Origin of the sequence: Agathobaculum butyriciproducens (assembly GCA_003096535.1) — a bacterium.
Taxonomy (GTDB): domain Bacteria; phylum Bacillota; class Clostridia; order Oscillospirales; family Butyricicoccaceae; genus Agathobaculum; species Agathobaculum butyriciproducens.
In genome coordinates this window covers 132,739-189,973 of sequence record QEKJ01000003.1, presented here as the reverse complement: position 1 = coordinate 189,973, position 57,235 = coordinate 132,739, and the positions used below count along the sequence as shown (strand labels likewise).

Annotated in this window: 53 protein-coding genes, 1 tRNA gene and 1 other annotated feature (2 of these 55 running past the window's edge); of the genes, 24 read left to right on the top strand and 30 right to left on the bottom strand. The window is 55.1% G+C overall.

What is annotated here, in order from left to right; translation table 11 throughout:
• A protein-coding gene (locus tag C7386_RS04750; RefSeq protein ID WP_110436784.1) for a DUF3794 domain-containing protein crosses the window boundary here: on the bottom strand, nt 1-930 show its 5' portion. The gene continues 546 nt to the left of window position 1, outside the view; 930 of the gene's 1,476 nt are visible here — the first part of the coding sequence; the start codon lies at nt 928-930; its stop codon lies beyond the left edge, outside the window.
• 141 nt (nt 931-1,071) lie between these two features.
• Between C7386_RS04750 and C7386_RS13415 the strand changes: the two genes are divergently transcribed.
• On the top strand, nt 1,072-1,218 hold the full coding sequence (locus tag C7386_RS13415) for a hypothetical protein (protein WP_165815463.1): 147 nt from the start codon (nt 1,072-1,074) through the stop codon (nt 1,216-1,218).
• Nucleotides 1,219-1,371: 153 nt separating this feature from the next.
• On the opposite strand, the gene C7386_RS04745 is transcribed toward C7386_RS13415, so the two are convergent.
• The 3 genes from C7386_RS04745 to nrdD are packed head-to-tail and all read right to left on the bottom strand — an operon-like array spanning nt 1,372 to nt 4,524.
• Nucleotides 1,372-1,887: a dCTP deaminase/dUTPase family protein gene (locus C7386_RS04745; protein ID WP_110436785.1), complete on the bottom strand. Its 516-nt coding sequence runs from the start codon at nt 1,885-1,887 to the stop codon at nt 1,372-1,374.
• A 16-nt stretch (nt 1,888-1,903) separates the two neighbouring features.
• Entirely contained in the window at nt 1,904-2,398 is a 495-nt protein-coding gene (nrdG, locus tag C7386_RS04740; RefSeq protein ID WP_110436786.1) for an anaerobic ribonucleoside-triphosphate reductase activating protein, read from the bottom strand.
• Nucleotides 2,399-2,403: 5 nt separating this feature from the next.
• The gene (gene nrdD, locus C7386_RS04735; protein WP_110436787.1) at nt 2,404-4,524 is read right to left on the bottom strand and encodes an anaerobic ribonucleoside-triphosphate reductase; all 2,121 of its coding nucleotides are present in this window, start codon (nt 4,522-4,524) and stop codon (nt 2,404-2,406) included.
• A 426-nt stretch (nt 4,525-4,950) separates the two neighbouring features.
• Here nrdD and C7386_RS04730 point away from each other — a divergent pair, with 426 nt between their 5' ends.
• The 4 genes from C7386_RS04730 (at nt 4,951) to hydF (ending at nt 8,998) form a co-directional block, all read left to right on the top strand.
• Nucleotides 4,951-5,208: a TM1266 family iron-only hydrogenase system putative regulator gene (locus C7386_RS04730; protein ID WP_110436788.1), complete on the top strand. Its 258-nt coding sequence runs from the start codon at nt 4,951-4,953 to the stop codon at nt 5,206-5,208.
• Complete coding sequence (gene hydE, locus C7386_RS04725) at nt 5,201-6,247, top strand: [FeFe] hydrogenase H-cluster radical SAM maturase HydE (RefSeq protein ID WP_110436789.1); 1,047 nt, start codon at nt 5,201-5,203, stop codon at nt 6,245-6,247. The genes C7386_RS04730 and hydE overlap by 8 nt, the downstream gene beginning before the upstream one ends.
• Nucleotides 6,248-6,319: 72 nt before the next feature.
• Entirely contained in the window at nt 6,320-7,768 is a 1,449-nt protein-coding gene (hydG, locus tag C7386_RS04720; protein WP_110436790.1) for a [FeFe] hydrogenase H-cluster radical SAM maturase HydG, read from the top strand.
• Between the two features lie 12 nt (nt 7,769-7,780).
• A complete protein-coding gene (hydF, locus tag C7386_RS04715; protein ID WP_110436791.1) occupies nt 7,781-8,998 on the top strand; it encodes a [FeFe] hydrogenase H-cluster maturation GTPase HydF in 1,218 nt (405 codons plus the stop codon).
• A gap of 236 nt (nt 8,999-9,234) precedes the next feature.
• Here hydF and thiD (C7386_RS04710) read toward each other — a convergent pair whose 3' ends face one another.
• Nucleotides 9,235-10,032 carry a bifunctional hydroxymethylpyrimidine kinase/phosphomethylpyrimidine kinase gene (gene thiD / locus C7386_RS04710; RefSeq protein ID WP_110436792.1) on the bottom strand — a complete coding sequence of 266 codons (798 nt, stop codon included), beginning with the start codon at nt 10,030-10,032 and terminating at the stop codon, nt 9,235-9,237.
• A gap of 1 nt (nt 10,033) precedes the next feature.
• On the bottom strand, nt 10,034-10,927 hold the full coding sequence (locus C7386_RS04705) for a radical SAM protein (protein ID WP_207655847.1): 894 nt from the start codon (nt 10,925-10,927) through the stop codon (nt 10,034-10,036).
• A 178-nt stretch (nt 10,928-11,105) separates the two neighbouring features.
• Between C7386_RS04705 and metF the strand changes: the two genes are divergently transcribed.
• Genes metF through C7386_RS04690 form a run of 3 tightly spaced genes read left to right on the top strand, consistent with a single transcriptional unit; the run spans nt 11,106 to nt 14,985 of the window.
• Nucleotides 11,106-11,966 carry a methylenetetrahydrofolate reductase [NAD(P)H] gene (metF, locus tag C7386_RS04700; RefSeq protein WP_110436794.1) on the top strand — a complete coding sequence of 287 codons (861 nt, stop codon included), beginning with the start codon at nt 11,106-11,108 and terminating at the stop codon, nt 11,964-11,966.
• Nucleotides 11,963-12,607: a vitamin B12 dependent-methionine synthase activation domain-containing protein gene (locus C7386_RS04695; protein WP_110436795.1), complete on the top strand. Its 645-nt coding sequence runs from the start codon at nt 11,963-11,965 to the stop codon at nt 12,605-12,607. Before metF ends, C7386_RS04695 begins: the two co-directional genes overlap by 4 nt.
• A 5-nt stretch (nt 12,608-12,612) precedes the next feature.
• A complete protein-coding gene (locus C7386_RS04690; RefSeq protein WP_116704925.1) occupies nt 12,613-14,985 on the top strand; it encodes a homocysteine S-methyltransferase family protein in 2,373 nt (790 codons plus the stop codon).
• A gap of 232 nt (nt 14,986-15,217) precedes the next feature.
• Here C7386_RS04690 and C7386_RS04685 read toward each other — a convergent pair whose 3' ends face one another.
• Complete coding sequence (locus C7386_RS04685) at nt 15,218-16,216, bottom strand: helix-turn-helix transcriptional regulator (protein ID WP_116704924.1); 999 nt, start codon at nt 16,214-16,216, stop codon at nt 15,218-15,220.
• Nucleotides 16,209-16,733 (bottom strand): O-acetyl-ADP-ribose deacetylase, encoded by a 525-nt coding sequence (locus C7386_RS04680; protein ID WP_116704923.1) that lies wholly within the window; start codon nt 16,731-16,733, stop codon nt 16,209-16,211. Before C7386_RS04680 ends, C7386_RS04685 begins: the two co-directional genes overlap by 8 nt.
• An 81-nt stretch (nt 16,734-16,814) precedes the next feature.
• Here C7386_RS04680 and C7386_RS04675 point away from each other — a divergent pair, with 81 nt between their 5' ends.
• A complete protein-coding gene (locus C7386_RS04675) occupies nt 16,815-17,915 on the top strand; it encodes a tyrosine recombinase XerC (RefSeq protein WP_318261185.1) in 1,101 nt (366 codons plus the stop codon).
• Nucleotides 17,916-18,125: 210 nt separating this feature from the next.
• On the opposite strand, the gene pyrB is transcribed toward C7386_RS04675, so the two are convergent.
• The 6 genes from pyrB to C7386_RS04645 form a co-directional block, all read right to left on the bottom strand.
• Nucleotides 18,126-19,190: an aspartate carbamoyltransferase gene (gene pyrB, locus C7386_RS04670; RefSeq protein WP_110436800.1), complete on the bottom strand. Its 1,065-nt coding sequence runs from the start codon at nt 19,188-19,190 to the stop codon at nt 18,126-18,128.
• A gap of 88 nt (nt 19,191-19,278) precedes the next feature.
• Nucleotides 19,279-20,451 (bottom strand): ABC transporter permease, encoded by a 1,173-nt coding sequence (locus C7386_RS04665; RefSeq protein WP_110436801.1) that lies wholly within the window; start codon nt 20,449-20,451, stop codon nt 19,279-19,281.
• Nucleotides 20,448-21,404 carry an efflux RND transporter periplasmic adaptor subunit gene (locus C7386_RS04660; RefSeq protein ID WP_110436802.1) on the bottom strand — a complete coding sequence of 319 codons (957 nt, stop codon included), beginning with the start codon at nt 21,402-21,404 and terminating at the stop codon, nt 20,448-20,450. Before C7386_RS04660 ends, C7386_RS04665 begins: the two co-directional genes overlap by 4 nt.
• A 61-nt stretch (nt 21,405-21,465) precedes the next feature.
• Complete coding sequence (gene radA, locus C7386_RS04655; RefSeq protein ID WP_110436803.1) at nt 21,466-22,821, bottom strand: DNA repair protein RadA; 1,356 nt, start codon at nt 22,819-22,821, stop codon at nt 21,466-21,468.
• Nucleotides 22,822-22,831: 10 nt separating this feature from the next.
• Nucleotides 22,832-23,530, bottom strand: a complete 699-nt coding sequence (locus C7386_RS04650; RefSeq protein ID WP_116704922.1) for an N-acetylmuramoyl-L-alanine amidase — start codon at nt 23,528-23,530, stop codon at nt 22,832-22,834.
• 51 nt (nt 23,531-23,581) lie between these two features.
• Nucleotides 23,582-24,835 (bottom strand): S-layer homology domain-containing protein, encoded by a 1,254-nt coding sequence (locus C7386_RS04645; RefSeq protein ID WP_165815462.1) that lies wholly within the window; start codon nt 24,833-24,835, stop codon nt 23,582-23,584.
• A 116-nt stretch (nt 24,836-24,951) separates the two neighbouring features.
• On the opposite strand from C7386_RS04645, the gene C7386_RS04640 reads away from it, so the two are divergent.
• On the top strand, nt 24,952-25,896 hold the full coding sequence (locus C7386_RS04640; protein WP_110436806.1) for an L-lactate dehydrogenase: 945 nt from the start codon (nt 24,952-24,954) through the stop codon (nt 25,894-25,896).
• A 50-nt stretch (nt 25,897-25,946) separates the two neighbouring features.
• Here the strand turns inward: C7386_RS04640 and C7386_RS04635 are convergent, their stop codons facing one another.
• From C7386_RS04635 to thiD (C7386_RS04605), 7 genes are all read right to left on the bottom strand, one after another.
• On the bottom strand, nt 25,947-26,963 hold the full coding sequence (locus C7386_RS04635; protein ID WP_110436807.1) for an ABC transporter substrate-binding protein: 1,017 nt from the start codon (nt 26,961-26,963) through the stop codon (nt 25,947-25,949).
• A gap of 63 nt (nt 26,964-27,026) precedes the next feature.
• Nucleotides 27,027-27,776, bottom strand: coding sequence for an ABC transporter permease (locus C7386_RS04630; RefSeq protein ID WP_110436808.1), 750 nt, complete (start codon nt 27,774-27,776; stop codon nt 27,027-27,029).
• Nucleotides 27,773-28,528: an ABC transporter ATP-binding protein gene (locus tag C7386_RS04625; protein ID WP_110436809.1), complete on the bottom strand. Its 756-nt coding sequence runs from the start codon at nt 28,526-28,528 to the stop codon at nt 27,773-27,775. Before C7386_RS04625 ends, C7386_RS04630 begins: the two co-directional genes overlap by 4 nt.
• Nucleotides 28,529-28,531: 3 nt before the next feature.
• Nucleotides 28,532-29,200 (bottom strand): thiaminase II, encoded by a 669-nt coding sequence (gene tenA, locus C7386_RS04620; protein WP_110436810.1) that lies wholly within the window; start codon nt 29,198-29,200, stop codon nt 28,532-28,534.
• Nucleotides 29,201-29,277: 77 nt separating this feature from the next.
• Complete coding sequence (gene thiM / locus C7386_RS04615) at nt 29,278-30,105, bottom strand: hydroxyethylthiazole kinase (protein WP_252197081.1); 828 nt, start codon at nt 30,103-30,105, stop codon at nt 29,278-29,280.
• Complete coding sequence (gene thiW / locus C7386_RS04610) at nt 30,102-30,611, bottom strand: energy coupling factor transporter S component ThiW (protein ID WP_116704920.1); 510 nt, start codon at nt 30,609-30,611, stop codon at nt 30,102-30,104. The genes thiM and thiW overlap by 4 nt, the downstream gene beginning before the upstream one ends.
• A gap of 6 nt (nt 30,612-30,617) precedes the next feature.
• Nucleotides 30,618-31,409, bottom strand: coding sequence for a bifunctional hydroxymethylpyrimidine kinase/phosphomethylpyrimidine kinase (gene thiD, locus C7386_RS04605; protein WP_116704919.1), 792 nt, complete (start codon nt 31,407-31,409; stop codon nt 30,618-30,620).
• Nucleotides 31,410-32,173: 764 nt separating this feature from the next.
• On the opposite strand from thiD (C7386_RS04605), the gene C7386_RS04600 reads away from it, so the two are divergent.
• The gene (locus tag C7386_RS04600) at nt 32,174-33,910 is read left to right on the top strand and encodes a carbon starvation CstA family protein (protein ID WP_110436811.1); all 1,737 of its coding nucleotides are present in this window, start codon (nt 32,174-32,176) and stop codon (nt 33,908-33,910) included.
• 149 nt (nt 33,911-34,059) lie between these two features.
• Here C7386_RS04600 and leuB read toward each other — a convergent pair whose 3' ends face one another.
• Genes leuB through C7386_RS04580 form a run of 4 tightly spaced genes read right to left on the bottom strand, consistent with a single transcriptional unit; the run spans nt 34,060 to nt 38,445 of the window.
• Nucleotides 34,060-35,136, bottom strand: coding sequence for a 3-isopropylmalate dehydrogenase (leuB, locus tag C7386_RS04595; protein ID WP_110436812.1), 1,077 nt, complete (start codon nt 35,134-35,136; stop codon nt 34,060-34,062).
• 4 nt (nt 35,137-35,140) lie between these two features.
• Entirely contained in the window at nt 35,141-35,632 is a 492-nt protein-coding gene (gene leuD / locus C7386_RS04590) for a 3-isopropylmalate dehydratase small subunit (RefSeq protein WP_110436813.1), read from the bottom strand.
• 17 nt (nt 35,633-35,649) lie between these two features.
• On the bottom strand, nt 35,650-36,912 hold the full coding sequence (gene leuC / locus C7386_RS04585) for a 3-isopropylmalate dehydratase large subunit (protein WP_181967635.1): 1,263 nt from the start codon (nt 36,910-36,912) through the stop codon (nt 35,650-35,652).
• A 21-nt stretch (nt 36,913-36,933) separates the two neighbouring features.
• Nucleotides 36,934-38,445 (bottom strand): 2-isopropylmalate synthase, encoded by a 1,512-nt coding sequence (locus C7386_RS04580; protein ID WP_110436814.1) that lies wholly within the window; start codon nt 38,443-38,445, stop codon nt 36,934-36,936.
• Nucleotides 38,446-38,521: 76 nt separating this feature from the next.
• Nucleotides 38,522-38,765 (bottom strand) — a binding site (T-box leader).
• A 520-nt stretch (nt 38,766-39,285) separates the two neighbouring features.
• Between C7386_RS04580 and metG the strand changes: the two genes are divergently transcribed.
• The 4 genes from metG to C7386_RS04560 all read left to right on the top strand — a co-directional run bounded on the left by metG (nt 39,286) and on the right by C7386_RS04560 (nt 43,529).
• Complete coding sequence (gene metG / locus C7386_RS04575; RefSeq protein WP_116704918.1) at nt 39,286-41,220, top strand: methionine--tRNA ligase; 1,935 nt, start codon at nt 39,286-39,288, stop codon at nt 41,218-41,220.
• Between the two features lie 203 nt (nt 41,221-41,423).
• Nucleotides 41,424-41,837 carry an EamA family transporter gene (locus C7386_RS04570; protein WP_110436816.1) on the top strand — a complete coding sequence of 138 codons (414 nt, stop codon included), beginning with the start codon at nt 41,424-41,426 and terminating at the stop codon, nt 41,835-41,837.
• Nucleotides 41,838-41,978: 141 nt separating this feature from the next.
• Nucleotides 41,979-42,743 carry an HAD hydrolase family protein gene (locus C7386_RS04565; protein WP_110436817.1) on the top strand — a complete coding sequence of 255 codons (765 nt, stop codon included), beginning with the start codon at nt 41,979-41,981 and terminating at the stop codon, nt 42,741-42,743.
• 12 nt (nt 42,744-42,755) lie between these two features.
• Complete coding sequence (locus C7386_RS04560) at nt 42,756-43,529, top strand: TatD family hydrolase (protein WP_110436818.1); 774 nt, start codon at nt 42,756-42,758, stop codon at nt 43,527-43,529.
• Between the two features lie 50 nt (nt 43,530-43,579).
• Here the strand turns inward: C7386_RS04560 and C7386_RS04555 are convergent.
• Nucleotides 43,580-43,655 (bottom strand) — tRNA-Ala (locus tag C7386_RS04555).
• Between the two features lie 206 nt (nt 43,656-43,861).
• Here C7386_RS04555 and C7386_RS04550 point away from each other — a divergent pair.
• Together C7386_RS04550 and C7386_RS04545 are read left to right on the top strand one after the other, a co-directional pair.
• Nucleotides 43,862-44,500, top strand: coding sequence for a DNA-3-methyladenine glycosylase family protein (locus tag C7386_RS04550; protein WP_116704917.1), 639 nt, complete (start codon nt 43,862-43,864; stop codon nt 44,498-44,500).
• Nucleotides 44,501-44,788: 288 nt separating this feature from the next.
• Nucleotides 44,789-44,935: a hypothetical protein gene (locus C7386_RS04545; RefSeq protein ID WP_207655843.1), complete on the top strand. Its 147-nt coding sequence runs from the start codon at nt 44,789-44,791 to the stop codon at nt 44,933-44,935.
• Nucleotides 44,936-45,110: 175 nt separating this feature from the next.
• On the opposite strand, the gene guaA is transcribed toward C7386_RS04545, so the two are convergent.
• Complete coding sequence (guaA, locus tag C7386_RS04540) at nt 45,111-46,667, bottom strand: glutamine-hydrolyzing GMP synthase (protein WP_110436831.1); 1,557 nt, start codon at nt 46,665-46,667, stop codon at nt 45,111-45,113.
• 205 nt (nt 46,668-46,872) lie between these two features.
• Between guaA and C7386_RS04535 the strand changes: the two genes are divergently transcribed.
• Nucleotides 46,873-47,808 carry an S-layer homology domain-containing protein gene (locus tag C7386_RS04535; protein WP_110436832.1) on the top strand — a complete coding sequence of 312 codons (936 nt, stop codon included), beginning with the start codon at nt 46,873-46,875 and terminating at the stop codon, nt 47,806-47,808.
• A gap of 87 nt (nt 47,809-47,895) precedes the next feature.
• Nucleotides 47,896-49,248, top strand: a complete 1,353-nt coding sequence (locus C7386_RS04530) for an MATE family efflux transporter (RefSeq protein ID WP_367575339.1) — start codon at nt 47,896-47,898, stop codon at nt 49,246-49,248.
• Between the two features lie 256 nt (nt 49,249-49,504).
• Here C7386_RS04530 and C7386_RS04525 read toward each other — a convergent pair whose 3' ends face one another.
• Complete coding sequence (locus C7386_RS04525) at nt 49,505-49,678, bottom strand: DUF1540 domain-containing protein (protein ID WP_110436834.1); 174 nt, start codon at nt 49,676-49,678, stop codon at nt 49,505-49,507.
• A gap of 134 nt (nt 49,679-49,812) precedes the next feature.
• Between C7386_RS04525 and C7386_RS04520 the strand changes: the two genes are divergently transcribed.
• From C7386_RS04520 to C7386_RS04500, 5 genes are all read left to right on the top strand, one after another.
• Nucleotides 49,813-51,015, top strand: a complete 1,203-nt coding sequence (locus tag C7386_RS04520) for a class I SAM-dependent methyltransferase (RefSeq protein ID WP_117491259.1) — start codon at nt 49,813-49,815, stop codon at nt 51,013-51,015.
• Nucleotides 51,016-51,126: 111 nt separating this feature from the next.
• Complete coding sequence (locus tag C7386_RS04515; RefSeq protein WP_165815461.1) at nt 51,127-51,951, top strand: helix-turn-helix domain-containing protein; 825 nt, start codon at nt 51,127-51,129, stop codon at nt 51,949-51,951.
• A 109-nt stretch (nt 51,952-52,060) separates the two neighbouring features.
• Nucleotides 52,061-53,062: a Gfo/Idh/MocA family protein gene (locus C7386_RS04510; protein WP_110436837.1), complete on the top strand. Its 1,002-nt coding sequence runs from the start codon at nt 52,061-52,063 to the stop codon at nt 53,060-53,062.
• A 20-nt stretch (nt 53,063-53,082) separates the two neighbouring features.
• Complete coding sequence (locus tag C7386_RS04505; RefSeq protein ID WP_110436838.1) at nt 53,083-54,216, top strand: Gfo/Idh/MocA family protein; 1,134 nt, start codon at nt 53,083-53,085, stop codon at nt 54,214-54,216.
• A 134-nt stretch (nt 54,217-54,350) separates the two neighbouring features.
• Nucleotides 54,351-55,277 carry a hypothetical protein gene (locus C7386_RS04500; RefSeq protein WP_207655842.1) on the top strand — a complete coding sequence of 309 codons (927 nt, stop codon included), beginning with the start codon at nt 54,351-54,353 and terminating at the stop codon, nt 55,275-55,277.
• Nucleotides 55,278-55,620: 343 nt separating this feature from the next.
• Here the strand turns inward: C7386_RS04500 and proS are convergent, their stop codons facing one another.
• A complete protein-coding gene (gene proS, locus C7386_RS04490; protein ID WP_110436840.1) occupies nt 55,621-57,060 on the bottom strand; it encodes a proline--tRNA ligase in 1,440 nt (479 codons plus the stop codon).
• On the bottom strand, nt 57,060-57,235 hold the end of the coding sequence (locus C7386_RS04485; protein ID WP_165815460.1) for an S-layer homology domain-containing protein. It continues 1,591 nt past the right edge of the window; 176 of the gene's 1,767 nt are visible here — the last part of the coding sequence; its start codon lies beyond the right edge, outside the window; its stop codon occupies nt 57,060-57,062. The genes proS and C7386_RS04485 overlap by 1 nt, the downstream gene beginning before the upstream one ends.

Below are 57,235 nucleotides of genomic sequence, written 5' to 3'. Positions count from 1 at the left end.
CATATTCTGCAATACAGGATGCTCTGCCTGCGCAGCAAGCTCCTTGCCGGGCAGATACATATCCTCGATGCAGCGCAGCCTGCGCTCCTGCCGCAGCAGCACCATAGCCTGTGCGCTGATGGTGCAGGACAGCATGCCATCGGATTCCAATCGGCAGTCTGCCTCAGATACGGTCATCCGTACTGCGGTCAGGGCGTCTTCTTCTGCTTCCGGCAGCTCGAGAATCTGCGTGAACGGCGTGCTGCTGTTCAGTACACGCACAGCATCATCCTCCTGCATGGCAAGGCAGTGCAGCACAGCTTCACCTTTCACGATGATTCTGCCATGCATGGCGCGGCACTCGGATACCTGCATCGTGCAATCGGTGTGCAGCAGGGACAGCTCCGCTGCATCCGCAAGCTGTATGTCATCCAGTATTGTCACCGGATAACTGCGTACCTGCTCCAGCAGCGTTATGCTCTGCAAATGGCTCAGGCATTCTATGCCGTCCAGTTCGACCGATTCCGTCACGTTGCATTCAGCTTTGCAGTAGCCTTCAGTTAAAAAGCAAAGCTGAACGCTGACGCTCACCTTGCGGCTGTTCATAGCTTCGGCATCTACTGCAGCAATGCGGCACACGGTGCTGCAGATAGATTCTGCCGTTAAACCCTCACATTCCTCAATATGCGCAAACGTGACCGGCACGGAGAGTCGACGCAGCTTACCACCGTTTTCCGGTTCGTACAGTACGGTCGTCTGCACGGTGCCGGATACTAGCAGGCGGTCATTCTGTGGAGTCTGGTCCTTGATGACCGCCGTACCATACGCGCACACGATTCGTCCGATATCCGGAAACGTGTCCGGCACAATCGAATCCGCACTCTCTGTCGCCGCAGAGATATGCGCTAATTTCTTTTCGTAGTAGCAGATGCTTGTTTGATTCAGTTCCATTGATGCTGCCTCCTTTGGTTTCACCGCTGCTCCTGCATTACCATATGAAGCGCTTGCGTAAAATATGAGCAGATCGGTTTCGCTTTGCTGTCACATTTTCTATCCGAGCTGCTTATACTGGTAACAGGAGCGTGATGCGCTATGTTCTGCCGTGGTCAGGCGATCGGTCTTGCCGTATTTATGTTTGGAACAGGCTTGCTGCTAGGCAGTCTGCTCCCATCCTGTCTGCCGGTGTGGCTATTTGCACTGGCAGTGATCGCGGCAGGGCTGTTCCTGCTGCAGTGCTGAAGGAGGGTAAGGCATGATGAAGGTTGTTGTATGGAAAAGTCCCAAGTGCTTACGCGGGATCCTGTGCTGCCTGTTTCATGTAAACAGGGCATAAGAAAAAGCGCATTCGCAGATAAATCTCTGTGAATGCGCTTTTGGCTGTTTATGGAATTGTTACTTCTTTTCAGTCGTGCTGCCGAAGCCGCCGGTGCGTTCACCGTCAGCCTCATCGTCCACGGTGATACCGAACGGCAGGAAAATACCCTGTGCAAAGCCGTCGCCTGCGGCAACCGATAGGGTTTTGCCCTTGTGATCGTCGCTGGTCATCTTAATGAGAATGTGTCCTTCATTTTTAGCCTCAAAGTAGTCGCTGTCGATAATGCCGACCGTATTGTCAAGCTGCAGACGGTGACGGAAGCCCAGACCGGAACGCGGGTACAGGCTCAGCACCCAGCCGTCCTCGATCATAACGCGGATACCGGTCGGAATAAGGATGGTCTCATGCGGAACAAGCGTAAAGCTTTCCGGCGCAAAAAAATCATAGCCGGCAGAGCCCTTGGTCGCGCGGCGCGGCAGCTGGATGTTCTGATAGACCTTCTTGGCCTCATCCGCGCTGCGGCGGGTAGCCGTGCACCAGTCACGGACAAACTGTTCCTCGGATACCTTGAAAAACTGTGCGATCTGTTGCATAATTCAGCACTCCTTTTTACTTATCGTCATGCAGGACGATACTGTTAGCCGCAAGCGTGCGCGGAACATCAATCACGCGCTGGTTGGCACTGCCGCGCCAGTGAAGCTGCGGATCGGCCTGCGCCTGTACAAAACGACCGTCGATCAGCACGTCAATCTGATCAAGAAACGGCAGCCACTTGATTTCCTCCCAGCGGTAGCCGGTATACAGCCAGATGGTCTTATCCGGAAACTTTTGCCGAATCTCGCGGCACAGCTCGCTGATCTCCTCGCGGTTGCCGGGGAAAAGCGGATCACCGCCGGAAAACGTGATGCCGGAGATATAGTCCTTGCCAAGCTCGGTGAACAGCTCAGCCTTTGCTGCCTGATCAAACAGCAGTCCGCCTTCCGCGTCCCATGTGATGGGGTTGTGACAGCCGGGACAGGCGTGTCCGCAGCCGGCCACCCACAGCACAACACGCAGGCCATCGCCGTTGAGCATATCGTCCTTGGTTATATTGTGATACTGCATTCGTGTTACATACTCTTTCTTTCAGCAATTTCGGCCATCTTGGCATCGTTCAGGCGCGTATCGCCCTTCACGCGAGAGTAGGAAAGATAGCCGTTCATTCTCTCGATTTTGGTAAGGTTGCGGCTGCCGCACTTCGGGCAGACGTCCATGGAAAGCTCCTCATGACCGCAGTCATCGCAGTACGCGAGTGAAAGATTGACACCCTCATAGAAGCCCTTTGCCATGGCGCGGCGCACCAGAGAGCGAATCGCCTCATGGTTGTAGTCAATCGGGTACTTGACGTACTGGATCTTGCCGCCGTTGCACAGATTCCAGAAACGACCCTCAAGATCCTGCTTCTGAATCGGTGTCAGGTCCTCGGTAACGTGGCAGTGGAAGCTGTTGGAGACATACGGACGATCGGAAACACCCTCGATGATGCCGTATTTCTTGCGGAACTGCTCGACCTGCAAACCGCACAGACTCTCTGCCGGTGTACCGTAGATAGCATACAGATTGCCGTCCTCGTTCTTGAACTGTTCGACCTTATCGTTGATATACTGCAGTGTTTCGAGGGCAAACTGACCGTCTTCGGCAAGCGATTTGCCGTTGTACAACTCCTGCAGCTCGTTAAGTGCAGTAATGCCGAACGACGCAGTAGCGGTTTTCATGATCGGCTTGATCTTGTCCGACGGCTTGAGATGTCCGCCGTAGAAACCGCCCTCGCAGTACGCCAGCGGATTGGTAGATGCACGCATCTCCCCCAGGTACGCATAGGTGCGGATATGTAGCTTGCGGATAAGCTCCAGATAGTAGTCCAGCACCTCGCGGAACGGACGGCTCTCCTGCTGAGCCTTGGCGTAGATCATCGGCAGGTGCAGCGATACCGCACCAATGTTCCAACGGCCGACAAATACCGGCTTGTCGTTCTCGTCCGCAGGCTTCATGCCGCCGCGCTCGAACCACGGAGACAGGAACGCACGGCAGCCCATCGGGCTGACAATCGCGCCGTACTTTTTGTACATACTCGGCACATAACCCTCGCCGGTGAGCGAAAGCCAGTCCGGGTACATCGCGCGGGACGAGCACAGGATACCGGCTTCAAATACATCCTCGAGCGGCTTACCGGGACCGTGCAGGTTCTCATCATACAGGAATACGATCTTCGGGAACAGTACGGGCTTCTTCTGGCCCTTTTTACCCTGCCCCTTGCGGCGCACGTTCAGCATGGTGATGGAGGCCAGCTTTGCGAAGCGGCCCGTGCCGGTGCCCATCGTCATGGTGATGAACGGATAGTCGCCGCGGCTGGATGCTACCGTGTTGAACTTGTATTCCCAGCCCTGGAAGCCCTGCTCAAAGTCGTTGAGAATGTCCGCCATAACTTCCTTCTCGACCGTATCAGCATCCAGACCCAGACGAGTATACTTCTCGGTCAGCATTTTGTAGCTGCGCTCGGCATACGGCTCGAGCAGCAGATCGACCGACGGCACGGTAAAGCCGCCGTACTGCTGGCTCGCCGCAGACAGCACGATATCGCCGATTACGTCAAATGCAACATTAAGTGTTTTCGGCTCGTTGTACCACAGATTGCCCATCTCAAAGCCGTCCTTGAGGACACTCGCTACATCAAACAGGCAGCAGTTCATGGTATCGCGGCGCGCCGACATATCGTGGACGTAAATGTAGCCGTCCCGACAGGCCTGCAGTTCCTCGGTGTTCATAAAGAACTTCTGGTACAGCTCCTTATTGAGCTGATTGAAGATCAGGCTGCGCTTGGTGGAGACCAGCGCGGAATCCGTGTTGGAATTTTCCTTATCGCCGATATACATGATGGACTGGCTTTTCTGGTATACGCTGTCCAGCATGCCGACAAAATCCTGCTTATAGTTGCGGTAGTCGCGGTAGCTTTTGGCAACCTCCGGGCGCACCGCCTCCAGCGCGGACTCGACGATGTTGTGCATTTGCCAGATCTGAATCTCGGTCATGTGATGGTCACGGATATAACCCTCGACATGATTGCAGATCGACTTCAGCTCATCCTCTGTAAAGTTGTAGAGGACTCGGTTTGCCGACTTATTAACGGCGATAACAACCTTCTGGATGTTAAACGGTTCTTTGGTGTGATCCTTTTTGACAACTCGAACCATGTGTTGTTCTTCCTCTCTAAATTTCATACGTTCATTATTATATCATATTGTCCGACAAAAAGCGAACAAAAAAGCACTGCCGTTTACAGGCGAAGTGCAAAAGCACATACCCATATATCGTGTGCTGCTATTGCATTGTACCATACAAGATATAGATTTGGAAGGATAAAATTCGACAAAAATATCATACATATTTTTGCGAAAATAATTCTTTGCATAAAATCGTCGGTTTTGCTTGCGGGTCTGCCGACTATCCTCTATAATAGAGGTAGCGATCCTGACAGTAAGCCTCTGCGTCCGCAGATTCTGCATGAAAGGAGCCGTCCACATCGTATTGCAGCGTTTTCTGCACGGAAGCGCCGTTTATATCTGTACCGGACTGCGTCTTTCAGAGGACGCAGTTATTTTTTATTCCGAGGTGTTTTTATGCAAACAAGAGTTGCCGTAATGGGAATCGTGGTAGAGAACACGGATTCTGTGGAACGGCTCAATACCCTGCTGCATGAGTACGGCAGCTATATCATCGGGCGCATGGGTATTCCCTATCGAGCGCGCAATATCAACATTGTGTCCATCGCCATTGATGCGCCGCAGGATGTGATCTCGGCTTTGTCCGGCAAGATCGGCAATCTGGACGGTATCAGCGTCAAGACCGCATACTCCAATGTGCAGAGCGATGAATAAGGCGAAGCAGCTCATTGACCGGCTGGAAGCGCAGCACAGTCTGTCAATAGAGGAATACGAATATCTGATCGAAAACCAGAGCGACGAACTGGCGGCCTATGCCGCGGAGAAAGCGGTTGCCTTACGCAAACAGGTATACGGTACGGATGTGTACATTCGCGGACTGATCGAAATCGGCAATATCTGCCGTAACGACTGCTATTACTGCGGTATCCGGCGTTCCAATCCCGCATGTGACCGCTATCGACTGACCGAGGCGCAGATACTGGACTGTGCCCGGGAAGGTTATGCGCTCGGCTTCCGCACTTTTGTCATGCAGGGCGGCGAGGACGGCGCATTCTCAGTCGATGTGGTTTGCCATCTGGTACGACAGATCAAAGCCGAGTTTCCGGACTGTGCAGTAACGCTGTCGCTCGGAGAGTTCCCTCGTGAAGCCTATCAGGCGATGTTCGACGCAGGCGCGGACCGTTATCTGCTCCGTCACGAAACCGCCAATAAGGCACATTATGAAAAGCTGCATCCGGCGCAGATGTCGTTTGACAACCGCATGCGCTGCCTTCGTGATTTGAAAGACATCGGCTACCAGACCGGCTGTGGCTTTATGGTTGGCTCGCCGTATCAGACGGCGCGGACACTCGCTGAGGACTTAAAGTTCATCGAAGAATTTCGGCCGGAGATGTGCGGTATCGGCCCGTTTATTCCGCAGAAAGACACACCGTTCCGCGATTTTCCGGCAGGAACGTGTGAGCAGACAGTGTATCTGCTGTCACTGCTGCGGCTGATCCAGCCGCATTTGCTGCTGCCCGCCACAACGGCGCTTGGCACCATCCGGCCGGACGGCCGCGAGCGCGGACTGCAGGCTGGTGCAAACGTAGTGATGCCCAATCTGTCTCCGCTTGGGGTGCGAAAAAAATATGCACTGTACGACGGCAAACTATGTACCGGCGAGGAGGCTGCACAGTGCATCGGCTGCCTGTCGCGCCGTGTGGCGTCGGTCGGCTGCCGGATTGTTACCGCACGCGGAGATATTATCCGATAAGTGATACATTTTAAGGGACTCTGACGGAAAGAGTAATCTTCTGACCGCAAGATAAGAAAGGAAAACGAAAAAATGGCTCAGTACAACCCGAAATCACTCCATGCAGAGGAGTTTATCAACCATGAGGAAATCCTTGAAACGCTGAAATACGCCGAGGAGAACAAGCACAACATCGAGCTGATCGACAGCATTCTGGAAAAGGCCCGTCCGCAGAAGACCGCCACCGGCGTACACTGTGCCGGTCTGACGCATCGCGAAGCCTCCGTGCTGCTGGCCTGCGATATTCCCGAAAAGATCGAGGAGATGTATCAGCTGGCCGAGGAGATCAAGCTGGCGTTCTACGGCAACCGTATTGTTATGTTTGCGCCGCTGTATCTGTCGAATTACTGCGTAAACGGCTGTGTTTACTGTCCGTATCACGCGAAAAACCGCCATATCACCCGCAAAAAGCTGACGCAGGAAGAGGTCGCCCGCGAGGTTATCGCGCTGCAGGATATGGGTCACAAGCGTCTTGCCATTGAGGCTGGTGAGGACCCGGTCAACAACCCGATTGAGTACATTCTCGAGTGCATCAACACCATTTACTCCATCAAGCATAAAAACGGTGCGATTCGACGTGTTAACGTCAACATTGCAGCGACCACAGTCGAGAACTACCGCAAGCTGAAGGACGCAGGCATCGGCACTTACATTCTGTTTCAGGAGACCTACCACAAGCAGAGCTACCTCAAGCTGCACCCGGCAGGTCCGAAGCACGATTACGACTACCACACCGAAGCAATGGATCGTGCGATGGACGGCGGTATCGACGACGTTGGTCTGGGTGTTCTGTTCGGTCTGGAGATGTACAAATACGAGTTCGCCGGTCTGCTCATGCACGCCGAGCATCTGGAGGCTGTACACGGCGTTGGCCCGCATACTATCAGCGTGCCGCGTATCAAGCGCGCGGATGATATTGACCCGGATGTATTCGACAACGGCCTGAGTGACGAGCTGTTCGCAAAGGTTATCGCGTGCATCCGCATTGCCGTGCCGTACACCGGCATGATCATCTCCACCCGCGAGAGCCAGCAGGTGCGCGAGCGGGCGCTTGGTCTGGGTATTTCGCAGATCAGCGGTGCTTCCCGTACCTCGGTCGGCGGCTATGAGGAAGAGGAGCGTCCGCACGACTCTGAGCAGTTTGATGTATCCGATCAGCGCTCGCTCGATGAGGTTGTTCACTGGCTCATGCAGCTTGGGTTTATTCCGTCGTTCTGCACCGCCTGCTACCGCGAGGGCCGCACCGGCGACCGCTTTATGAGTCTGTGCAAGAGCGGCCAGATCCTCAACTGCTGCCACCCGAATGCACTGATGACGCTTGCCGAGTATCTGGTCGATTACGCCAGCGAAGACACCAAGCGGGTCGGCATGGAGCTGATTCAGGAGGAACTTAAAAAAATCCCGCGCGATAAGGTGCGCGAAATTGCAGCCGAGCATATCAAGGATATCTGCAGCTCCAACCGCCGTGATTTCCGCTTCTAAGGAGGGTTTCCTATGGGACTGAACGCACAGCCCTCCGGCGAGCGCGTACACATCGGCTTTTTCGGTCTGCGCAATGCGGGCAAATCCAGCGTGGTAAACCGCGTGACCGGACAAACACTGTCCATTGTTTCCGATGTCAAGGGCACGACCACCGATCCGGTGCAGAAGGCGATGGAACTGCTCCCTATCGGTCCGGTGGTTATCATCGACACGCCGGGCATTGATGATGAGGGCACGCTCGGTGAGGAACGTGTTCGCCGGGCGCTCCGCGTGCTGGAAAAGACGGATATTGCGGTTCTTGTCACGGACAGCACGCGCGGTTTGCAGCCTGCCGAGCAGGAGCTTATCGAGCTGTTCCGCAAGCGGGAGATTCCGTTTGTCATCGCGCACAACAAGGCGGATTTGACTTCGGTTCCTGCCGCCATGCCGGAAAACGAGATTTACGTCAGCGCAGCAGCCGACAGCAATATCCGTGAACTCAAGGAACTGATCGCACGAGCCGTCAAGCCGACTGAGCCGGAAAAACGTCTGGTCGCTGACCTGCTTGCGCCGAATGACACAGTCGTACTGGTCGTGCCGATCGACTCAGCCGCACCGAAAGGCCGGCTGATCCTGCCGCAGCAGCAGACCATCCGCGATATTCTGGAAGCAGGCGCAATTTCGCTTGTCACCCGCGAAACCGAGCTGACCCGCACGCTGGAATCCCTGCGTGAGCCGCCGCGGCTGGTTATCACGGACTCGCAGGCGTTCGGCATTGTGGACAAGCTGGTGCCGAAAAATGTCCAGCTGACCTCGTTCTCCATCCTGTTTGCCCGATACAAAGGCAATCTGCGGCAGGCGATTCTCGGTGCTGCACAGCTGAATTCTTTGCAGGATGGCGATACTGTGCTCATCTCCGAAGGCTGCACGCATCACCGCCAGTGCGGCGATATCGGCACGGAAAAACTGCCGAACTGGATTCGCAGATTTACCGGCAAAGATGTGCAGTTCTCGTTTACCGCGGGTAATGAGTTTCCTGAGGACGTGAGCAAGTACGCACTTGTCGTGCACTGCGGCGGCTGCATGCTGAACGAGCGGGAAATGCAGTATCGTCTGCGGCACAGCGCCGAGCGGAATGTGCCGATGACCAACTATGGCATTGCCATCGCTCATATGCACGGCATTCTTGATCGTGCGCTTGCTCCGTTCCCTGATCTGCATCAGGCATGGAGCAGCACCGCAAACGGATAAAACATGGGGCGCGCTGAAAACAGCGCGCAAGAAAAGACGAGTAAGTTTCTCCGAATGGGGTTTGCTTACTCGTCTTTTTGCTTTGGATTAAGGTATGAAACAACACCGGTGCAGTGTAAATGAGTGCAGGGACAAGAAGCTTTCTTCAGCCTTTTGCCCCTGTATTCTTTGCACTTTTTCCTGCTTACATTTTGAAAAATTGAAATGCTTGGCCTGCGTCGGGAATGCACCGCAGTTCACGCATGCCAGTTCTCCCAATCCGCAATGCGGTGCTGCAGCGGACCGGAACCGTGACCAAGATTCAGCCTGAAGTCAATGCAGGCGGTCAGATACCGCTTGGCCCGCTTGACGCTGTCGACGAGCGACACGCCCTGTGCCAGTCCGCATGCGATTGCACTGGATAGCGTGCAGCCGGTACCGTGCGTGTTCGGGTTGTCAATACGCGGCGCGGGAAGCCAGTGCATTCCTGTGCCGTCAAACAGCAGATCATCTGCGCAGTCTGCCAGATGACCACCCTTGACCAGAACGGCACCGCCGGTCTTGCCGACGATCTCGCGGGCCGCCTGCTCCATATCTTCACGATTGGTGATTTTATGGCTGCAGACAGCGGCTGCCTCATGCAGATTAGGCGTTACCAGAGTGCACAGTGGGAACAGCTCCTCCTGCAGAACCTTTGCCGCATCGTGATGCAGCAGCGCGGTACCGCTTGAGGACATCATTACCGGGTCGAGTACGATATTCTTGGCGTGGTACGCCTTCAAGCGCTCCGCTACTGTGTGAATAATCTCTGCGTCATACAGCATGCCGACCTTGACGGCATCCGGGAAAATATCGTCAAACACACAGTCAATCTGTTTGCCAACCAGTTCAGCGGAAACCGGCTGCATACCGAATACACCAGTGGTATTTTGTGCACATACGACAGTGATAACGGCCATGCCATACACGCCGAAGGCTTCAAAGGTTTTCAGGTCGGTCTGAATACCTGCGCCGCCTGTCGGGTCGGTGCCTGCAATGCTGAGAACGGTTTTCATGTTAATTTTCCTCCAATCCTGTGCCGTCAAAGGCGGGAATAAAACTCTCGCTGATGGATTCGTCCTGCTGAAAAAAACCGCCGAGTCCAAGCTCACCGAACAGCGTACAGGCATCTGCGTACTCCTCTGCGGTGATAGTGCGGTCAAGCTCGGGATAATCCTGCATATCAAACGGCGTGTACTGCCGCATAAGGCTGACAAGCACGCTGTCGCCCCATCGAGAGGCAATATCCCGAAGCACCTGCGCTGTGTCGCCGGCCAGTCCGGGCAGCATCAAATGCCGGATGACGGTGCCGCGCTTCAGCAGACCATTTTTATCAAACTGCGGTGCACCTGTCTGGCGCACCATTTCATCAATAGCCGGAACGGCGAACTCACGATAATCCTCCGCATGCGAGTACAGACCTGCATAGTAGCTGCTGTAATACTTGTAATCCGGCAGATAGATGTCAATGTGACCATCGAGCAGCTGCAGCGTTTCCACCTGCTCATATCCGCTGGAATTGTATACAACAGGAAGCGAAAGCCCCTGTTTTCGGGCAATTTGCAGCGCTTCGATAATTTGCGGCACATAATGGGCACCGGTAACAAGGTTGATGTTATGCGCACCTTTTTTCTCCAGAGAGAGAAAGGTTTTCGCCAGTGCATCTGCCGTAATGTTCTGTCCCTCGGCCTCTCTGCGGCTGATCTTGCGGTTTTGGCAGAACACACAGCCGAGCGAGCAATGAGAGAAAAACACCGTGCCCGAGCCATTTGTACCCGAAATCGGCGGCTCCTCCCACATATGAAGCGATGCGCGTGTAGCTTCGATTTCGATGCCTGCACCGCAGGCTCCGCGGCTCTTTGTGCGGTCTGCGCCGCAGGCGCGCGGACACAGCTGACAGTTCTTAAGCATATCGGTCAAAATAATCCCTCCGATACGTTATATTATATCGTATTTTTGTCTGGAAATAAAGTAGAGAAATGTGATATAATAAACACTACGGCTTTGGAACGTATAGAATTTTCACGCGGATCAAAATCGTGTCTTTTTTATTAAACAGAAATACGAGTAGAAACATAGGAGATGCAACATGAAGGTTTCTCAACTTTTGAATCAGGATAAAGTAACCCTTTCTTTTGAGGTATTCCCGCCCAAGACCAGCAGCAGCTATGAGTCTGTCGCACACGCAACACAGGAGATTGCGGCGCTGCGTCCGGACTTTATGAGCGTTACATACGGTGCAGGCGGCGGCACGAGCGAACACACGGTTAACATCGCGGCAGATCTCAAGAAGAAGTATGATGTTACCGTTCTGACCCATCTGACCTGTGTTTCCTCTACCCGTGAGCACGTTGCAGCGATGGTAAAAAAGTATAAGGATGCCGGTATCGAGAATATTCTTGCGCTGCGCGGTGATATTCCGGAGGGCGGTGCTCCGCATTCTGACTACCACTATGCCGCTGAACTGGTACGCGATATCAAGTCGCAGGGCGATTTCTGCGTTGGCGGCGCTTGCTACCCGGAGGGTCACGTTGAGGCAGCCAATAAAACCGAGGATATTCTGCACCTCAAGGAAAAAGTAGACGCAGGCTGTGAATTTCTGACCACGCAGATGTTCTTTGATAACAACATCATGTACAACTTCCTGTACCGTATCCGAGAAAAGGGCATTACGGTTCCGGTTGTTGCAGGCATTATGCCGGTGACGAATGTCAAGCAGATCAAGCGTATCACTTCCATGTCCGGCACCTACCTGCCCGAACGCTTCAAGGCCATCGTTGACCGTTTCGGTGACAATCCGGCGGCTATGAAGCAGGCAGGCGTTATCTACGCGACCGAGCAGATCATCGACCTGATTGCAAACGGCGTCAACCATATCCATGTTTACTCGATGAATAAGCCGGAAATTGCCGCAGGTATTCAGTCCAGCCTGTCGGAGATTCTCAAGTGATTGAACTGGACAGATCGGAAGCCATCCGCTACATGGGTTATCACGGCACGCAGCCGGATGAGGCTGTGCAGGCCAGCCTGACACGATGCGGTGAAGCACTGCAGCAGGCGGCGGAACCCAAGTCGATCTACCGCGTGTTTCCGCTGCAGCATATTGACGCGCAAACGCTCGAGATCGCAGATGTACAAATTCACAGCAAAAATCTGGCACGCAATCTGCAGGGCTGCAGCGAGGTCTGTCTGATGGCAGCAACACTCGGTATTGGGCCGGATCGCCTGATTGCCCGCGCGTCTGCAGTTCGGATGAGCGACGCAGTGATCTATCAGGCGGCGGCAGCGGCTATGGTCGAGACCTATTGCGACGAGGTCAACGAACGCATCCGGCAGGAAGCCGCTCAGCGCGGCATGTACTGTCGACCGCGGTTCAGTCCCGGTTACGGTGATTTTCCGATCGCACACCAGCGGGATTTCAGCCGCCTGCTGGATACGCCGCGCAAGATTGGCTTGACCGTGACCGAAAGCTGTCTGCTGGCACCTATCAAGTCGGTAACGGCGGTGATCGGTCTGTCTGAAACACCGCAGCCGTGTCACCGCAAGGGCTGTGAGGAATGCGGCAAGACGGATTGCGCTTACAGGAGATGAAAAGAATGAAACTGACCGAACGACTGGGAAAAGAATGGATATTTTTCGATGGCGGCATGGGCACCATCCTGCAGGAGCATGGCTTAAAAGCCGGTGAACTGCCGGAAACGTGGAATCTGTCCCATCCGGATGAGATTATTGCGCTGAACCGCAGCTACTTTGAAGCCGGCTGTGATGTGGTGAACACCAACACTTTCGGTGCAAATGCCCTTAAATATCCGGATAACCTGCAGGAAATCGTACAAGCTGCAGTTTCGCATGCAAAAACCGCGCGTCAGCAGGCAGGCCGAGAGGATGCCTATATTGCGCTCGATATTGGCCCAACCGGCAAGCTGCTGCAGCCGATGGGCGATCTGCCGTTCGAGCGTGCGGTCGAGCTGTTCGGCGAAACCATCCGTATCGGCGCGAAAGCCGGTGCGGACCTCGTGCTCATTGAGACCATGAGCGACAGCTACGAGGCTAAGGCGGCTGTGCTGGCTGCCAAGGAAAACTGTGATCTGCCTGTGCTCGTAACGCTGATTTTCGACGAAAAAGGCAAGCTGCTGACAGGCGGCACGGTGGATTCCACGGTTGCCATGCTCGAGGGCTTGCGCGTAGACGCGCTCGGCGTTAACTGCGGTCTGGGACCGAAGCAGATGCATCCGATCATCGAACGACTGACGCAGATAAGTTCACTGCCAATCATCGTCAACCCGAATGCCGGTCTGCCGCGCAGCGAAAACGGCAAGACGGTATTCGATATCGCGCCTGCTGAGTTCTCCGACCTGATGGAAGAAATCGCAGGCATGGGCGTGCAGGCGCTTGGCGGCTGCTGCGGCACTACACCGGAGCATCTGCGGCTGACCATCGAAAAGTGCCGCAAGGTGCCGTTCCGACCGCCGGTAGCCAAGCGCCGCACGGTGGTCTCCTCGTTCTCGCAGGCCGTGGAGATCGGGCCGAAGCCGGTTATCATTGGTGAGCGTATCAACCCGACCGGCAAGAGCAAATTCAAGGCAGCTCTGCGCGAGAATAACATCGAGTACATCCTCGGTGAAGGCATGGCGCAGGAGGACAGCGGCGCACATATTCTTGATGTCAACGTCGGTCTGCCTGAAATCGACGAACCCGTGATGATGGAGCGCGTTGTTACGCGCCTGCAGAGTGTTATCGCGCTGCCGCTGCAGATTGACACCTCGGATACCACCGCAATGGAGCGCGGCATGCGCCTGTACAACGGCAAGCCGATGATCAATTCGGTCAGCGGCAAGATGGAGAGCATGGAAGCTGTGTTCCCACTTGTACGTAAGTACGGCGGTGTTGTTGTTGGTCTGGCACTGGATGAAAACGGCATTCCGTCCACAGCAGAGGGCCGCATCCGGATTGCAAGGAAGATTTACGATACAGCGGAGAAATACGGTATTCCGCATGAGGATATCGTGATTGACGGTCTGGCAATGACCATTTCGTCGGACAGCGGTTCGGCTCTCGTAACGCTTGAAACGCTGCGCCGCATTCGTGATGAGCTGCACGGTCACTCGATTCTCGGCGTATCGAACATTTCGTTCGGTCTGCCGCAGCGTGAGATTGTCAACTCGAACTTCTTCACAATGGCGATGCAGAGCGGTCTGTCCTGCGCGATCATCAACCCGAATAACGAGGCGATGATGAAATCGTATCGTTCCTATCTGGCGCTGGCCAACCTGGATGAGCAGTGCGCAGGCTATATTGCGGCCTACGGCAACCAGCCGGCAGCAGCGACTCCTGCGGCAGCAGGCAGCACGGCGATGCCGCTTGCGGAGAGCATTGAACGCGGCCTGCGCGAGCGCGCTATCGACGCGGCAAAGGAAATGCTGCAGACGGTTCCACCGCTCGAGGTCGTCAATAACGAGCTGATTCCTGCGCTTGACCGCGTCGGCAAGGGCTTCGAGAAGGGCACCGTATTCCTGCCGCAGCTGCTCATGAGCGCAGAAGCGGCCAAGGCGGCTTTCGAAGTCGTAAAGGACGCGATGAAGGGTGAGAGCCAACAGATCAAGGGCAAAATTATTCTTGCGACCGTCAAGGGAGATATTCACGATATCGGCAAGAATATTGTCAAGGTTTTGCTGGAAAACTACGCATATCAGGTGCTTGATCTCGGCAAGGACGTTCCGCCCGAGGTGATCGTTGATACCGCCATCAAGGAAGATGTTCCGGTGGTCGGCCTGAGTGCACTGATGACGACGACGGTTGTCAGCATGGAAGAGACCATTAAGCAGCTGCGTGAGAAAAAACCGGGCACCAAGGTCGTTGTCGGCGGTGCCGTGCTTACGCAGGAATACGCAGATTCCATCGGCGCGGACTGCTACGCGAAGGACGCTATGGCAACCGTGCATTATGCGGATTCCGTATTTGGCGTATAAGATAAGGAAAAGAGACTGTATCACCGATACAGTCTCTTTTTTATGAAATTAAGCGGCGTCTTCGAGTTCTTCGAGCGCCTCCTGTTTGGTGTCGGCAGAGAAAAGAAACGCGCCGGTTCCGTCATATACTTCAATGTGTCCGTTTACATATTCGAGAGTGCAGTTCATCTTGCGCATCCCCTTTCCTTTTGTTGTACATAGTATAACAAAAGGAAAGTACGTTAAACGGTACTTAGTCTATGAATTTGTGAATCTGCTTTTCAAACGCTTCGCAGACCTCCGGCGGGTTTACAATGCGTACATCGCCTTCCAGACTGAACACCCAGGAAAAAAACTGCGGACTGACGACAACATCCACATCCAGATAAAAATGTTCGTTATCCGCCGGAAACAGACGCAGACTGCTGCCGAAGCGGTCGAGCATGACACCGATAAAGCGGTTCAGGCATTTCAGCTGCACGGTTTTCTCCTCGCCGGAGAACATGCCGAACACCTTACGGGAGTAGGCTGCCGCGTCAAACCGATCGTCGAACAGCTGTTTACCCTCACGAGGCAGGTCGGTCTGCACAAGTGAATCCATCTTATCTACGCGGTAGTGGCGGATTTCACCGGCATCGTGATCGAAGGCAATCAGATAGTAATTTTCATTGTCCCACGTCAGCGCCCACGGACTGACGCGGTAGCGCGCACCATCTCGGCGGTACTGCTTTTGAATGCGCGGACTGGCAGAGAAATTCAGCACCCAGTTGAAATAGTGAAACGTAATCTGGACATCGTTGGATATGGCCGCATGCAGCGCATCAATATTGTAGTAAATCTGCTCATTAAGCGTTTTCACCCGTTCGGAAACATACACCTGACGCTGGAGCGTATGTGCTTCATGGTCACTGGTGAGGTGCTCGATTTTGCCGATGAGCTCGTTGGACTTTTTCTCGGTGATAAAGCGGGAGCACTGGATTGCATCCACGAGCAGCTTGAGCTCAGGCAGTTCAAATTCGCGTGACGCGACGTAATAGCCGCCGCCGGTACCTCTCTGACAAATTACATCCAGACCAAAATTCTGGAGTGCTTCGATGTCCGAATAAATGCTTTTGCGCTCAGCGGTAATGCCGCAGCGCTCGAGCGCCGCACGCAGTTCATCTGTGGTGAGTTTATGGTTCTCATCCGTTCGCTGCAGCAGGATTTGGTATAAATACAGCAGCTTCAGCTTTTGATTCGGATTTTTAGACATGGTTAGCCTCCCGTTCAGAAAGCGCGTTTTGATACGCCGAAAGCGTGGTTCCATCAAAGCAGATCATGCTTACCTGCTCAATTTCTGCATGAGTTGAAAGATATTCCTCAATCGTACGGATAGCGATTTCAGCGGCACGATTCAGCGGAAAGCGATACACACCGGTGCTGATGGACGGAAACGCCACGGTTTTGCAATTTAATTCAGATGCAATGCGCAGGCAGTTTTGATAGCAGCCTGCCAGCAGTACCGCCTCACCCGCATGTCCGCCGCGCCAGATCGGTCCCGGCGTATGAATAACATACCGACATGGCAGACGGTATGCTCGTGTTGCTTTGGCTTCGCCGGTCCGACAGCCGCCGAGCGTGCGGCATTCCGCCAGCAGCTCCGGTCCTGCCGCTCGATGAATGGCACCGTCCACACCACCGCCGCCCAGCAGGGACGTGTTGGCAGCGTTTACGATCGCATCGGTCGTGCATTGAGTAATATCTCCGCGCTGAATAGAAATTCGGCTCATCAGCCATGCCCCTTCCATTAAGTTGTTGGCTTTATTATACGTTGTTTTTCCGGAAATTGCAAGTTTGACGCAAATTGCAGAATGCGTTATAATAAATACAGCATCACAGCAGGCGAGGAGAGCGCAGCAATGGACAAGCCGATGAACGAATACGCCGCAGACGCACCGCGCGTTTTGCGGGATTTTTTAACCTATATTTCCACAATACGCGGCAAATCTGCAAAAACCGCACACGAGTATTATCTTGATCTGCGGCTGTTTTTTCGCGTACTCAAGCACAACAAAGGCGCAGTCGATAAAAATCTTCCGCTTGATGAGATCGACATCAGCGACATTGATCTGGATTTTATCCGTGATATCACGCTGTCGGACACCTATGATTATCTGGAATACATGGCGCAGAGCCGCCCAACGCAGCAGAACAGCAACCACACCAATTACGGATTGAGTGTCAACTCGCGTGCACGCAAGGTCTCTGCGATACGCGCATTTTTCCGGTATTTGACCGATAAACAGCATGTTTTAGAGGTCAATCCGGTCAGCGGCCTGGAAGCGCCGACTGTCCGTAAATCTCTGCCGACTTATCTTACAACGGACGACAGCGTGCGGCTTCTGGAATCCGTCACCGGCCCGTATGCCGAGCGAGATTACTGCATCCTGACGTTTTTCCTTAACTGCGGCATGCGTGTTTCCGAACTGGTCGGACTGAATCTGACCGACTTCAAGGACGATACCGTGCGCGTGCTCGGTAAGGGCGGCAAGCAGAGGACGGTATTTCTCAATGATGCGTGTCTTGCCGCGCTCGAACAGTATCTGCCCAAACGCCTGGAGCCGAACGAGCAGGACGCGGACGCGCTGTTTGTCAGCAAAAAGCGCAACCGTATTAACGTACAGACGGTCAAGTGGCTGGTAAAGAAATATATCGGTCAAGCCGGACTCGACCCCAAAAAATACTCTGCGCACAAGCTGCGTCACACAGCGGCAACGCTCATGTACCAGAACGGCGTGGATATCCGCACACTGCAAAGCATTCTTGGTCACTCGAGTGTGGATACGACCATGATCTACACCCACATCGAGAATGAAAACATGCGCGAAGCTGCGGCAAGGAATCCGCTGGCGGAAATCCGGCCGAACGGTGAGCGTGTGCCTGTAAAACAGCCGAAAAACAGCGATAAGTAATATAAAAGGGCGCGCTGCAAAATAGTGCGTAAGAAAAGACGGGTAAGTTTCCCTGAAAGGGATTGCTTACTCGTCTTTTTGCTTTATGATTAGGTGTGAAACAAGACCAAACCACCCATTTTTGAAAACAAACGCAGGGACGAAATGCCTTATGCGACTTTTCGTCCCTGCGTTCTTTGCGGACCTGTTCTGCAACAGACTCTTTTTTTATTACAGCTGCATCTCCAGCGCGGCATCGCAGTACGGACAGCGGTCACCGACCTTGCCGTGCAGCGGTACATACAGCTCGCTTCGCGTAATGCACTTGTGGTTGGAGCAGCGGATGCCGGGATCTGCACCGATTTCATGATGACCGGCACGCTCGAACGGCAGCTTGGACAGCGTCAACAGCAGTGCCATACGGCCGAACATGCCGAACCGCGCCTGGCGGAAGTAGACCGCACGCGGATCATCATCCACGTCCTGTGCAATCTCATCAACACGCGGCAGCGGATGAAGTACCAGCATGTCCTTCTTGGCGCGCTTCATCTTCTCAGCTGTCAGCTGATAATTGCCTTCAAGGTTTGCGTACTCCTCTGCCGTGACAAAGCGCTCGCGCTGAATGCGAGTCATGTACAGCACATCCAGCTCGGGCAGAACTTCATCAATGCTGTCTACCTCGCAGAACGGCATATTGTTGTCTTTCAGGAATTTTACCATATAGTCCGGCAGCTTGAGTGCATCAGGTGCGATCAGGTAAAACTGTACATTATGATACCGCTGCAGAAAATGCAGCAGAGAATGCACGGTACGGCCGTACTTCAAATCACCGCACAGACCAATCTTCATATCGTCAGCAGAGCCGCGCATACGCAGAATGGTAATCATATCGGCAAGTGTCTGGGTCGGGTGCAGATGACCGCCGTCGCCGGCATTGATGACAGGCACAGACGAGTACAATGAAGCTACCTTGGCTGCGCCCTCTCGCGGGTTGCGCATGACGATCATATCCGCATAGCTGGATACCATGTTAATAGTATCCTTGAGTGTTTCGCCCTTAGACGCAGAAGTGGCGTTCGGATCAGAAAAACCGACAACACTGCCGCCCAGTCTCATCATCGCGGTGGAAAACGACAGGTTGGTACGGGTAGAAGGTTCATAAAACAGGCTGCCCAGCACCTTGCCGCGGCAGGCATCTACATAACCCTCCGGTCGGTCGATAATATTGCTGACCAACTTGTACAGATCGGAAAATTCTTTTTCCGTTAAATCACATAAATCAATAATATGGCGCATGCAAACTCCATCCCTTTCTACGGTACAGTCGCCCTATTCGTTATTTGTCACTGTTAATGATAGCACAAATAAAGGCGAAAGAAAAGAGTTATTTGCATATTGCGTCGATTGGATTGAGAGCGGCCGCACGAACCGCCGGGAGCAGTCCGGCAGCGGCTCCGCTGAGTGTGGAAAGTATCAGCAATCCGGCAAACACACGGCCTTCCGGCAGGAGCAGTGCTGCTCCGAAGTGCAGGAGCGCACCTGCGGCTGCCAGACCGACGATTCCGCCGAACAGGCACAGCAGCACAGCCTGCAGGAGAAATGTCCGGCGAATATCATGCGGCTGTGCGCCGAGCGCCAGCAGAATGCCGATCTCCCCTGTTTTCTCGTGAGCGGCAGCCAGCATGCTTCCCATCACACCGATGAGCGCGACAAACAGTGTCACCGTACCGACGGCGGCAAACAGGCCGATTCCCATTTCGGCAAGCTGCTGTACGGTCTGCACCGCACCCGACATATTCTGTACATGCACGCCGCGCACCTGCTGTCGATCGGTCAGGTACTTTTCGATCTGAGAGCTGACCGAAGCAGTATCTGTCTGCGAAATGCACTGCACAAACACTTGATCCGTGCGTTCGGTTTGCGACGCGATACACGCATACGGCACATAGACCAGATGCGGTGCAACCGCCGACAGCATTCCGCCGAATGCCCCCGTCTGTGCCCGCACAACACCGCACACCGTGAAATACCGGTCGGTGCCGTTTACCTTTAGCCGAATCTGCCGTCCGGTGATATTTGTCCGTCTGTACAGCGTCTGTGCCAGATCATCGCCGACCACGGCAACTGGCTCAGCGTTTGCACACTGCCATGCGTTCGGCAGTGTACCTGCCAGCATCTCCATTTGCATGACTTCACCGAGCCGTTCGTCTGCACCGAGAAGTACCGCGTGCTCAGTTGTGTGTCCGACGCGCACGGTGCCGCTCTGCGCCTTGATCGGCATCAGCGTGCGAATGCCGTCCACATCCTGCTCTATCTCATCCGCCAGTGCTGCCGAGAGTATCGTTCCCGCGTGTCCGCTTTCCGTGTACACCGATAAACCGCTGACGCCGAGTGTCTGCAAACCGACGTCCACCTGTTTTCGCCCATACAGACCAATGGAAAGGATAAGCAGCAGTGCACCGCTTCCAACCGCAACAGAAAGCGCGCAAAGTGCCGTCCGCAGCGGACTTTCCCGCAGATTATGCGCCGCCAGTGACAGAATATCCCGCAGTCTCATGTCTGTACCTCCACCGGATCACCGTCAGTCAATTCATCGGGCGGCGACAGAATGACCGATACACCTGTCGGCAAGCCGTCTATAATTTCAACCGTATCCTCGAGCAGATAGCCGGTCTGTACCGCGCACTGCACGGCATGGCCGTCCTGCACGCAGAATACAAACTCTTGTTCTCCGCGCTGGCAAATTGCTTCATATGGTACAACCGCAGCACCGTCTCGATGGTCTGTGAATACCTTAACGGTCGCGGAATATCCGGGGCGCAGATTTTCGGTTGAGCCGTTCAAATCAAGCAGCACCTCAACGGTTGCTTCGGCATCTTCGTTTGTCAGACTAAAGGTTTTCACAGCCGCAGGAGCAATTGCGGTTAATCCGGCGTGAAAGGTGCCGTCCACTGCCGAAAATGTGATGTTAGCGCGCTGCCCGACAGCAAGCTCTCCTGCATATAGCTCGGGAGACTGCGCACGCACGCGCAGCTTATCCGGATTCGCAATTTGTATGCACGGCATATCGGCCGATACACTCTCGCCCGCCTGCGGAACAGTCAGCACAGTACCGTCCATCGGCGCATACAGCGCGTGAGCGTCCTCGGCAGTGACAGTGTTCACCGTGCCGGAAATTGCAAACACGCTCTGTGCGGTCTGCCAGTAATCCGCAGCTGTTTGCGATCTGCCGATGTCAGTCAGCGTGCACAGAATATCACCCTTCTGCACGGTGTCGCCTGTTGCGGCATACACTGCACTTACTACACCATTTTTCGCCGGACAAACCGCTGTGCTCTCTGCGGACTCGACCGTACCGAAAATCGTCACACTATTGTAGATATCCTGCGTTTCGGCGGCCACTGTGCGTACCAAAACCGCCTCCGGCGGACGGTGCTTCCACGACCAGAACAGCATTGCCGTCAGCACAGCTGCCGTCGTAAGCAGCACCGCGCGGATCTTATTCTCCAAATGCAAAACCTCCCCTGACGCAAACTGAGTTTAGTCTGCGGAGAGGAGGTGAAAATTATGCTTACAATACGGCACGAATCGCGTCACCAACGGTTTTCGCACGCACGATATTCATTTTCTGCAGCAGGTCCTCGTCCACATCCTGCATAGGCATGATGCAGGTGTGGAAACCAAGGCGGTATGCCTCATTGATACGCTGTCCCGGATTGGACACCGCACGCAGCTCGCCGGTCAGGCCGACCTCGCCGAAGCTCATGACGCCTTCCGGCAGCGGCTTGTCCCGAAAGCTGGATGCGATTGCCAGCACCATCGGCAAATCCACAGCAGGCTCGTCCAGCCGCATGCCGCCGACGACGTTGACATACACATCGCTCGACGACAGAAACAGCCCGCAGCGTTTTTCCAGAATGGCGAGCAGCAGCACCATGCGATTGTAGTCCACGCCGGCAGCGGTGCGGCGCGGCACACCAAACTGCGTTTTCGCAGCAAGTGCCTGCACCTCGGCGAGCAGAGGACGGCTGCCCTCCATCACGCAGGCAATGCAGTTGCCGGACGCACCCTGCGGATGACCGGCCAGCATAGCCGCAGACGGATTCTGCACCTCGAGCAAACCGTGATCGCTCATTTCAAACACGCCGATTTCATTGGTTGAGCCGTAGCGGTTTTTCGCCGCACGCAGACAGCGGAACGGACCTGCGGATTCCCCTTCGAAATACAGCACGCAGTCCACCATGTGCTCAAGGATTTTTGGGCCTGCCAGCGTACCCTCTTTGTTGACATGACCAACAATAAAAATCGTCACGTTGCGATTCTTCGCGTACTGCATCAGACTCATCGCGCATTCCTTGATCTGGGTCGTACCGCCGGGAGCGGCAGTTAAATCGCGCTTATAGACCGTCTGGATAGAGTCCACGATTAGAATATCCGGCTCGAGCAGCTCGGTTTCGTTGATGATCTGCTCCATGTCGGTCTCGGCAAGGATGTACAGCTCGGGTGAAGAAATGTGCAGGCGTGCCGCACGAATTTTGATCTGCTTGAGCGATTCCTCGCCCGAAACATAGAGCACGCGGGCATTTTTGCACATTTCCTGACACATTTGCAGCAGCAGCGTGGATTTGCCGATGCCCGGCTCACCGCCGACCAGCACAAACGAGCCGTGTACAGCGCCGCCGCCGAGAACGCGGTCGAGTTCACCGATTCCAGAATGGAACCGGCTTTCGTCTCCGGTATCAATATCCTTGAGCAGAGTCGGCCGCGATTCGCCGCGCTGAAATGTATTCGTGCCGCGTGCCGCCGAAACCGGCTTCTCCTTGAATTCGCTCATGGTGTTCCATGCGCCGCAGGACGGACATTTGCCGTACCATTTCGGACTTTCATATCCGCAGTCACCGCACAGAAAAACTGTCTTTTGCTTCATATTTCCTCCGTTACATACCGCTCTGGCTGCGTAAATATCCGCAGATCACGGCGGCAGCAAGTTGTTTGTGATAGGCTTCGTCCCGCAGCCGCGCTTCTTCGGCCGGATTGGACAGAAAGCCGCATTCGATAATAACCGCCGGGCAGTCCAGCTTTTTCATCAGATAGATGGCGCTGTCTGCCTGTTCAGCCTTGCGATGATTCAATGGGTCGCAGCCGTCAATCAGGCACTGCTGTATCTGCTCGGCCAGCGGCTTGCCCTGCACATTCCCTGTCGAGTAAAACACCTGGGCGCCGTGGTACTGCGCGTCGCTGAATTTATTCAGGTGAATGCTCAGGAACACCGGTGACGGAATGCTGTTTACCAGCTTTTCCCGTGCCTTGATATCTGCGATTTTGTTCTCTCGCACCGTGCGGGAAGGATTGTAATCAAGTGCATTTTCATCCGGCCGCGTCATAGCAGTCGGCACACCGAAGAAATTCGCCAGCACTTGCACCCGTTTTGCAATGCTCAAATTGATATCTTGCTCGGCGGTTCCATCCGCGCCGACCGCGCCGCCGTCGAAGCCGCCGTGTCCGGCATCAATGACGAGCGTGGTTTGAGCGTTCCCTGCCGTCTGCATTGCACGGGTTTTCTGCTCCATGCTAAAGCACAGCACCAGCGCCAGTGCCGCCGCGGCGCAAACGCCGCATTTCAGCCGTCTCTCCATCTCCGCACCTCCGTATCACACAAATATGCGAAAAAGGCGGAACTTATGCGTTTACTTGAGCGCGTTCAGCACAGCATCTGCACCGGTTTTGTCCAGTGTGCTGATGATAACAGGCTCTGCCGTCATGCCGTCCAGCGTGAAGGCTGCGGAAACACTCTGCCTGCGAATCGTACCGCCGCTGACCGACTGCGTTACCGTGGTCGGCTGCAGCCGAACGGCTTCGTCTAAATCGCCCATTGCACTTTCGACCGACCAGAGCAGTTCGGTGTACGCGTTCGGCGTATCGGCACAGATAATGGTCCAGCTGCCTGCACGCTGACTCAGCGAATCGACACATACCAGCGGTACGCGGCCATACATCGCGGCAAGGCCCTCCTGCTCAGCGGCAGTCACCAGCTCTGCCGACCACGATCCGTTCAGCTTGTGGTACAACGCACCGTCCGACAGATAACTCTGCGTCAGCAGCTGCTTATCCGATGTATTCGGCGCGGAAAGCGTCATTTTGCGGTCGGTGAGCAGTTCGTTCTTCTCGCGGTCGAACACGGTGGTCTCGCTCGTCTGCACCTGCATGACCGTCCTGCCGTCATGGGTCACAGCCGCCGGAGACGCAAACTCGCTGTTGACCGAGTAATGCAGCAGAGCATCCATACCGGCGGTTGCCTCGCGGTACTGTGCATAGCTTGAAAACAGGCTCTGATACCGCTTCGCGTCCGCTTCGGTTATCGCGTTTTCGCTGACAAGCTGATCGAGCAGCGTGCCTTCACTGTTCTTCGGCGAAACGGACAGCACCGTGTAGCTTGCCGCTGCAGCATCGTCGCGCAGGAAATTCTGTACGTTGATGATACCGGTGTCGTAAATACCCTGCTCACGAGCAGTCTCTATCGCGTTCGCATAGCTGAAATCCGCCGTATCCGAGTAGCCGAGCGCACGCAGCAGGAACACCGCGTACATCTGCGCGGTGCACTTGCCGGTCGGATTGAAGGTCGTCCGGTTCGTGCCATTCGCCAGACCGTTGCTGTACAGATACTGCACATACGGCTTTTCCCATCCCTTGAGATCGGTAAACGGTGCAGTATACGTCAGCGCCTTGGCCTCATCCTCCTTGCCGAGCAGACGCACCAGCATGACAGCCGCTTCCGCCCTGGTCGGCGTGCGGTCGAGGTCATAGCCGTTCTGCGTGCCCTGAAACAGCCCCATTTCGTGCAGTGAATCTGCACAATTCGTATAATTTGCCGCAAAGGCCGAAGCGGTCAGCATGGCAGCGGTAGCCGCGCCGACGCAGACAGCGCGTAACCATTTATTCATAGTTCTATCCTCCTGAACTGATATTGCCTGTAAAAATACAGTATAAGTATAGCACAAAGCCATGTGTTTTCCAACAACAAAACGGATATACTACTCGCAGAAGGAGTGTATCCAATATGACGAATATTCAAAAATGCGGCGTGATCGGCGTGGGCTTTGTCGGCGCGACCTGCGCATACACATTGGCGGTTTCCGGATTGTTCTCCGATCTGGTACTCGTGGATATGAACCGCGACAAGGCTATCGGTGAAGCTGCGGACATCAATCATGGTGTGGCGTTCAGCAAGCCGTGCCGCGTCATGGCCGGAGACTATGCTGACCTCGCCGAATGCGGTCTTATCATCATTGCGGCAGGCGCAAACCAGAAGCCCGGCGAAAGCCGTTTGGAGCTGCTCGGACGAAATAAAGGCATCCTGTCCTCCGTCATCGCACAGCTTACGGCAGTCAATCGTGAGGCGATTCTGCTGGTTGTGTCCAATCCGGTCGATGTGCTGACCTGTCTGGCGCAGCAGCTGAGCGGCTTCCCTGCCGGACGTGTACTCGGTTCCGGTACCGTGCTGGATACCGCGCGGCTCAAGTATCTGCTCGGACAGCGGCTTGGCGTGGACAGCCGCAACGTGCATGCGTTCATCATTGGCGAGCACGGCGACAGCGAGCTGGCGGTATGGTCGAGCGCTAATATCTCCGGTGCCGATCTGGACGATTACTGCCGCATTGCCGGCATCACCAAGCCGGCAGATGAGCTTTCCCGCATTTACGAGCATGTGCGCGATGCAGCGTATCAGATTATCGACAGCAAAGGCGCAACCTATTACGGTATTGGCATGGCGGTGCGGCGTATCGCGGAGGCCATTGTACGCAATGAACATTCCGTGCTGCCGGTCACTTCGATGATTTACGGACACTACGGCGTGGACGGTATCTGTCTGGGTGTGCCGACTATTGTCGGACGAAACGGCGCGGAAGCTGTGCTGGATATGCCGCTCTCCGAGGAAGAACTGGCACAGCTGCAGCGTTCTGCGAACACAATGCGCGAGATGATCGACAAGCTGGACGGATAATACAAAAGGGACAGAGCCAATGCTCTGTCCCCTGTTCTATATGCGTATTTTTAGAAGTCGAGGTTTACCATAACGTCGGAAACATCCGGCTTCTCTGCGATCAGGCCCTGATCGTACATCCAGTCAATATTTTCCTGCCAGCACTGCTCGGTCTGAGAGAGGAACTTCGCGTCCTCGGTCTCCATGAGCGGCAGCAGCGTCTCACAGGACTTCTTCTCTACATCCGGGTCGAGTGCAAAGTTTGCCTCATCCTGATTGTCGAGCAGAACCTGCAGAACATCGTCGGTGTTGCTCTTGAAGTCCTCAAAGCCCTTGCTGCAAGCGCGCAGGAAGCCCTTCAGCGTATCGGAATTGTTCGCAATCATATCATCGCTTGCGAGGAAAATACCTTCGTAATACTTCGGCACACCGTAATCATCCGGGAAGAAGTAATTGACCTCGAAGCCTTCCTTCTCCATCTGCGGTACCTCGTGGTTGACCAGACAGCCGATGGTTGCATCGACGTTGCCGGTGGTCATCGAGCTCATCAGGTCGAAGCCAACGTCAACCATGTTCACGCTGTTCGGATCGGCACCGTTGGACTGCATGATGCTGCGGACCAGTGCCTCGGAAAGCTCGGTGCCCGCGTAGCCGACAGTCTTGCCCTCCAGATCCTTCGGCGTAGTGATGTTCTTGTCCTTGAGCGACAGGATGATGTTCAGCGGACCCTGAACCACTGCACCGATGGACTTAATCGGCACATCCTGCTCAGCACGAGCCTGAATGACATCCTGCTGATAATACAGACCAATGTCTGCCTTGCCGGCGGCAACCATGCTCATGGCATCGTTTACGCCTGCCGGAGACTGGATATCCACATCCAGGCCTTCCTCTGCGAAGTAACCCTTCTCCTGCGCTTCGTACAGGAATGCATGCAGGGCATTCGGATACCAGTCGAGCACAACGGTCAGGTGCTGCAGATCATCGCTGCCGCTTTTTGCCGCATCAGACTGTGCGGCGTTCTGTGCGCCGCAGCCGGTCAGCAGCATGGTGCCTGCTGCCAGAAGTGCAAGAATACGCTTTTTCATATATGATTTTCTCCTTATGTTAGAACAAAAATTTCGCTTTTTCTTAAAATTGTGTTATCAAGGTTATAAGCTGCTGCGCCAGGTGATAATTTTCTTTTCCAGCCAGCTTACAATGCCTACTGCGATCATCGCAACCACGCTCAGCAGTACGATCGGTGCAAACACGCCGGCGCCGTCCAGCTGCGTCATCATGCGGCGGCTGAAATAGCCGAGACCCGCCTGTGCGCCCAGCCACTCGCCGATCGCAGCTCCGATGATCGACATCGGGATCGCCATTTTGAGCGCCGAGAAAAAGTACGGCAGCGCTGCCGGAATCTTCAGCTTGAGGAAAATTTCCTTCTTGCCTGCGCCGAAGGTCTTGAGCATATCGACCATATCGGTCTTCGCCGAGCGGAAGCCGTCAAATACGGTCATCGCGATCGGGAAGAACGTGATGAGCACGGTGACGAGCACCTTGCTCCAGATCGTGTAGCCGAACCAGAGCACAAACAGCGGCGCAAGTGCGGTTGTCGGAATGGTCTGTGAAGCGACGATGAGCGGGTACAGCATTTTCTCCGCCGACGGACTCGCGTCCATTACGATGGCGAGCAGCAGACCGAGCGCGATCGAGATCGCAAGGCCGACTCCGGTACACAGCATGGTGGCCGGCAGATGTGCGGTGAACAGCGGTTTGCGCAGCTCCCACAGGCGCACAAGCACCTGTGTCGGCGACGGCAGAATGTAGGCCGCATTCATGCCCATGGCTATGCACTGCCAGACGATGAGCAGCGCGAACATAAAGATCAGTGCGGGCAGATTTGCATTCTTTTTCATGCCTGCACCTCTTTTCTGAGCAGAGAAATCAGATTTTCTCTCAACTCAAGCATCTTCGGGTCGGTCAGGCACGCACGCGTGCGCGGATACGGTGCAGGCACCTCAAACGAGTGCAGCTTGCGGATTGGTGTATCCTCCACGACCAGAACACGGCCGGACAGGAAAATAGCCTCCTCTACATCGTGAGTGATGAACAGGACGGTCTTGCTGTCCTGCTCCCATTGGTCGAGCAACCACTCCTGCATAGTGATGCGCGTGAGAAAGTCGAGCGCGGAAAAAGGTTCATCGAGCAGCAGCAGTTCCGAGCCGGTCAGCAGCGTACGCGCGAATGCCGCACGCTGACGCATGCCGCCGGAAAGCTCCTCCGGGCGCTTGTCGCCCCAGCCAGCCAAACCGACGTGCTCGAGCGTTTCCGCTGCACGCTTGTCCATCTCCGCGCGGGAAATGCCGCCGCGAATCTCCATCGGCAGACGCAGGTTTTCGTTCACCGTGCGCCACGGAAACAGCAGGTCGCGCTGCGGCATGTAGCCGCAGTAGCCGCGCCGTCCGTCAATGCTCTTGCCGTCTACCAGAATCTCGCCGCTCCTGCGCGGCAGAAGCTGGTTGGTCAGGCGGAAAATCGTGGATTTGCCGCAGCCGGACGGCCCGATGACCGACACAAATTCTCCCTTCTCAAGATGGAAGGACAGACCGTCAATGATGTTAAAATCCTCACTGTCGTACTGAAAAACGACGCTCTGAAACTCCAGCATAGCTTACATCGCCTCGTTCCAGGCCATGTCCCAGAACATGCTCTCGTAGCGCGAGCACGCGACGAAAATATCGGTCAGACGCGCAAGCTGCGACTCGGTATAGCCCTCACTCAGACGCTCCATATAAGCGACCAGCTTGCGGTTTTCTGCCGCATAGTCCTCGGATGCGTAGCCCTGCACCCATTCACCGTAGAACTCATGCTGATCGGCGTTCGGGTAGTTGGCGACGATCCACTTGGCGATGTATTCATAGCTGAGTGCACACGAAAGCACAGCCGCCATAATCTCCGCCGGACCTTCCTCGGCTGCAACAGCGCGCATGTAGGATGTGTAAGACTCGTTATTCAGCGATGGCTTGACGCGCTCTGCGTCCTCCTCGGTGATGCCGAGACGGTTCATGTAGCCGCGGTGAATGTTCATCTCACCGCCGAGAATATTCGCCACCGAGGTTGCGAATACACGCATGATCTCGGGATCGCGGGACTTGACAACGCCCTGCGCGAACACCTTTGCGTAATCAAACAGGTAAACATAATCCTGCAGAAGATAAAAACGAAATTTTTGAATGTCGAGGCTGCCGTCGGCAATACCGTGGACAAACGGATGGTTCAAATAGCCTTCCCAGATGTCCTGCGTTGCGGCAAGCAGTCTTTCGGTGGTTTTGTTGTTCAAGGTGGTACCCCCAATGAAAGTATGTTGATGATTTTCCTAAGACTGACGGCAAAATTCTGCCGGCAGCATTTTTCTGCTTACAGAATCTGCAAACAGAGGTTCGTCGTCAGTTCGTCCGCATTCAGCAGACTTACTGCGTCGATCAGGCGCGTACGAAAGGAAGCGGTGCCCTCCATCTCTTTACGCACACGCGCCTCGGCTGTTTCTCCGCAATGCTTCATCACCTCCGATGCAGTGACTGCGGCTTCTAACAATATATCTGGATTCGCACCGCAGTACACGCCGGTCAGTGAGGTGAGCATACAGCCTGCGCCGGTAATCCGCCGCAGATACGCACTGCCGCCGCGTACCACTGCGGTACGGGTTCCATCGGTAATTACATCCATCGCGCCGGTGAGCATGACGACAGCTCCGGTCCGGCGGCTGAACGACCGCAGCCACGCTGCGGATTCCTGTAAATTGTCCTCGGTCACGCTGTCGAGCGCACTGGCTTCCACGCCGGTCTCCTGCTCGGCTCCTGCGGCGAGCGCCCGCACCTCGGATGCATTGCCGCGAATGACCGAAACAAGATTTTCGCTCAACAGGCGAGAACACATTTCACGCCGGAGCGTGCTGGCACCGGCGGCTACCGGATCGAGCACGACCGGACGGCCGTTGCGCTTTGCAATTTTGGCTGCACGCAGCATGGCCTCCTGTGCACGGACAGCGCCCATGTTGATTACAAGTGCCTGTGCGTGCGAGGTAATCTCCTCGACCTCACGCTCATCCTGCGCCATAATGGCCGTGCCGCCTGCCGCAAGGATGATATTCGCGCAGTCGTTGATGGTAACATTATTGGTGATGGAATGCACCATCGGTGTGCGGTTCTGCGTGTTTTCGAGAACGGCTTTAATAGTATCGATCAATGCTTAGCACCTTCCAGTGCGCTGAGAACATGCGTGCGCTTGAGGGCGCTCAGCACCAGAACCGAAATCGCCGCACCTACCGCAGTGGACACGAGGAAGGACGGCACAAAGGTGAACAGAGCTGCCTTGGTATTGCCCATCACGAATGCGGCAATCGGGTAGGAAGCCAGACCGCCGAGAATGCCGGTGCCGAATACCTCACCAACGTAAGCGACCGGCAGCTTCGGGCAGGCCTTGTAGGCCAGACCGCACAGCAGCGCACCAATCATCGAGCCGGGGAATGCCAGCAGACTTCCCAAGCCGAGCACATTGCGAATCAGTGCTGCTGCAAAGCCCATGCCGAGCGCGTACCACGGGCCCAGCAGAACGGCGCCGAGCACATTTACCATATGCTGCACCGGCGAGCACTTTGCGCCAAGCACCGGTATGGAAAACAGGCTGCCAACGACTGCAACTGCGACGAGAACGCCTGCAATGGTCAGTTTACGGATAGAATTCTTTTTCATTGTCTTTCACTCCTCCGAAAAAATACGGCAAAAATGATTAAGCGGACCGCAGCCATGCCCCAGACCGGGTGCATGACGGATAGCGTCGGTGACGTACTCTTTAGACAGCTTTACCGCCTCGGGCACGCTGTGGCCAAGCGCCAGATTGGATGCGATCGCAGAGGACAGTGTGCAGCCCGTGCCGTGCGTGCTGGTGGTGTTGATCTGCTCAATCTCAATGCGGTGACAGGTCTCGCCGTCAAATAGTACATCCACCGCACCTGCGATGTTCTTGCCACCCTTGACGAGCACGTTCCTGCAGCCCTTGGCATAGATGCGGCGTGCTGCCTCCTCCATGTCCTCGGGCGTGCGGATTTCCATATCTGCCAGATACTGCGCCTCCGGTACGTTCGGAGTCAGCACCTCAGCAAACGGCAGCACGGTCTCAATAAGTGTGCCGACAGACGCCGGATCCATCAGTGGATCACCGTTTTTGGCGAACATCACCGGATCAATCACGATGTGCGCCGGCTTGTACTGTGCCAGCTTGCCGGCTACCGCCTTCATGCACTCCGGCGAGGACAGCATGCCGATTTTAACCGCATCCGGCACGATGTCTTCAAACACCGCGTCAATCTGCTCCTCGATCATCCGGGGACTGATGTCCTGAATGTCGATCACGCGTGCGGTGTTTTCCGCTACGACTGATACGATAACGCTCATGCCGAACACGCCGTGTGCCGCCATGGTTTTCAGATCGGCCTGTACACCTGCACCACCGGAGCAGTCCGAACCGGCAATGGTAAGCACTGTTTTCATTCCTGTTCCCTCCAATTTTATCATCGCTGCCGGGAAAATAAAAAACGCCTCGTTTTCACCCTGCGGCAAAACCGAAGCACTCAATCCCAGCAATGCGACAGCTTCCCTACAATGGCATTAACCAACAGGTTCAAAAGGTTGGGTTTCTCGCCCTCTCAGCCGCTCATCACAGCACCCTTGCTTGTCTTTTATATAATATCAGTATAAGCCGTGTAAAATGCATTTGTCAAGTATAGAATCTTGCTGTATCTGATACGCCGTTAAAAAATAAACAAATTTTTATTTATCAATACTGCCGGATTTGCAGGTGTTGCCCAAATTGCATTTTTCGTCTCCTGTCCGGTTGACAAACGGCAAAAAGAGGTCTATTATACGAATTGTTCAGCAGCCAAATGCTTTGAACAGGACATGACGTATCCGTATCACCGCTCACAGAAAGCCGTCGGTCGTGCAAGACGGCAGCAAGGCACGGGTTCGCTATCCCCTGCGAGCAGCTTCGATCAAAGGCAATGCCGAGTAGTCGAGGCCGGATATCCACCGTTAACAGGAAAAGCCCTCCGGAAGAATGCGGTACCGGGCGGCAATGAGAGGTCGGCAGCGTACTGTCGGCAAGCAAAGTGGTAACGCGGAAGTAAATACAGCAATAATGTATATGCCTTCGTCTTTGCAGGATCATCTTCGTGATCCTCCTGCATGGACGAAGGCTTTTTTGCGTACCTTTGGCTGCGGAATCGCAAATCATTTCAAGAAAGAGACGAAAAAACATGAACACACTTGTAATTGTGCTGATCGCGGCTGTTGTTCTGTTCGGCGCGTACGTTTTCTACGGACGCTGGCTGGCGAACAAATGGGGTATCGACCCGAAAGCCAAGACGCCTGCCGTTGAATTTAATGACGGCAAGGACTTTGTACCGACCAACGGCTGGACGGTATTCAGTCACCAGTTCTCCTCCATCGCGGGCGCAGGCCCTGTAACCGGCGCAATTCAGGCTGCGGCGTTCGGCTGGCTGCCGGTACTGCTGTGGGTGCTGATCGGCGGCGTATTCTTCGGCGCGGTAGCCGACTTCGGCGCACTGTACGCTTCGGTTAAGAACAAGGGCAAGTCGATGGGTATGCTGATTGAGAAGTACATCGGCAAAACCGGCCGCAAGCTGTTCCTGATTTTCTCGTGGATCTTCTGCTGCATCGTTGTTGCGGCATTCGCAGATATGGTTGCGGGCACATTCAACGCCTACACTGTCACTGACGCAGGCGTTACCGAGCTGGCTGCTGCCGCAACCACCAACGGTGCGGCAGGCATGATCTCCATCATGTTTATGGTATTCGCGGTTGTGCTCGGCCTTATCCAGAAAAAGTTTAACCTGACCGGCTGGAAGGAAGCCGTTGTCGGCATTGTGTGCATCGTTGCCTCCTTTGCAATCGGCATGAACTGCCCGCTTATCTTCGGCAAGGCAGCATGGAGCTATATCACCTTCGTTTATATCTTCTTCGCCGCTGTCCTTCCGATGTGGCTGCTCAAGCAGCCGCGCGACTACATGACCACCTTCATGTTCATCTGCATGATCGCAGGCGCAGTTGTCGGTCTGGTTGTTGCACATCCGACTATGAACCTGCCGGTATTCACCGGTTTTACCAATGAGAAGCTCGGTACGATGTTCCCGATCCTGTTTGTAACCGTTGCATGCGGTGCGGTTTCCGGTTTCCACAGCCTGGTTTCCTCGGGTACGTCCTCCAAGACCATCGAGAACGAAAAGGACATGCCCAAGGTTGGCTATGGCGCAATGGTGCTGGAAAGCCTGCTGGCTGTTCTGGCACTGTGCGTTGCCGGTGCTGCTGCAGCAGCTGACGGTACGCCGGCAGCGGGCACGCCGTTCCAGGTATTCAGCAGCGGTGTCGCAGGCTTCTTCGAGATGTTCGGCGTTCCGGTTTATGTTGCCACTGCATTTATGACCATGTGTGTTTCCGCACTGGCGCTGACCAGTCTGGACGCGGTTGCGCGTATCGGCCGCATGAGCTTTCAGGAGCTGTTCTCCGTCGATGACATGGAGCATGCCGAGGGCTGGCGCAAGCTGTTCTGCAACGTATATTTCTCCACGGTTATCACGCTGGCATTTGGTTTCCTGCTCACCAAGATCGGCTACGCCAATATCTGGCCGCTGTTCGGTTCTGCCAACCAGCTGCTGAGCGCTCTGGTGCTCATCACGCTCTGCGTATTCCTCAAGGTTACCGGCCGCAGCAACAAGATGATCTTCCCGCCGCTGATCATCATGCTGTGTGTTACCTTCACCGCGCTGGTGCAGCGTTTCCTCGCTATGGTAAAGGCGATCTCTGCTGCCGCCTCAACGGCTATTCCGGCCGGTGAGACCACTTGGGGCGCGGTATTCATCGCAAACGGTCTGCAGCTTATCCTTGCGGTACTGCTGATCGTGCTCGGTCTGACGATCGTTATCCACTCGTTCAAGAGCTATGCCAAGAGCGAGAGAAACAGCGAGAACGCGTAAAGCTGATTTCTCCATATAACAAAAACGGCTTCGAAAAACCGAAGCCGCAAGACTATCGAAAAACCCGGTTGCAGCCTAATCGCAACCGGGTTTCTTGATAGGAAAAATTCACGGAGTAATAATTACGGATTACTCATTCCTGATTATTCTTAAAGCTGTTCGCGGATCAGTGCACCCATCTCGGAGGTGGACAGTACCTTCTCACCCTTTGCGGCGATGTCCGCGGTGCGGTGACCTGCGTTGAGGACATTCTCAACAGCGGTTTCGATGGCGTCTGCCTCGGCCTTGAGGCCGAACGAGTAGCGCAGCATCATCGCGCACGACAGGATGGTCGCGATCGGGTTCGCGATGCCCTTGCCCGCGATGTCCGGCGCGGAGCCGTGGATGGGCTCGTACATACCCTTGCCGCTCTCGTTCATGGAGGCGGACGGCAGCATACCGATGGAGCCGGTGATCATGGAAGCCTCATCGGACAGAATATCGCCGAACAGGTTGCCGGTTACGATAACATCGAACTGACCCGGATTGCGGACAAGCTGCATCGCGCAGTTGTCAACGTACATATCGGTGTACTCGACCTCCGGGTACTCGTCCTTGATGCGGTGCATGGTTTCGCGCCATACGCGGCTGGTTTCGAGCACGTTTGCCTTGTCTACCGAGCAGACCTTCTTATTGCGCTTCATCGCCATCTCAAAAGCACGGCGGCCGATGCGCTCTACCTCATAAACCGAGTAGTTCATGTCGTCCGCGCCGGTCTCGCCCCAGCCCTTGTCGCTCTCGCGGCGGTAGTGCTTGCCGAAGTAAACGTCGCCGGTCAGCTCACGGCAAACGAGAATGTCGAAGCCGTCACCAATAATCTCAGGCTTGATCGGGCACGCATCCGCAAGTGCCTTGTGCATCTGCGCCGGGCGCAGGTTGACGAACAGACCCAGTGCGGCGCGCAGACCGAGCAGTGCCTTCTCCGGGCGCTTTGCGCTCGGAACATCGTCCCACTTCGGGCCGCCTACCGCGCCGAGCAGCACGGAATCCGCATTCTTGCAGATCTCGATGGTCTCATCGGTCAGCGGGATGCCGTTCTTGTCGATCGAGCAGCCGCCTGCGAGGACCTCCTGGAAATTGAACTTGTGGCCGAACTTCTCGCCGACCTTATCGAGCACGAGCATAGCCTCGGATACGATCTCCGGGCCGATGCCGTCACCCTTGACAACAGCAATATTGTATTCCATGGGATTATGCCTCTCTCTCCTTGAGCGACTTGAGCAGGCCGCCCGCCTTGATGATGTTCTGGATAAACGGCGGGAATGCAGCTGCCTGCCAGCTCTCGCCCTTGGTAACGTCGGTGATCACGCCGGTGTCGAAGTCTACTTCTACCTCGTCGCCTGCATCAATGCCGTTCGCCGCTGCCTCGCACTCGAGGATCGGCAGACCGATGTTGATGGCGTTGCGGTAGAAGATACGCGCGAACGAGGACGCGATAACGCAGGAAACGCCGTTCTCACGGAGAACAAGCGGTGCGTGCTCACGGGAGGAGCCGCAGCCGAAGTTGCGGGTCGCGACAACGATGTCGCCCGGGTGCATATTCTTGACGAAATCCGCGTCGATGTCCTCCATTGCGTGGGTGGACAGCTCCTTCGGGTCTGCGATATTCAGATAACGTGCGGGGATGATAACGTCGGTATCGACATTATCGCCGTACTTGAAAACCTTGCCTTTTGCGTTCATGGTATGTGTTTCCTCCCTTACTTCAGGTCGTCCGGTGCGCAGATATAGCCTGCTACCGCACTTGCGGCAGCGACGGCCGGGCTTGCCAGATAAATTTCCGAGGTGATATGACCCATACGGCCGACAAAGTTGCGGTTGGTGGTGGAAACCGCCTTCTCGCCGTGCGCCAGGATACCCATATGACCGCCGAGGCACGGGCCGCAGGTCGGCGTGGAAACGATAGCGCCAGCCTGAATGAAGATCTTGGTCAGACCCTCCTCAATGCACTGCAGGTAAACTTCCTGTGTTGCGGGGATGATGATGGTGCGCACATTCGGATTTACCTTGCGGCCCTTGAGGATTTCGGCTGCAACGCGCATATCGTCGATGCGGCCGTTGGTGCAAGAACCGATGACCGACTGCTGAACCTCAATATGGCCGAGGTCGTCAATGGTCTTGGTGTTCTCCGGCAGGTGCGGGCACGCGATGGTCGGACGGAGTGCAGACAGGTCGATCTCGATGGTCTGCTCGTACTCGGCGTCAGCGTCGGCCTCGAATGCGGTAACCTCGCGGTTTACGCGGCCCTTGATGTAATTCATCGTCTTGTCGTCTACCGGGAAGATGCCGTTCTTCGCACCGGCCTCGATGGCCATGTTGCAGATGGTGAAGCGGTCGTCCATGGACAGCGCGTGTGCGCCCTCGCCAACGAACTCCATCGACTTGTACAGCGCGCCGTCCACGCCGATCTTGCCGATGATGTGCAGGATAACGTCCTTGCCGGATACCCACGGGCTCAGCTTGCCGGTGAGCACAAACTTGATGGCGCTCGGCACCTTGAACCATGCCTTGCCGGTCGCCATGCCCGCCGCGAGGTCGGTAGAACCGACGCCGGTCGAGAATGCGCCCAGTGCACCGTAGGTGCAGGTGTGGCTGTCCGCGCCGATGATAAGCTCACCGGGAGCGGTCAGACCTTTTTCCGGCAGCAGCGCGTGCTCGATACCCATTGCGCCAACGTCGAAGAAGTTTACGATGTTGTACTTCTTGGAGAACTCGCGGCACTCGAGGCACTGCTCAGCGGACTTAATATCCTTGTTCGGTGCAAAGTGGTCCATTACGAGTGCGATCTTGGTGTTGTCGAACACCTTATCGAAGCCCGCCTTCTCCATCTCTCGGATGGCAACCGGACCGGTGATATCGTTTGCCAGCGTGAGATCTACGTTTGCCTCGATCAGCTGACCTGCCGTTACGCTTTCCAGACCCGCATGCTTTGCGAGGATCTTCTGCGTCATTGTCATACCCATAACAGCGTTCCTCCTGCTGAATTAGTCGTTAAAATACTTGTTAATGCCGTTGATGTACGCCTTGATGGACGCCTCCATAACGTCAACCGATACGCCGCGGCCGGTAACAACCTCGTTGCTGCCGTCTACGCGGATCTTGACAATAGCTTCGCTCTGTGCGTCCTCGCCGTCGGTCAGTGCGCGCAGCGAGTAGTCCTCCAGAACGATTTCCTTGCCGATGATCTTGTCGATTGCATGGAACGATGCGTTGATCGGGCCGTCGGAAGCGGCAGCGCGCTCAAACATCTCGTCGCCCTTCTTGACGCGGATAACAGCGGTAGAGGTAATGGTGTTGCCAGAGTTGATGACAAAGCGGTCGAGCGTGTAGCGCTCCTCGCCGGAAACCGGAACAGCACCGATCAGACCCTCGAGGTCGCGGTCCTTGATGACCTTCTTCTTGTCAGCCAGAATCTTGAACTTCTCGAATGCCTTCTCGAGCTTCTCGTGATCGAGCGTGTAGCCCAGCTCATGCAGGCGCTCCTCGAACGCATGGCGGCCGGAATGCTTGCCGAGCACGATGGCGTTCTTCGGGATGCCGACGGATTCCGGAGTCATGATCTCGTAGGTTTCCTTGTTGGCCATCACGCCGTGCTGGTGGATGCCCGCCTCGTGTGCGAACGCATTTGCACCGACGATCGGCTTGGTCGGTGCAACAGCAACGCCGGTAATGGTCTGGATCATGCGGCTTGCGCGGTAGATCTGGGTGGTTTCGATGTTGCAGCCGATGCCGAAGTGGTCGGCACGGGTCTTGAGCGCCATAACGCACTCCTCCATCGAGGCGTTGCCTGCGCGCTCGCCGATGCCGTTGATGGTGCACTCGATCTGGTCAATACCGGCTTCAACGCCTGCCAGAGAGTTTGCAACTGCCATGCCGAGGTCGTTGTGCATGTGGCAGGACAGGATTACGTTCTCGATACCCTCGGTGTGCTCACGCAGATACTTGATGCGGGATGCGTACTCCTGCGGAATCATGTAGCCGACGGTATCCGGAATGTTGATGGTAGTAGCACCGGCCTTGATGGCGGTTTCCACAACGCGGCACAGGAAGTCGAGGTCGGAGCGGGTTGCGTCCTCAGCGGAGAACTCGATGTCCGAGCAGAACTTCTTAGCGAAGGCTACGTTGTGCGCTACGGATTCCAGCACCTCATCCGGTGTCATCTTCAGCTTGTACTCCATGTGTACCGGGCTGGTTGCCAGGAAGGTGTGAATGCGGGCAGACTCTGCACGGCGGATGGAGTTCCATGCCGCCTCGATGTCCTGCTCACGGCAGCGCGCCAGCGAGCAGATGGTAGCGCCGCGCACGGTATCAGCGATTGCTGCGATAGCAGCAGCATCGCCGGGAGAAGCAGCCGCAAAGCCTGCTTCAATGATATCTACCTTGAGGGCTTCGAGCTGCTTTGCAACCTCGATCTTCTCATTCAGGTTCATGCTGCAGCCGGGAGACTGCTCACCGTCACGCAGCGTCGTATCAAAAATCTTAACTGTTCTTCCCATGGTATCTTGTCCTCTCCTATTCAGAATTTTACCGGGTTTACAGGGACAAAAAAAGCTCCGTCCCTTAATCCAATCATTAAGAGACGAAGCGAAAGCTCCGCGGTACCACTCTTGTTGCCGCAGTATGGTGCGACCCCTCTATGCACATCTGACAATGCGCTCCCCTGTAACGGTGGGTATCCGTTCCCTCCTACCGGTCCGAAGGACTTTCAGCGGACAGCTCCCGGGCGAGTTTCACTGCTTCCTGACGCTGCCTTACACCAACCGGCAGCTCTCTGCGGACAGGGGTGACAATTACTTTACCCGTTCATCACCTTTATCAATATGTTTTTATATTAGACCTCTGAGCCGCTGTTGTCAAGACTTTTTTTAAGGCAGCGCCGGGCATACTGCACCGCAAACAGATTTGACAAACCTTCTCCAATATAGTAAAATAACACTGTGTACAGGAAAACGCTGTTTTCCTGAGCACATCTGTTAAAAGCAGTGAAGAGAAGAGTACGCAGTGAAGTACGTCAAAGCGAGTTCCGGGCGGTGAAAGCGGAACGCGGAGGGCACTGCCGAACATGGTCTTGGAGCTTCGCACCGAACTTACTTTGTAATAGTATGCAAGGCTGCGGCGGCAAAGTCCTGCCGTTATCGAGGACGATGGGTAGCATCCTACCCGCTGAGGCGTCCTTCCGCGAGGAAGGCGTAAAGCAAGGTGGTAACACGGAAGGTTTGTCCTCCGTCCTTGCAGTGGCAAAATACAGGCCATTGCAGGAACGGAGGATTTTTTGTTCCCTGTTCCCTGCTGTCACGCATAAAACATATTTATATATGTAAGGAGAGAATACACGAATGGACAAGAAACCCTATTATATCTCAACGGCGATCGCCTATACCTCGGCGAAGCCGCACATCGGCAACACCTACGAGATCGTGCTGGCCGACGCTATCGCACGCTACAAGCGCATGACCGGTTACGACGTTTATTTCCAGACCGGCACGGACGAGCATGGTCAGAAGATTCAGGAGAAGGCCGAGGCAGCCGGCATCACGCCGCAGCAGCACGTTGACAAGATTGCCGGTGAGGTTAAGACCATCTGGGATCTGATGAACACCACCTATGACAAGTTCATCCGCACCACCGACCCGATGCACGAGAAAAAGGTGCAGAAGATCTTCAAAAAGCTGTATGATCAGGGCGATATTTACAAGGGTGCGTACAAGGGCAAATACTGCAAGCCGTGTGAGTCCTTCTGGACCGAGAGCCAGCTCAAGGACGGCTGCTGCCCGGACTGTGGCCGCCCGTGTGTAGACGCCGAGGAGGAGGCATACTTCTTCCGCATGAGCAAATACGCCGACCGCCTGATGAAGCACATCGAGGAGCACCCCGAGTTCATCCAGCCGGAGAGCCGCAAGAACGAGATGGTAAACAACTTCCTCAAGCCGGGTCTGCAGGACCTGTGCGTTTCCCGCACCTCGTTCAGCTGGGGCATTCCGGTGGACTTTGACCCGGGCCACGTTGTTTACGTTTGGCTGGATGCACTTACCAACTATATCACCTTCTGCGGCTACGATCCGGACGGCAACCACGATGAGCACTACAAGAAGTTCTGGCCGGCTGATGTGCACCTGATCGGCAAGGATATCATCCGCTTCCATACCATCTACTGGCCGATCTTCCTGATGGCGCTCGGCGAGCCGCTGCCCAAGCAGGTATTCGGTCATCCGTGGCTGCTGGTCGGCGACGGCAAGATGTCCAAGTCGCTCGGCAACGTTATCTATGCGGACGATCTGGTTCGCCTGTTCGGTGTGGATGCCATCCGCTACTACGTTCTGCACGAGATGCCGTTCGCAAATGACGGTGTACTCTCCTACGAGCTGATCTGCGAACGCATTAACTCTGATCTGGCAAATGTGCTCGGCAATCTGGTCAACCGCACGATTGCCATGACCAAGAAGTATTTCGGCGGCATTGTTCCGGCGCCGACCGCACCGGAAGCACTTGATGACGAGCTGAAGGCAGTCGCACTCGGTCTGCCGGCAGCTGTTGAGAAAAAGATGGACACCCTGCACGTTGCAGACGCCATCGACGAGGTATTCGCACTGCTGCGCCGCTCCAACAAGTATATCGACGAGACCATGCCGTGGGCGCTCGCCAAGGACGAGAGCAAGCAGGCGCGTCTGGGAACGGTGCTGTACAACCTGCTCGAAGCGATCCGCTTTGCCGCTGTTGAACTGAAGCCGTATCTGCCGGACACCGCCGACAAGATTTTCGCACAGCTGGGTGTTGAAAACAAGGGCGTTGAGAGCCTGACCTCGTTTGACGGCATGCAGCCGGGTCAGCCGGTCGGCGAAGCCTCCATCCTGTTCGAGCGCATCGACATTCCGAAGAAGCTCGCTGAGATCGAGGAGGAAAAGAAGGCTGCCGAGGCAGAGCAGAAGCCTGCAGTTGAGTTCCTGCCGGATATCCCGTTTGACGATTTCTGCAAGGTCGATATGACGGTCTGCAAGGTACTCGCATGCGAGAACGTCAAGAAGAGCAATAAGCTGCTCAAGTTCCAGCTGGATGACGGCTCGGGCACGCCGCGTCAGATTCTGTCCGGTATTGCCAAGTATTACAAGCCGGAGGAGCTGGTCGGCAAGACGGTCGTCGCCGTCACCAACCTGCCGCCGCGCAAGATGATGGGTCAGGAGTCCAATGGCATGCTGCTCTCCGCCGAAAAGGACGAGAAGCTCAACCTGCTCATGCTGGACGACAGCATTCCGGCTGGCGCTAAACTGTGCTAAAATAAACACACTTTACAACGGATTCCGCAGGGCGGGGTGCCCTCACCCCGCCGCACATAAACGGGAACACTCGGTTGCAACGGCGGGCTGAGGGCAGCCCGCCCTACGAATGGGTTAACAGATGTGTTATCCCATGTATAATTTCGCACACACTACAATCAACAATTTAGGAAGCGAAAATTATGACAAGAGGGCGAAATGCAATGTGGATCATTTATGCGCTGCTCTCTGCGGTATTTGCCGCACTGACAACGATTTTAGCCAAAATCGGCGTGGAAAACGTGGACAGCACGCTTGCTACTGCTATCCGAACCGCTGTGGTGCTCGTGATGGCATGGGGCATGGTCTTCCTGCTGGGAAAACAGGGCGGCGTAAGCGCAATCGGCGCCAAAAGCTGGGTATTTCTTACCCTGTCCGGACTGGCGACTGGCGGTTCGTGGCTGTTTTACTACAAGGCCCTGCAGATGGGCGAGGCCAGCCGTGTGGCTCCGATCGACAAGCTGAGCGTTGTTATCACGATGATTCTGGCGTTTGTTGTCCTGCACGAGACCGTGACGGTCAAGGGCGTGATCGGCGGCATTCTGATTGCGGCAGGCACGCTCTGCATGATACTGTAATAAGAGTGGAGAGGTTTTAACAGAGTGGAGAGTGAGGAGTGGAGAGTTGGGAGCGAAGATTTACGTTCTCTTCATTCTCCAATCTCCACTCTCCACTCTCTTATGGCTCTCCACTCTGCACTCTGTTATTGAGGGTTTTACATGCACAAAAAATACTTCTTTTTTGATATTGACGGCACGCTTTCCACCGATCTCACCACCATGATGCCGGAAAGCGCAGTAAAGGCACTGGCGCAGCTTCGTGCGAACGGCCACTTTACCGCCATTGCGACCGGACGGCTGCAGGCATCTGCAGCAGCCGTTGCCGCGCGCTACGGCTTCACGGACATTGTAGCGGACGGCGGCTGGAGCGTAACGCACAACGGCGAAATTGTCGAGATGGAGTCGCTGCCGGCGGCCGACTGCATTGCGCTGATCGAGCGGCTCGAGCAGGCCGGTATTCCGTGGGCGGTGTCGCCGGAGAATGAGAAACTATGCGTAACAACAGATAAAAATTATCTTCCGTATGCACCGGAGAACTACTTCCCTGTTCTGTGGGACCCGCATTTTGATTATCACAGGCTGGAGCATCTGTACAAGGTTTACTACGTCTGCACGCCTGATGAGGAGAATCATATTGACGCGGGCGGTCTGCCGCTTGTGCGGTACAATCCTCATGTGATTTTCGTTGAGCCGAAGGAAAAACAGCGAGGTATTCGCTATTTTCAGCAGCTTTTATCCATTCCGGATGAGGATATTGTGGTGTTTGGCGACGGTATGAACGACATCTGCATGTTCGGTCAGGGATGGCTGTCTATTGCGATGGGCAATGCCCGCGCCGCGCTCAAGGAGAAAGCGGATTACATCACAACCGACGTGGATAAGGACGGACTTTGGAACGCCTGCAGGCATTTCGGCTGGATTTGAGGAAGGTTTACTATGCTTTTTGATACACATGCACACTATGACGATGAACGGTTCGACGAGGACCGCGATACGCTGCTGGCTTCCATGCCCGAGAACAATGTCGGCCTGATTCTCAATCCCGGCTGTGATGTGGAAAGCTCTCGCAAGGCGGTCAGCTACGCGAATAAATATCCATTTGTATATGCGGCGGTCGGTATTCACCCGGAGAACATCGAGGACGGCTGGGAGGCTGATCTGGAGACCATCCGCGCACTGGCACAGAACGAAAGCAAGGTTCGCGCCATCGGCGAAATTGGTCTTGACTATTACTGGGAAAAAGACGAGCGTGCGCGTGCGCGGCAGCAGGTTGTATTTGCCCGCCAAATGGAGCTGGCGCGTGCACTGCACCTCCCTGTCATCGTGCATGACCGCGATGCGCACGCCGACAGCATGGAGATCACCCGTCGGTATCCGGATGTGATCGGCGTGTACCACTGCTATGCCGGTCACGTCGAAATGGCACGCGAACTGCTGAAACTCGGCTATTATCTGTCGTTTACCGGTGTTATCACATTCAAAAATGCCAAAAAGGCGAAGGAAGTCATTCGTGAAGTGCCGATTGAGCGACTGATGATCGAGACCGATTCGCCCTACATGGCACCCGAGCCGTTTCGCGGCCGCCGTAATTCCTCGCTGTATGTGCATCGCATGGCTGAGACTATTGCGGAGATCAAGGGCATAAGTGCCGCAGAGGTTGAACGGATTACAACCGAAAACGGCAGACAGCTGTTTGGTATTTCCGGGTAAGATAGAACAAAACAGGGACAAGAGGTAAAACCTCTTGTCCCTGTTTTGTATGGTGGAGACGGTGGGGATCGAACCCATGACCTCTTGACTGCCAGTCAAACGCTCTCCCAGCTGAGCTACGCCCCCGATTCGGCTAATAAACTTTTCATAAGAATTATAACGCAACGGATTGGTTAATGTCAAGCACAGAGTATCTGGCAGTATCACCGAAATCGCAAAGTAAAAATTGGTAGTGCTGCCGAAAATTTAGGTGGAACTGCCAAGTTTTATCCTCTCCTGTTAGCTTTGCAAACCGCTTTCTGTTATACTGTTTGCATAAGGAAGTGACAGCCATGTATTTCGCGTACGGACAGACCGAAACCGATTATCTCAAGGCCAAAGACAGCAGACTTGCCGCTGTCATCGACCGACTCGGCCATATTAACCGAACAGTGGACACCGACCTGTTTTCCTCGGTCGTGCACCATATCATCGGGCAGCAGATTTCCACAAAAGCACAGACGACCATCTGGCAGCGCATGCAGGACGCGCTCGGCACGGTAACCGCCGACAGCATCGCTGCAGCCGGTGTTCCCCTGTTGCAGTCGCTCGGCATGACCTTCCGCAAGGCGGAATACATCACGGATTTTGCCGAAAAGATACGCAGCGGTGCTTTCAATCTGGAAAGCGTGAAGTACATGAGCGACGCGGATGCAATCCGCACACTCAGTTCGCTTAAGGGTATCGGCGTATGGACTGCCGAGATGATCCTGCTGTTCTGCCTGCAGCGGCCGAACGTGTTCAGCTACGATGATCTGGCGATCCAGCGCGGACTGCGCATGGTATATCACCACCGCAAAATTGACCGCAAACTGTTTGAGAAATATCATCGGCGATTCAGTCCGTACTGCAGCGTGGCCAGTCTGTATCTATGGGAAGTCTCCGGCGGTGCGATACCGGGTATGCGCGATTATGCGCTTGTAAACAAATAAAAATCCGTTCCGGCTGCTTCTTCACGGAACGGATTCATCAGAAAATGGAGTGTTGACAGACACCTGCTTTTCCGTTGTCTGCACATATATAGTAGCGATATTTTCCGCGTTTGTCAACCTTTTCAGCGTTTTTTGTGCAACGTTTTAACCCGATTCGTCAAAATTCGCAATTCATCGACCGAATCAGCAAATTTTCGGTTAAAAATACCGTATAGAGAAAGTCCCGGACAGTTTTCCGCTGCCCGAGACTTGGGGTGGTTTTATTTTGATTGCATAGTTGATAGTTTCATGCGAGAATGGCTGGTGCATCAGCAGGAATACCGGGCAGGAGAAATCACACGAGAAGAATACTTTGAGTGGAAGCTGAACTGGCCGGACACCTGCGACGATCTGGGCAAGGTCACACCGACTATTAAGTGGCGCAAAAATAAATAAAGAGAAGCAAAAAAACGCCCTGCTGAATTTTGTCGTTCAGCAGGGCGGTTTTACTTGTCCTTTGCAATTATTCTCAGCGATACTGTTCAGACTAACTTAGTATCAAATCAGTATCAGCAGGCAAAGCGACAGGCAAAAAAGCCTGTATTTATGCGGGTTTCGGAGGGTTCCGAAATTATTCCCATTCAATCGTAGCCGGCGGCTTACTGGTAATATCATACACAATACGGTTTACGCCGACGACCTCATTTACGATACGGCTGGAAGCCTTATCAAGCACCTCATACGGAATGCGCGCCCAGTCAGCGGTCATGAAGTCGCTGGTGGTTACGCCGCGCAGCGCGAGTGCGTAATCATAGGTGCGGCTGTCGCCCATAACACCTACGGTGCGGGTGTTGGTCAGAACTGCAAAATACTGGTTGATCTCCTTGTCCAGACCTGCATTTGCGATCTCCTCGCGGAAGATTGCGTCTGCCTCACGCAGAATGTCGCACTTCTCCTTGGTGATCTCGCCGGTAATACGGATGCCGAGACCCGGCCCCGGGAACGGCTGACGCATAACCAGCTGCTCGGACAGACCAAGCTCAAAGCCGAGCTGACGAACCTCGTCCTTGAACAGCATGCGCAGCGGCTCGATGATCTCCTTGAAGTCCACAAAATCCGGCAAACCGCCTACGTTGTGGTGGCTCTTGATGACAGCGGCATCGTCCTTGCCGGACTCGATCACGTCCGGATAAATAGTGCCCTGTGCCAGATAGTCGATCTTGCCGATCTGCTCACCAATCTGCTTGCCCATCTTCTCAAACGTACGGATGAACTGTGCACCGATGGCCTTGCGCTTGTCCTCCGGATCGGTCAGACCCTTGAGAGCGCCGAGGAATGCGTCCTCCTCGTTCATGCGGATCAGGTTGATGTCCCACTTGGAGAAAGCTGCCTCAACCTCATCACCCTCGTTCTTGCGCATCAGACCGTGGTCTACGAATACGCAGGTCAGCTGATTGCCTACTGCCTCAGCCAGCAGAGCCGCTGCAACCGAGGAGTCAACGCCGCCGGACAGCGCCAGCAGAACCTTGCCGTCGCCGACCTTCTCGCGGATGGCCTTGATGGAGCTGTTCTTGTAGTCGCCCATGGTCCAGTCGCCCTTTGCATGGCAGACCTCGTACAGGAAGTTCTTCAGCATGAGCGAGCCGTTCTCGGTATGGTTTACCTCCGGATGATACTGTACGCCGTAGAAGCCGCGCTTCTCGTCAGCGATGGCAGCGGTCGGGCACATATCGGTGTGAGCGACCAGCTCGAAGCCCTCCGGCACCTTTGCCATGTAGTCGCCGTGGCTCATCCAGGAAATACCCTGCTCCGGCAGACCCTTGAACAGCTTGCAGTCCGTGTTATAGAAAGTCTCGGTCTTGCCGTACTCGCGCGCAGTGTCCTCCTGTGCTGCGGTTACCTCGCCGCCGAGGGTGTGCGCCATAAGCTGACAGCCGTAGCAGATGCCCAGAACCGGTACGCCCAGCTCGAACAGAGCCGGATCACACTTCGGGGACTTTTCCTCGTAAACGCTGTTCGGACCGCCGGTAAAGATGATGCCGATCGGATTGAGCGCCTTGATCTCCTCAATCGAGGTCTTATAGGGCTTGACCTCACAGTAAACATTATGTTCGCGGACGCGTCGTGCAATCAGCTGATTGTACTGACCGCCGAAGTCGAGCACCAGAACAAGCTGATGATTTTCCATCGCCAATCTCCTTTCTGTTTTCCCAATGTATATATAATAGAATTATGCCACATTTCTGCGTTTTCGGCAAGGGCTTTTGCGGAATTTTCCGTTTCCCGACAGGAAGAAAACATACACGAACCGGAATTCTGCCGATCCGGTATAAAATTTAACAGCCGCGTGCATACTTTCCGATAGAAGAAACGACCGGAAAGGGTGAAGGATTTTGAAAAACAGACAGATTCGCATCATTGCGGTGCTGCTCGCAACCGTGTTCGCCTATGCGGGACTGATCGGCGCTGCCGCCGTAACCGCGCAGGCGGCGGACAATGCACCGGTGGTGCAGCCGGTCACGGCGCAGACCTGCGTGGATATCGCCGTGGAGGCTGAACTGTCCGCGACCGACGCGGATAACGACGTAGTGCTCTATCAGCTTACCGAAAAGCCGCGGCTGGGCACAGCGAAGATCGAGGGCAGTACCTTATATTACACACCGGGCCGCAAAGCCGGACGCGACAGCTTCCACTATACCGCCGTGGATGCCGAGGGAAACACAGCGCAGCCTGCCGCTATCACGATTGAGATTAAAAAGAATAAGACCGGACTCACCTATTCGGACATGGACGGTGATCCGGCGCATTACGCGGCGATCTATCTATCGCAAAAGGGTGTAATGACCGGAGAAACCATCGGCAGCTGTGCGTTTTTCCATCCCAACCGACCGGTAACACGCAGTGAGTTCATCGCCATGACAGCCGCCGCGGCAGACCTGTCCGTTGAACCGACAGACCAGACCGACTTTGCGGATGACAGCGGACTTTCCGCGTGGGCCAAGCCGTATATCAGCGCCGCTGCCGCAAACGGACTGGTCAACGGCTACGCGACCGTCTCCGGCGTGAGTGAGATTCGCGGCGAGAAAACCATCACAACGGCCGAGGCAGGCGTGGTGCTCGACCACCTGCTTGACGGCACGCTGAGCGGTGTGCAGTACGCTTGGTCGATGTCCGACCATTCTCCGCAGGATTGGGCACAGCCGGCAATCGCTCGGCTGGAACGCGCCTCCGTACTCACCGCTGCACAGGCACAGAACCCAGAACACCCGCTCGACCGCCGAACGGCGTGCGAAATGCTTTACCGCGCACTGATTTTGCTGGATTCTTGACGAAAATCAGCAGCAGTGTTACAATAGTGCAGGGAGAAGCTCGGACTTCTCCCTGCTTTTTTCTGATTTTGAAAGGACTGTATTCGTTTGCAGCAAATTGATTTTTCTCAGGGCAGCATCCGCCGCAGGATACTTGCGGTGGCCACACCGATGCTCATCGCGCAGTTGCTCAACCTGCTGTATAATATTGTAGACCGCATTTATATCGGCAAAATCCCCGGCGAGGGCACGCTTGCGCTGGCAAGTATCGGCTTGTGCTTTCCCTTTGTGACGCTCATTACCGCGTTTGCCAATCTGTTCGGACTGGGCGGTGCTCCGCTGTGCGCGATGGCGCGCGGCAAAGGCAACCGGGAAAGCGCACAAGGCATCATGGTCAACGCCGGCTTTATGCTGCTGCTGAGCGGTGCCGTGCTGACCGTGCTCGGCATCGCGTTTCATCGCCCGCTGCTCTACCTGTTCGGCGCCAGTGAGGTGACGTACCCGTATGCGTCCTCGTACATCGTGATTTACTTGATCGGTACGCTGTGCGTCATGCTGTCGCTCGGTCTCAATCCGTACATCAACTGTCAGGGCTTTGCCCGAACCGGCATGCTCACCGTGGCACTCGGCGCGGCAGCCAACATCGTGCTCGACCCGATTTTTATCTTCGCACTGCACCTCGGCGTGCGCGGCGCTGCTATCGCGACCGTGCTGTCGCAGCTTCTGTCTGCTGCATGGGTTGTCAAGTTTTTAACCGGCCAAAAAGCCGAGTTAAAGCTGGATTTCCGCGGTTTCCGGCCGGACTGGCACTGTATCCAGCGCATTACCGTGCTCGGCATCGCCAGCTTCGTCATGTCGTTTACGGATACGCTCGTGCAGGTGGCGTGCAATGCTACTCTACGCAATTTCGGCGGCGACCTTTACATCAGTGTCATGACTGTACTTAACTCCGTGCGCCAGATCGCACAAACGCCGGTGCTCGCCATCGCGGACGGTGCATCTACCGCCATCAGCTACAACTATGGCGCGAGGCTGTACAGGCGCACCCGGGACGCCATCCGGTTTATGACGCAGATCGCTATCGGATATACCATGCTTGTCTGGATACTGGTCTCTCTTTTCCCTGCCCTGTTCATCCGCATTTTCAATCAGGACGCGGAACTGGTCGCGGCGGCTGTTCCGGCGCTGCACATTTACTTTTTCGGCTTTGTAATGATGGCGTTCCAGTATTCCGGTCAGAGTACGTTCCGCGCACTGGGTCGGGCGAAATACGCGGTGTTCTTTTCGCTTTTGCGCAAGGCGTTCATTGTTGTGCCCCTGACTTTGCTGCTGCCGTACTGCTGGAATCTCGGTGTGAGCGGCGTATTTGCGGCAGAGCCGGTGTCCAACTGCATCGGCGGTCTGGCGTGCTACTTTACCATGCGGCATGTGGTGATGCCGGAGCTTAAAATGGAGAATTGAAGATAGAGGATGGAGAATGAACTTCAAATTGAATCTCATGCTCATTCCATTTACCGTCCCTCGGACGGCATTCAATTATCTCCCTTCGTGCGACACCATAATTCTCAATTTTCCATTTCGACTCGCTAAGAGCCGCCTGCGGCGGTTGTTCGCTGGACGCCCACTGCGGTGGGTGTCTCCATTCTCAATTATTATAAGTACACTCGAAAAAGGAGTCGGACAAATCCGGCTCCTTTTTCTGCATTGCGAGGGGAAATCAGCAGCACTTTCGCTGGAAGGACTTACAGTCGGTGCACTGATCCATCGTTGGATTAGCCTCGTGCGTGCCAACGGTAATGCTGTCCAGCGCACAGTAAGAAGCGGTCGGACAATGGTTTGCGCACTGCTCCACCGTGCAGTGGATAGACTTGTTGCAGCGATCGTTACTCATAGAGAATGACCTCCTTTTGTGATTTCGGTAATATTATCTCACTCGTTTCCACAAATTATACTTTGGAATTGCGGAAATGCTTTCCGTTGTGCTATACTAAAACAAAAAACATTACAATAAAGGTTGTGACATTCATGCAAAAGGGAGATTCCGCGAAGCTCAAGCTGCTGCTGGCAGGCATTTCAGCACGGCTGACCAAAAACCGCGATTTTTTTGTGCAGGCAGACTGCACTCTGGTTTCCGGCAAAAAGAAATTTGACGCAAAGCTGTCCCGCGCGGACGAGGACTACACGCTGCATTTTCAGGGCAGCGACCGCCGCGTAGACGCGGCTGAATTCTGCGCCTTCTTTGCCGAGCAGGCTGAGAAATACGACGAGAGCGTGCTCACCTATACCGAACGCAGCACGGTCGTTACGCTGTCCGTGACGGCACGCGGCGTACAGATGAAGCAGGCCGAGCGCGAAGCGACCGCCGAGGAAAAGGCGGCTGCCGCCAATCCGCTGCTCGACAGCGGCCGGCAGTACCTCATCCGCGTCGATCAGGCGGCGGCACTGCTGCGCGAGATCGGCATCCTGACCGCAGACGGCAAGCTGAAAAACGACATGATCCGCAAGTACAATCAGATCGACCACTACGTTGAGCTGGTTGCGCCCATGTTTGAGCAGGACGACAGCGACGAGATCGTGCTGCTGGACTGCGCCTGCGGCAAATCCTACCTCAGCTTTGTCATGAATTACTACATTCACGAGGTACTGCATCGCCGCTGCCGTGTCATCGGCGTGGACATCAAGGAGCACGTTATTGACGAGAGCCGTGCGATGGCGAAGCGTCTCGGCTATCACAATATGACGTTCATCTGCGCGGATCTGCGGACGTACCAGCCGCCGAAAAACGTCACTGCTGTGATTTCGCTGCACGCGTGCGACATTGCGACCGATCTGGCTCTTGGCACAGCTATCCGCGCCAAGGCGAAATACATCGCGTGCGTGCCGTGCTGCCACAAGGAGCTGCTCGATCAGTACACCATGCCCGGACTCGAGCCGCTGACCAAATTCGGCGTATTCAAGGCGCGTTTCAACGATGTGCTGACCGACAGCATGCGTGCGCTCAAGCTGGAAGCCGAAGGCTACAAGGTTTCTGTCGTTGAGTATATTTCGCCGCTCGATACCCCGAAGAACCTGCTCATCCGCGCAACGCGCACCGGCAAGGTGAACCACCGCGCGAAAGCCGAGTACGACGCCGTGCGCCGCACGCTCGGCACGACCTCGGAGCTTGACCGCCGATGCGCGGAACTCGACAACGAGTTTTTCGTCACCGATGAGGACTTGATGGGTTAATTCCCCTGTTTGCGTTTTCCATGTGCATTTCAGACAATCTGCCGGATACGCTCTTGTTCTTTGTGTAAATCTGCATTATAATTTTTGTATACTCTCATGAAGGTGATGCCTGTGAAACCACCCGACAAAGGCCTGCTGCTCTCGTCGCATGTGGACTTTACCATTCCATCTCCGTTTGCGCAGGAGCACCTGTATTATCTCATCCAGTACGGACGCTACCAGTGCGTACCCGGCTATGAGGTCGAGCGGGATTTTCTGGATATGTACCTGTGTGCGTATGTACGCAGCGGTTCACTGCACACCTTCTGCGGAGAACAGAGCGCGAACGCTACCGCCGGACAGCTTGTACTCATGGACTGCCGCCTTCCCCACCGGTATTACGTCACCGAGCCGACCGAGTTCCTCTGGTTTCACTTTTCCGGCGGCGAAAGCGCGGCTTATGTCCGGCTGCTGACTGGCGGCACCGGCATCTGCTTTGACGGAAATCATGAGATTCTCCAATATTTTGAGCAGATTTTCTACTACGGAGACAAGCAGATGTGCAATGAGCACCGCATTTCGGTCTGCATCCAATCCGTGCTGTGCTGTCTTGCCGTGCCGGACGCCAAGCCGGATATTCCCGAGGTGATTCGTCCGGCGGTCGAGTATATCGCTGAGCACTTCCGGGAAGAGGTCACGCTCGAAACACTTGCCGATTTGTGCCATGTAAGTGTCACGCATCTCATTCGCTGTTTTGCCAGGTACATCGGCTTCCGTCCGCATGATTATCTGCAGGAGCAGCGTCTGCGTCACGCAAAGGTGCTGCTGACCGGTTCGGCGCTCTCCATCGAGCAGATCGCCGAGCAGAGCGGCTTCAACAGCGCAAGCCACTTTTCCCGCGTATTCCGCAGCCGCGAGAAAATGACGCCGAGTAAATTCCGCTCCATGAACTTCTGATGTTAATTTCTGCACAGAATAGGTTAATTTCCTGACGTGACTCTGTGTAATTTTGTTCTATAATAGAGGCATAAAGAGCGCCACGAAGAACAAAAAGGAGGCACGGATCATGGAGAAGAAAACGATTTCGGCAGGTATCATCGGTGCGGGCGGCTTTATCGGTCAGGAGCACCTCAAGCGACTGACCAAGCGGATCGACGGCGTTGCTGTCACCGCGCTGTACGATATCAATAAGGAAAAGACGGATGCGCTCGCTGCTGCATACGGTGCGGAGAGTATGGAGAGCGTGGACGCGCTCATCGCATCCGACAAGGTTGACGCTATCGTCATCACTGCGTGGGACGGCGTTCATGCCGAGATGACTAACAAGGCCATCGCAGCCGGCAAGCCGGTATTCTGCGAAAAGCCGTTGGCAACCACCAAGGCGGACTGCGCCGAGATTGTCCGCATTGAGCAGGCTGCCGGCAGGAATCTGGTGCAGGTCGGCTTTATGCGCCGCTATGACCCGGATTACCGTAAGATCAAGGCCATTCTGGATTCCGGTGAGCTGGGCAAGCCGCTGATGGCGCACTGCATCAGCCGCACGCCGCGCATCGCAGCCGGATTTACCAACGCCATGCAGGTAACTAATGTGCTCATCCACGAGATCGACCAGTTTCGTTGGCTGTTCGGCGAGGAGCTTGTCCGCGGTCAAATGCTGGCGGCACGCAACACCGCGTTCGCTGCTGACGGTCTGAATGACCCACAGCTGGCGCTCATGTGGACCGAGAGCAACATCCTGATTGACGTGGAATGCTCGGTCAACAGCTATTACGGCTACGAGATCGGCATGGAAATTGTATGTGAAAAGGGCACAATCCGTCTGCCGCTGCCCGCAGAACCAATCGTCCGTTCGCGTCTCAAGGTCGGCAATGAGATTATAGACAACTGGGCAGAACGTTTCCCGGAGGCTTATGATAACGAGCTGCAGCACTGGATCAACCATCTGCGCGGCATTGAGCCGACCGCAGGTCCGGGCAGCAAGGACGGCTTTGCAGCCTGCTGCATCGCGGATGCAATGATCGCATCACAGACCTCGGGAAAGGTAGAGGCCGTAAACTTTGATATGTAAAATGTAAGGAGTAATTATTTATGCTGAAATTTGGTATGATCGGCGGCGGGCTTGGTTCATACATCGGCAAATTCCACCGCTGGGGCGCTATGCTGGACGATTCCGCCGAGCTGGTCTGCGGCTGCTTCTCCCGCAGCATGGATAAGAACCGCGCGACCGCTGAGGCGTATCACCTGCCTGACACCAGCCGCGTGTATGCGGATTTCCGCGAAATGGCAGACAAGGAGTCCACGCGCGAGGACGGTATTGATTTTGTCTCCATCATGACGGCAAACGATACGCATTACGAGATTGCAAAGTGCTTTCTTGAGCATGACATCCACGTTATATGCGACAAGCCGCTTGCGCTCCGCACTGAGGAAGCCGAGGAACTTGCCCGCATTGCAGAGGAGCGCGGTCTGCTGTTCGGCATAACGTATTCGTACACCGGCTATGCGCTCATCCGTCAGGCGCGTGAGATGATTCGCGCAGGTGTAATCGGCGATATTCTGCACGTCCGCGTGCAGCATCCGGAGGACTGGGTCATTTCCGGTGCGGTTGACGGCAAGGTGGACACCTCGGCATGGCGTTTTCAGCCGAAAAAGGTCGGTTCCTCGCTGTGTGCAAACGATCTCGGCACACATGCAGAGCAGATGGTAACGCAGTTTACCGGTCTGCACGTCAAGCGCGTGCTGGCGATGATGGATACCTATCCGCGTGATCTGCCGCTCGATACCAATGTAAACGTGCTGATGGATTTCGGGGGCGGCGTAACCGGTACGCTCTGGGCATCCCAGATTGCGATTGGACACGAGTGTGACAGCGGTATCTACGTCATCGGCACCGAAGGCTCGCTCGAATGGACTGCGACCGACTGCGATCACCTGATCTACACGCCGCGCAGCCAGCCGAGTCAGCGGCTGTCCGCCGGTGCAGACTATCTGCTCGATGCCAGCACGCGGCTTTCCCGCGTCGGTGCAGGCCATAATGAAGGCTTTATCGAGGCGTTCTCGAATATTTACCGTTCGTTCTGTAATGTGCTCTCCGATCGCAAGGCAGGTCGTGAGAACACGACCGACACCTTTCCGACTGTGGAGGACGGCGTGCTCGGCGTTCGCTTTGTCGAGGCCTGTGTGCGCAGCCATACGGCCGGAGGCGTCTGGATGGACGTATAAAGCAGTCCCATCCCTCTTTGACGGAAGTCCCCCTGTATTGAAGGTACAGAGGGACTTCTTAATGTAACACCCCGGAAAATCTCCGAATAGATTGATACTGAAGTTGCTTCAATTTTTGTTTGGAGGTAATATACATGGCTGAAAAAGTTTGCTGCCCGGGTCCGATCGGCGGCAATAACGGCAACAGTGCAGGCGGCTTCCGCGAAGCGGTCTGCGTCCACACCAAAAAGGTTTACGACTCCTGCCGCAGCAAGGAGTGCCTGCGTGACATTCGCGTGTATCTCACCCGCGATGCGCAGGAGCTGATCAATGCCGGTGGCATTGCATCTGTGAAGCCGCGTGAAGCGGAACTGCTCTGTGTTTCTATTGATGTTGAGCGGATTCAGTTTAATCGAGGTTTCTACAGCGTTGATATCCGCTTTTTCTATCGCATTGAATGTGAAATCAGCTGCGTAATCGGTCGTCCGCGTATCGTGGACGGACTGGCGGTATTTGACAAACGTGTTGTACTGTTCGGCGGCGAAGGCGGCGCGCGCATCTTTTCCTCGCAGTATATCGAGGACGGCCGCGATGTGCAGCTGCGGCCTGACAGCAACAAGCCGACTGCGGTCGTAGAGGTCGTTGATCCGATCATGCTGGACGCGCGTGTGGTTGCGCCGGAAACCAGCTGCAACTGCTGCTGCTGCGCGCTGCATGAAGTACCCCGTTCAATCTGCTCGTGCTTCGGCGGTGACGATCTCGTGCTCAGCAACGATGGCTATCAGCTGTTCGTAACCCTCGGTCAGTTCTCGATCATCCGGCTCGAGCGCGACATTCAGCTGCTCATGCCCGCTTACGACGTATGTCTGCCGCGGCGCGACTGCTCGAACAGCGGTGTCGGCGGTGAGCAGGACCCGTGCGAGATCTTCTCGAGCTTTGACTTCCCCATCGACGCCTTTTTCCCGCCGCAGAGCGACAAGGCAGGCTGTCTGTTCACCGGCAGTGCCGGCGTAAATGACAATCGCAGCGGCTGTGGCTGCAGCAATAACAATTCCTGCAACGGCAATAATTCCTGCAGATAATCTATCTACCCGTTTACACGCAGCCGGCTGGGAGTATTTGCTCCCAGCCGGCTGTAAATTCGCCGTTCTGTATGACGGCAAGCCGATGGTTTTCGACTGTCCGTTTAAAATGAAGCCGTCGGCAAATTCGACCTATGACCTGAAGGATGCCACTGCTTCATTCTTCATTCTCGTTAAGAATACAGACGGCGGCTTCCTGATCGGCAGCTTTGCAACCGGTATCTGATCACTGCCGCACAAACCGTTCGATCTGCTGAAAAAGTTTCTCTATTGGCGCAAAAAGTCCCCCATCGACTGATGAGGGACTTTTTGCTTGTACAGTTTTTTGGTTCTGAGACTTCGCTTAGTACGCGATGCCCCAGACAACCATCTTGTTTGCAGGCTTGCCGCAGACCGGACAGGTATCTGCGATGTGCTCCTGCTCAAACGGCATGCAGCGGCTCGGCATACCGGTCTCTTCCTTGACCTTCTCCTCGCAGGCGAGGTCGCCGCACCACATGGACTTGATAAAGCCGGTGTGCTCAGCAAGGATAGACTTCATCTCGTCAAGAGACTTTGCGGTATAGGTATGCGCCTCGCGGTTTGCGAGCGCCTTCTCATACAGCGACTTCTGGATATCCTCCAGCAGTGCCGGAATGGTCTTTTCGAGATCCTCGAACTTAACAACGGTCTTTTCGCGGGTGTCGCGGCGAACCAGTACGCACTGACCCTCAGCGATATCGCGCGGACCAACCTCCAGACGAAGCGGAATGCCCTTCATCTCGTACTCGGCAAACTTCCAGCCCGGGGTATTGTCGCTCAGGTCGATCTTGGCACGGATGCCCGCTGCCTTGACCTGCTCGTACAGCTCGGTTGCCTTCTCCTTAACGCCTTCCTTGTGAGCCGCAACCGGAATAACAACCAGCTGGGTCGGAGCGATGCGCGGCGGCAGAACCAGGCCCTCGTTATCACCGTGCGTCATGATAATTGCGCCGATGATACGGGTGGAAACGCCCCAGGAGGTCTGATACATATACTGCAGGGTGTTGTTCTTATCGGTGTACTGCATGCCGAATGCGCGTGCAAAGCCGTCACCGAAGTAGTGCGAGGTACCGGACTGCAGAGCCTTACAGTCGTGCATCATGGCCTCGATGGTGTAGGTGTTCTCTGCACCGGCAAAGCGCTCCTTCTCGGTCTTTTCGCCCTTAACGACCGGAATGGCCAGCCATTCCTCGAAGAACTTCGCGTAGATGTTCAGCATGCGCAGAGTCTCTTCCATAGCCTCCTCGGCGGTAGCATGAACGGTGTGGCCCTCCTGCCACCAGAACTCACGGCTGCGCAGGAACGGACGGGTGGTCTTTTCCCAACGGACAACCGAGCACCACTGGTTGTACAGCTTCGGCAGATCGCGCCAGGAGCGAACGATCTTTGCGTAATGCTCGCAGAACAGCGTCTCCGAAGTCGGACGAACGCACAGACGCTCCTCCAGCTTGTCGTTGCCGCCGTGCGTTACCCATGCACACTCCGGCGCGAAGCCCTCAACGTGGTCGGCTTCCTTCTGCAGCAGGCTTTCCGGAATGAAGATCGGCATTGCTACATTCTCGTGACCGGTCTCCTTGAACATGCCGTCCAGCGTGTGCTGGATGTTCTCCCATAGCGCCTGTGCGTATGGACGCATGATGATACAGCCCTTTACGGACGAATAATCGGCCATTTCAGCCTTTTTAACAATATCTGTGTACCACTGCGCGAAGTCCACGTCCATAGACGTGATCTCGCTGACCAGCTTTTTCTTTTCTGCCATTATTCTTCACCTTTCTGGTTCGCAATAATCTTATCTATTTTTTCCTGTTCGTTTTCCAGCGCATCGTTACCCCAGATGTAGAATACATCATCGGTTGCAGACCGGACGGTAATCCTTCCGTCTTTCAACAGGCAGGTATAGTGTCCGCTTCTATGGCCCTCTGTCGGAATAGCGA

What these genes read in the sequence shown, in the direction of transcription:
- guaA (WP_110436831.1), bottom strand. Translation starts at nt 46,667, where the DNA reads ATGGAAAATCATCAGCTTGTTCTGGTGCTCGACTTCGGCGGTCAGTAC.
- C7386_RS04705 (WP_207655847.1), bottom strand. Translation starts at nt 10,927, where the DNA reads ATGCTTAAGAACTGTCAGCTGTGTCCGCGCGCCTGCGGCGCAGACCGC.
- C7386_RS04630 (WP_110436808.1), bottom strand. Translation starts at nt 27,776, where the DNA reads ATGAAAAAGAATGCAAATCTGCCCGCACTGATCTTTATGTTCGCGCTG.
- C7386_RS04650 (WP_116704922.1), bottom strand. Translation starts at nt 23,530, where the DNA reads ATGGAGAGACGGCTGAAATGCGGCGTTTGCGCCGCGGCGGCACTGGCG.
- C7386_RS13415 (WP_165815463.1), top strand. Translation starts at nt 1,072, where the DNA reads ATGTTCTGCCGTGGTCAGGCGATCGGTCTTGCCGTATTTATGTTTGGA.
- metG (WP_116704918.1), top strand. Translation starts at nt 39,286, where the DNA reads ATGGACAAGAAACCCTATTATATCTCAACGGCGATCGCCTATACCTCG.
- nrdD (WP_110436787.1), bottom strand. Translation starts at nt 4,524, where the DNA reads ATGGTTCGAGTTGTCAAAAAGGATCACACCAAAGAACCGTTTAACATC.
- C7386_RS04525 (WP_110436834.1), bottom strand. Translation starts at nt 49,678, where the DNA reads ATGAGTAACGATCGCTGCAACAAGTCTATCCACTGCACGGTGGAGCAG.
- C7386_RS04675 (WP_318261185.1), top strand. Translation starts at nt 16,815, where the DNA reads ATGCGTTATAATAAATACAGCATCACAGCAGGCGAGGAGAGCGCAGCA.
- C7386_RS04505 (WP_110436838.1), top strand. Translation starts at nt 53,083, where the DNA reads ATGCTGAAATTTGGTATGATCGGCGGCGGGCTTGGTTCATACATCGGC.
- C7386_RS04645 (WP_165815462.1), bottom strand. Translation starts at nt 24,835, where the DNA reads ATGAATAAATGGTTACGCGCTGTCTGCGTCGGCGCGGCTACCGCTGCC.
- leuC (WP_181967635.1), bottom strand. Translation starts at nt 36,912, where the DNA reads ATGGGTATGACAATGACGCAGAAGATCCTCGCAAAGCATGCGGGTCTG.
- metF (WP_110436794.1), top strand. Translation starts at nt 11,106, where the DNA reads ATGAAGGTTTCTCAACTTTTGAATCAGGATAAAGTAACCCTTTCTTTT.
- C7386_RS04665 (WP_110436801.1), bottom strand. Translation starts at nt 20,451, where the DNA reads ATGAGACTGCGGGATATTCTGTCACTGGCGGCGCATAATCTGCGGGAA.
- nrdG (WP_110436786.1), bottom strand. Translation starts at nt 2,398, where the DNA reads ATGCAGTATCACAATATAACCAAGGACGATATGCTCAACGGCGATGGC.
- thiD (WP_110436792.1), bottom strand. Translation starts at nt 10,032, where the DNA reads ATGAAAACCGTTCTCAGCATTGCAGGCACCGACCCGACAGGCGGCGCA.
- hydG (WP_110436790.1), top strand. Translation starts at nt 6,320, where the DNA reads ATGGCTCAGTACAACCCGAAATCACTCCATGCAGAGGAGTTTATCAAC.
- C7386_RS04570 (WP_110436816.1), top strand. Translation starts at nt 41,424, where the DNA reads ATGTGGATCATTTATGCGCTGCTCTCTGCGGTATTTGCCGCACTGACA.
- thiD (WP_116704919.1), bottom strand. Translation starts at nt 31,409, where the DNA reads ATGAAAACAGTGCTTACCATTGCCGGTTCGGACTGCTCCGGTGGTGCA.
- C7386_RS04500 (WP_207655842.1), top strand. Translation starts at nt 54,351, where the DNA reads ATGGCTGAAAAAGTTTGCTGCCCGGGTCCGATCGGCGGCAATAACGGC.
- C7386_RS04640 (WP_110436806.1), top strand. Translation starts at nt 24,952, where the DNA reads ATGACGAATATTCAAAAATGCGGCGTGATCGGCGTGGGCTTTGTCGGC.
- C7386_RS04565 (WP_110436817.1), top strand. Translation starts at nt 41,979, where the DNA reads ATGCACAAAAAATACTTCTTTTTTGATATTGACGGCACGCTTTCCACC.
- C7386_RS04680 (WP_116704923.1), bottom strand. Translation starts at nt 16,733, where the DNA reads ATGAGCCGAATTTCTATTCAGCGCGGAGATATTACTCAATGCACGACC.
- C7386_RS04550 (WP_116704917.1), top strand. Translation starts at nt 43,862, where the DNA reads ATGTATTTCGCGTACGGACAGACCGAAACCGATTATCTCAAGGCCAAA.
- pyrB (WP_110436800.1), bottom strand. Translation starts at nt 19,190, where the DNA reads ATGCGCCATATTATTGATTTATGTGATTTAACGGAAAAAGAATTTTCC.
- thiW (WP_116704920.1), bottom strand. Translation starts at nt 30,611, where the DNA reads ATGAAAAAGAATTCTATCCGTAAACTGACCATTGCAGGCGTTCTCGTC.
- leuB (WP_110436812.1), bottom strand. Translation starts at nt 35,136, where the DNA reads ATGGAATACAATATTGCTGTTGTCAAGGGTGACGGCATCGGCCCGGAG.
- C7386_RS04560 (WP_110436818.1), top strand. Translation starts at nt 42,756, where the DNA reads ATGCTTTTTGATACACATGCACACTATGACGATGAACGGTTCGACGAG.
- leuD (WP_110436813.1), bottom strand. Translation starts at nt 35,632, where the DNA reads ATGAACGCAAAAGGCAAGGTTTTCAAGTACGGCGATAATGTCGATACC.
- C7386_RS04600 (WP_110436811.1), top strand. Translation starts at nt 32,174, where the DNA reads ATGAACACACTTGTAATTGTGCTGATCGCGGCTGTTGTTCTGTTCGGC.
- C7386_RS04580 (WP_110436814.1), bottom strand. Translation starts at nt 38,445, where the DNA reads ATGGGAAGAACAGTTAAGATTTTTGATACGACGCTGCGTGACGGTGAG.
- C7386_RS04690 (WP_116704925.1), top strand. Translation starts at nt 12,613, where the DNA reads ATGAAACTGACCGAACGACTGGGAAAAGAATGGATATTTTTCGATGGC.
- C7386_RS04510 (WP_110436837.1), top strand. Translation starts at nt 52,061, where the DNA reads ATGGAGAAGAAAACGATTTCGGCAGGTATCATCGGTGCGGGCGGCTTT.
- C7386_RS04635 (WP_110436807.1), bottom strand. Translation starts at nt 26,963, where the DNA reads ATGAAAAAGCGTATTCTTGCACTTCTGGCAGCAGGCACCATGCTGCTG.
- hydF (WP_110436791.1), top strand. Translation starts at nt 7,781, where the DNA reads ATGGGACTGAACGCACAGCCCTCCGGCGAGCGCGTACACATCGGCTTT.
- C7386_RS04730 (WP_110436788.1), top strand. Translation starts at nt 4,951, where the DNA reads ATGCAAACAAGAGTTGCCGTAATGGGAATCGTGGTAGAGAACACGGAT.
- radA (WP_110436803.1), bottom strand. Translation starts at nt 22,821, where the DNA reads ATGAAGCAAAAGACAGTTTTTCTGTGCGGTGACTGCGGATATGAAAGT.
- C7386_RS04685 (WP_116704924.1), bottom strand. Translation starts at nt 16,216, where the DNA reads ATGTCTAAAAATCCGAATCAAAAGCTGAAGCTGCTGTATTTATACCAA.
- hydE (WP_110436789.1), top strand. Translation starts at nt 5,201, where the DNA reads ATGAATAAGGCGAAGCAGCTCATTGACCGGCTGGAAGCGCAGCACAGT.
- C7386_RS04545 (WP_207655843.1), top strand. Translation starts at nt 44,789, where the DNA reads ATGCGAGAATGGCTGGTGCATCAGCAGGAATACCGGGCAGGAGAAATC.
- C7386_RS04745 (WP_110436785.1), bottom strand. Translation starts at nt 1,887, where the DNA reads ATGCAACAGATCGCACAGTTTTTCAAGGTATCCGAGGAACAGTTTGTC.
- C7386_RS04625 (WP_110436809.1), bottom strand. Translation starts at nt 28,528, where the DNA reads ATGCTGGAGTTTCAGAGCGTCGTTTTTCAGTACGACAGTGAGGATTTT.
- proS (WP_110436840.1), bottom strand. Translation starts at nt 57,060, where the DNA reads ATGGCAGAAAAGAAAAAGCTGGTCAGCGAGATCACGTCTATGGACGTG.
- C7386_RS04520 (WP_117491259.1), top strand. Translation starts at nt 49,813, where the DNA reads ATGCAAAAGGGAGATTCCGCGAAGCTCAAGCTGCTGCTGGCAGGCATT.